Source organism: Streptomyces sp. NPDC033136 (genome assembly GCF_055578235.1).
In genome coordinates this window covers 1-57,671 of sequence record NZ_JBVIPD010000026.1, presented here as the reverse complement: position 1 = coordinate 57,671, position 57,671 = coordinate 1, and the positions used below count along the sequence as shown (strand labels likewise).

The 57,671-nt window shown below is 70.3% G+C and carries 46 protein-coding genes and 1 pseudogene (1 of these 47 running past the window's edge); 29 read left to right on the top strand and 18 right to left on the bottom strand.

Annotated features, from left to right (window positions below):
- A protein-coding gene (locus ACZ5TL_RS33595; protein WP_352119857.1) for an AIM24 family protein crosses the window boundary here: on the bottom strand, positions 1–148 show its 5' end (the start). Its footprint begins 485 nt before the window's first position; only the first 148 of its 633 coding nucleotides appear in the window; it begins with the start codon at positions 146–148; the stop codon falls past the left edge of the window.
- 231 nt (positions 149–379) lie between these two features.
- Between ACZ5TL_RS33595 and ACZ5TL_RS33590 the strand changes: the two genes are divergently transcribed.
- The 9 genes from ACZ5TL_RS33590 (at position 380) to ACZ5TL_RS33550 (ending at position 6,535) form a co-directional block, all read left to right on the top strand.
- On the top strand, positions 380–724 hold the full coding sequence (locus tag ACZ5TL_RS33590; protein WP_468594587.1) for a DUF3817 domain-containing protein: 345 nt from the start codon (positions 380–382) through the stop codon (positions 722–724).
- Positions 721–1,014: an MTH1187 family thiamine-binding protein gene (locus ACZ5TL_RS33585; protein WP_468594586.1), complete on the top strand. Its 294-nt coding sequence runs from the start codon at positions 721–723 to the stop codon at positions 1,012–1,014. Before ACZ5TL_RS33590 ends, ACZ5TL_RS33585 begins: the two co-directional genes overlap by 4 nt.
- A 228-nt stretch (positions 1,015–1,242) precedes the next feature.
- On the top strand, positions 1,243–2,361 hold the full coding sequence (locus ACZ5TL_RS33580; protein ID WP_468594585.1) for a SchA/CurD-like domain-containing protein: 1,119 nt from the start codon (positions 1,243–1,245) through the stop codon (positions 2,359–2,361).
- 59 nt (positions 2,362–2,420) lie between these two features.
- Positions 2,421–2,885 carry a cupin domain-containing protein gene (locus ACZ5TL_RS33575; protein WP_468594584.1) on the top strand — a complete coding sequence of 155 codons (465 nt, stop codon included), beginning with the start codon at positions 2,421–2,423 and terminating at the stop codon, positions 2,883–2,885.
- Complete coding sequence (locus ACZ5TL_RS33570; protein WP_468594583.1) at positions 2,882–4,150, top strand: beta-ketoacyl-[acyl-carrier-protein] synthase family protein; 1,269 nt, start codon at positions 2,882–2,884, stop codon at positions 4,148–4,150. Before ACZ5TL_RS33575 ends, ACZ5TL_RS33570 begins: the two co-directional genes overlap by 4 nt.
- Positions 4,147–5,397 carry a ketosynthase chain-length factor gene (locus ACZ5TL_RS33565; RefSeq protein WP_468594582.1) on the top strand — a complete coding sequence of 417 codons (1,251 nt, stop codon included), beginning with the start codon at positions 4,147–4,149 and terminating at the stop codon, positions 5,395–5,397. The genes ACZ5TL_RS33570 and ACZ5TL_RS33565 overlap by 4 nt, the downstream gene beginning before the upstream one ends.
- Before the next feature lie 34 nt (positions 5,398–5,431).
- A complete protein-coding gene (locus ACZ5TL_RS33560; RefSeq protein WP_468594581.1) occupies positions 5,432–5,689 on the top strand; it encodes an acyl carrier protein in 258 nt (85 codons plus the stop codon).
- Position 5,690: 1 nt separating this feature from the next.
- The gene (locus ACZ5TL_RS33555) at positions 5,691–6,170 is read left to right on the top strand and encodes an SRPBCC family protein (protein ID WP_468594580.1); all 480 of its coding nucleotides are present in this window, start codon (positions 5,691–5,693) and stop codon (positions 6,168–6,170) included.
- A 23-nt stretch (positions 6,171–6,193) separates the two neighbouring features.
- Positions 6,194–6,535 carry a TcmI family type II polyketide cyclase gene (locus ACZ5TL_RS33550; RefSeq protein ID WP_468594579.1) on the top strand — a complete coding sequence of 114 codons (342 nt, stop codon included), beginning with the start codon at positions 6,194–6,196 and terminating at the stop codon, positions 6,533–6,535.
- A gap of 62 nt (positions 6,536–6,597) precedes the next feature.
- Here ACZ5TL_RS33550 and ACZ5TL_RS33545 read toward each other — a convergent pair whose 3' ends face one another.
- On the bottom strand, positions 6,598–7,581 hold the full coding sequence (locus tag ACZ5TL_RS33545) for an amidohydrolase family protein (protein WP_468594578.1): 984 nt from the start codon (positions 7,579–7,581) through the stop codon (positions 6,598–6,600).
- A 35-nt stretch (positions 7,582–7,616) separates the two neighbouring features.
- The gene (locus ACZ5TL_RS33540) at positions 7,617–9,245 is read right to left on the bottom strand and encodes an FAD-dependent oxidoreductase (RefSeq protein ID WP_468594577.1); all 1,629 of its coding nucleotides are present in this window, start codon (positions 9,243–9,245) and stop codon (positions 7,617–7,619) included.
- Between the two features lie 246 nt (positions 9,246–9,491).
- Here ACZ5TL_RS33540 and ACZ5TL_RS33535 point away from each other — a divergent pair, with 246 nt between their 5' ends.
- From ACZ5TL_RS33535 to ACZ5TL_RS33505, 7 genes are all read left to right on the top strand, one after another.
- Entirely contained in the window at positions 9,492–10,751 is a 1,260-nt protein-coding gene (locus tag ACZ5TL_RS33535) for a cytochrome P450 family protein (protein WP_468594576.1), read from the top strand.
- A complete protein-coding gene (locus ACZ5TL_RS33530; RefSeq protein ID WP_468594575.1) occupies positions 10,748–11,095 on the top strand; it encodes an antibiotic biosynthesis monooxygenase family protein in 348 nt (115 codons plus the stop codon). The genes ACZ5TL_RS33535 and ACZ5TL_RS33530 overlap by 4 nt, the downstream gene beginning before the upstream one ends.
- Positions 11,096–11,127: 32 nt before the next feature.
- Positions 11,128–11,637 (top strand): MarR family winged helix-turn-helix transcriptional regulator, encoded by a 510-nt coding sequence (locus ACZ5TL_RS33525; protein ID WP_468594574.1) that lies wholly within the window; start codon positions 11,128–11,130, stop codon positions 11,635–11,637.
- A 43-nt stretch (positions 11,638–11,680) separates the two neighbouring features.
- The gene (locus ACZ5TL_RS33520) at positions 11,681–12,019 is read left to right on the top strand and encodes a DUF3817 domain-containing protein (RefSeq protein ID WP_468594573.1); all 339 of its coding nucleotides are present in this window, start codon (positions 11,681–11,683) and stop codon (positions 12,017–12,019) included.
- 117 nt (positions 12,020–12,136) lie between these two features.
- Entirely contained in the window at positions 12,137–13,837 is a 1,701-nt protein-coding gene (locus ACZ5TL_RS33515) for an acyl-CoA mutase large subunit family protein (protein ID WP_468594572.1), read from the top strand.
- Between the two features lie 698 nt (positions 13,838–14,535).
- A complete protein-coding gene (locus tag ACZ5TL_RS33510) occupies positions 14,536–19,200 on the top strand; it encodes an RICIN domain-containing protein (RefSeq protein ID WP_468594641.1) in 4,665 nt (1,554 codons plus the stop codon).
- Positions 19,201–19,206: 6 nt separating this feature from the next.
- The gene (locus ACZ5TL_RS33505; protein ID WP_468594640.1) at positions 19,207–19,839 is read left to right on the top strand and encodes a hypothetical protein; all 633 of its coding nucleotides are present in this window, start codon (positions 19,207–19,209) and stop codon (positions 19,837–19,839) included.
- Positions 19,840–21,032: 1,193 nt separating this feature from the next.
- On the opposite strand, the gene ACZ5TL_RS33500 is transcribed toward ACZ5TL_RS33505, so the two are convergent.
- Positions 21,033–21,647: a TetR/AcrR family transcriptional regulator gene (locus tag ACZ5TL_RS33500; protein WP_468594571.1), complete on the bottom strand. Its 615-nt coding sequence runs from the start codon at positions 21,645–21,647 to the stop codon at positions 21,033–21,035.
- A gap of 212 nt (positions 21,648–21,859) precedes the next feature.
- Here ACZ5TL_RS33500 and ACZ5TL_RS33495 point away from each other — a divergent pair, with 212 nt between their 5' ends.
- The 5 genes from ACZ5TL_RS33495 (at position 21,860) to ACZ5TL_RS33475 (ending at position 26,802) form a co-directional block, all read left to right on the top strand.
- Positions 21,860–22,834, top strand: a complete 975-nt coding sequence (locus tag ACZ5TL_RS33495; protein WP_468594570.1) for a tetratricopeptide repeat protein — start codon at positions 21,860–21,862, stop codon at positions 22,832–22,834.
- A 622-nt stretch (positions 22,835–23,456) separates the two neighbouring features.
- Positions 23,457–24,092 carry a DUF6230 family protein gene (locus tag ACZ5TL_RS33490; protein ID WP_468594569.1) on the top strand — a complete coding sequence of 212 codons (636 nt, stop codon included), beginning with the start codon at positions 23,457–23,459 and terminating at the stop codon, positions 24,090–24,092.
- Positions 24,093–24,281: 189 nt separating this feature from the next.
- Complete coding sequence (locus ACZ5TL_RS33485; protein WP_468594568.1) at positions 24,282–24,866, top strand: DUF6114 domain-containing protein; 585 nt, start codon at positions 24,282–24,284, stop codon at positions 24,864–24,866.
- A complete protein-coding gene (locus tag ACZ5TL_RS33480) occupies positions 24,856–26,211 on the top strand; it encodes a hypothetical protein (RefSeq protein WP_468594567.1) in 1,356 nt (451 codons plus the stop codon). The genes ACZ5TL_RS33485 and ACZ5TL_RS33480 overlap by 11 nt, the downstream gene beginning before the upstream one ends.
- Before the next feature lie 84 nt (positions 26,212–26,295).
- On the top strand, positions 26,296–26,802 hold the full coding sequence (locus tag ACZ5TL_RS33475) for a hypothetical protein (RefSeq protein WP_468594566.1): 507 nt from the start codon (positions 26,296–26,298) through the stop codon (positions 26,800–26,802).
- A gap of 60 nt (positions 26,803–26,862) precedes the next feature.
- Here ACZ5TL_RS33475 and ACZ5TL_RS33470 read toward each other — a convergent pair whose 3' ends face one another.
- From ACZ5TL_RS33470 to pta, 4 genes are all read right to left on the bottom strand, one after another.
- Positions 26,863–30,588 carry a hypothetical protein gene (locus ACZ5TL_RS33470; protein WP_468594565.1) on the bottom strand — a complete coding sequence of 1,242 codons (3,726 nt, stop codon included), beginning with the start codon at positions 30,586–30,588 and terminating at the stop codon, positions 26,863–26,865.
- Between the two features lie 471 nt (positions 30,589–31,059).
- Positions 31,060–32,487, bottom strand: a complete 1,428-nt coding sequence (gene pyk / locus ACZ5TL_RS33465) for a pyruvate kinase (RefSeq protein ID WP_468594564.1) — start codon at positions 32,485–32,487, stop codon at positions 31,060–31,062.
- Positions 32,488–32,561: 74 nt separating this feature from the next.
- Positions 32,562–33,776 carry an acetate kinase gene (locus ACZ5TL_RS33460; protein ID WP_468594563.1) on the bottom strand — a complete coding sequence of 405 codons (1,215 nt, stop codon included), beginning with the start codon at positions 33,774–33,776 and terminating at the stop codon, positions 32,562–32,564.
- On the bottom strand, positions 33,773–35,875 hold the full coding sequence (pta, locus tag ACZ5TL_RS33455) for a phosphate acetyltransferase (protein ID WP_468594562.1): 2,103 nt from the start codon (positions 35,873–35,875) through the stop codon (positions 33,773–33,775). Before pta ends, ACZ5TL_RS33460 begins: the two co-directional genes overlap by 4 nt.
- Positions 35,876–36,093: 218 nt before the next feature.
- On the opposite strand from pta, the gene ACZ5TL_RS33450 reads away from it, so the two are divergent.
- Entirely contained in the window at positions 36,094–37,119 is a 1,026-nt protein-coding gene (locus tag ACZ5TL_RS33450; protein ID WP_356924454.1) for an ATP-dependent 6-phosphofructokinase, read from the top strand.
- 85 nt (positions 37,120–37,204) lie between these two features.
- Here ACZ5TL_RS33450 and ACZ5TL_RS33445 read toward each other — a convergent pair whose 3' ends face one another.
- Positions 37,205–37,948 (bottom strand): helix-turn-helix domain-containing protein, encoded by a 744-nt coding sequence (locus ACZ5TL_RS33445; protein ID WP_468594561.1) that lies wholly within the window; start codon positions 37,946–37,948, stop codon positions 37,205–37,207.
- Between the two features lie 201 nt (positions 37,949–38,149).
- On the opposite strand from ACZ5TL_RS33445, the gene ACZ5TL_RS33440 reads away from it, so the two are divergent.
- The gene (locus tag ACZ5TL_RS33440) at positions 38,150–38,575 is read left to right on the top strand and encodes a PPOX class F420-dependent oxidoreductase (protein ID WP_468594639.1); all 426 of its coding nucleotides are present in this window, start codon (positions 38,150–38,152) and stop codon (positions 38,573–38,575) included.
- Between the two features lie 95 nt (positions 38,576–38,670).
- Here ACZ5TL_RS33440 and ACZ5TL_RS33435 read toward each other — a convergent pair whose 3' ends face one another.
- Together ACZ5TL_RS33435 and ACZ5TL_RS33430 are read right to left on the bottom strand one after the other, a co-directional pair.
- Positions 38,671–39,366 (bottom strand): response regulator, encoded by a 696-nt coding sequence (locus ACZ5TL_RS33435; protein ID WP_468594560.1) that lies wholly within the window; start codon positions 39,364–39,366, stop codon positions 38,671–38,673.
- A complete protein-coding gene (locus ACZ5TL_RS33430) occupies positions 39,363–41,033 on the bottom strand; it encodes a sensor histidine kinase (RefSeq protein ID WP_468594559.1) in 1,671 nt (556 codons plus the stop codon). The genes ACZ5TL_RS33435 and ACZ5TL_RS33430 overlap by 4 nt, the downstream gene beginning before the upstream one ends.
- Positions 41,034–41,210: 177 nt before the next feature.
- Here ACZ5TL_RS33430 and ACZ5TL_RS33425 point away from each other — a divergent pair, with 177 nt between their 5' ends.
- A complete protein-coding gene (locus ACZ5TL_RS33425; RefSeq protein WP_468594558.1) occupies positions 41,211–42,629 on the top strand; it encodes a cation:dicarboxylate symporter family transporter in 1,419 nt (472 codons plus the stop codon).
- 79 nt (positions 42,630–42,708) lie between these two features.
- Here the strand turns inward: ACZ5TL_RS33425 and ACZ5TL_RS33420 are convergent, their stop codons facing one another.
- Positions 42,709–43,326 carry a TetR/AcrR family transcriptional regulator gene (locus ACZ5TL_RS33420; RefSeq protein ID WP_468594557.1) on the bottom strand — a complete coding sequence of 206 codons (618 nt, stop codon included), beginning with the start codon at positions 43,324–43,326 and terminating at the stop codon, positions 42,709–42,711.
- Positions 43,327–43,435: 109 nt separating this feature from the next.
- On the opposite strand from ACZ5TL_RS33420, the gene ACZ5TL_RS33415 reads away from it, so the two are divergent.
- Positions 43,436–45,106: a DHA2 family efflux MFS transporter permease subunit gene (locus ACZ5TL_RS33415; protein WP_468594556.1), complete on the top strand. Its 1,671-nt coding sequence runs from the start codon at positions 43,436–43,438 to the stop codon at positions 45,104–45,106.
- Between the two features lie 75 nt (positions 45,107–45,181).
- Here ACZ5TL_RS33415 and ACZ5TL_RS33410 read toward each other — a convergent pair whose 3' ends face one another.
- Both ACZ5TL_RS33410 and ACZ5TL_RS33405 read right to left on the bottom strand, forming a co-directional pair.
- Positions 45,182–46,081 carry an aldo/keto reductase gene (locus ACZ5TL_RS33410; RefSeq protein ID WP_468594555.1) on the bottom strand — a complete coding sequence of 300 codons (900 nt, stop codon included), beginning with the start codon at positions 46,079–46,081 and terminating at the stop codon, positions 45,182–45,184.
- Between the two features lies 1 nt (position 46,082).
- Positions 46,083–46,997, bottom strand: coding sequence for an NAD-dependent epimerase/dehydratase family protein (locus ACZ5TL_RS33405; RefSeq protein ID WP_468594554.1), 915 nt, complete (start codon positions 46,995–46,997; stop codon positions 46,083–46,085).
- 45 nt (positions 46,998–47,042) lie between these two features.
- Here ACZ5TL_RS33405 and ACZ5TL_RS33400 point away from each other — a divergent pair, with 45 nt between their 5' ends.
- The 4 genes from ACZ5TL_RS33400 (at position 47,043) to ACZ5TL_RS33385 (ending at position 50,772) form a co-directional block, all read left to right on the top strand.
- Positions 47,043–47,552, top strand: a complete 510-nt coding sequence (locus ACZ5TL_RS33400; protein WP_468594553.1) for an Lrp/AsnC family transcriptional regulator — start codon at positions 47,043–47,045, stop codon at positions 47,550–47,552.
- 29 nt (positions 47,553–47,581) lie between these two features.
- Positions 47,582–48,010, top strand: a complete 429-nt coding sequence (locus tag ACZ5TL_RS33395; RefSeq protein WP_468594552.1) for a MerR family transcriptional regulator — start codon at positions 47,582–47,584, stop codon at positions 48,008–48,010.
- Entirely contained in the window at positions 48,003–48,335 is a 333-nt protein-coding gene (locus ACZ5TL_RS33390; RefSeq protein ID WP_468594551.1) for a thioredoxin family protein, read from the top strand. Before ACZ5TL_RS33395 ends, ACZ5TL_RS33390 begins: the two co-directional genes overlap by 8 nt.
- A gap of 205 nt (positions 48,336–48,540) precedes the next feature.
- Positions 48,541–50,772, top strand: coding sequence for a HelD family protein (locus ACZ5TL_RS33385; protein ID WP_468594638.1), 2,232 nt, complete (start codon positions 48,541–48,543; stop codon positions 50,770–50,772).
- 95 nt (positions 50,773–50,867) lie between these two features.
- On the opposite strand, the gene glgB is transcribed toward ACZ5TL_RS33385, so the two are convergent.
- From glgB to ACZ5TL_RS33365, 4 genes and pseudogenes are all read right to left on the bottom strand, one after another.
- On the bottom strand, positions 50,868–53,840 hold the full coding sequence (glgB, locus tag ACZ5TL_RS33380) for a 1,4-alpha-glucan branching enzyme (protein WP_468594550.1): 2,973 nt from the start codon (positions 53,838–53,840) through the stop codon (positions 50,868–50,870).
- A gap of 31 nt (positions 53,841–53,871) precedes the next feature.
- On the bottom strand, positions 53,872–55,353 hold the full coding sequence (locus ACZ5TL_RS33375) for a maltokinase N-terminal cap-like domain-containing protein (RefSeq protein ID WP_468594549.1): 1,482 nt from the start codon (positions 55,351–55,353) through the stop codon (positions 53,872–53,874).
- A gap of 193 nt (positions 55,354–55,546) precedes the next feature.
- Entirely contained in the window at positions 55,547–57,247 is a 1,701-nt protein-coding gene (gene treS, locus ACZ5TL_RS33370; protein ID WP_468594548.1) for a maltose alpha-D-glucosyltransferase, read from the bottom strand.
- Positions 57,244–57,671: pseudogene (locus tag ACZ5TL_RS33365) on the bottom strand (alpha-1,4-glucan--maltose-1-phosphate maltosyltransferase); the annotation flags it as partial. The pseudogene ACZ5TL_RS33365 and the gene treS, both read right to left, overlap by 4 nt.

The following is a 57,671-nucleotide window of genomic DNA, read 5'->3' as shown; positions in this document are numbered from 1 at the left end:
TCACCATGCCCCGGATGCCCTCGCCGCCGCCGCTGAGCTTCTTGAAGGCCATCTCGCCGTCGTACGCGACCATCGAGCCGTTCTTCGCCTTCACGGCGTCTCCGGTCATGTCGACGGCGAGCACCTTGCTGCTCTGAAGTCGGAACATCGCCACGTACGCGAAGGTAGCCGCAGGCCGGGCCCCATGGACAGGGCCCGTGGGCGGAGAACGACCCTGACCGCACCCTGAGGGCCGGGGGAGACGGACCCCGGGCCGGAGGACCCGCGGCGGTTTGCCACAATGGGCGGGACGCTTGTGCGCGCGTTCACAAACCGTCAGTCCGAAGCAAGACCGTTCAGCTCGTCCAGACCGCCGCGTCTCTCTCACCGAAGGTGACCCGTGGACCTCAAGACCGCCACCGCCATCCGCCGCCTCCGCCTGGTCTCGGCCCCCGAGGCGATCTCCTTCCTGCTCCTGCTGGTCTGCTCGGTACTGAAGCGGACCACCGACTTCAACGCCGTGCCGGTGATGGGCATGGTGCACGGGGTGCTGTTCATCCTGTACGTGATCTTCTGGGCGGACGCGTGGAACCGTACGAAGTGGCCGCTGCAGACCGCAGCGCTGTACTTCGTGCTCTCGGTGCTGCCCGGCGGTGGGTTCTTCGCGGAGCGGAAGCTGCGGCGTGAGGCCGAGGCCGCGGTCATCGCGTCCCGGGCGCGCCAGGAAGGCGTGGTGGGCGCGTGATCGTCGCCTTCTCCGTGACGCCGCTGGGCGTCGGCGAGGACGTGGGGGAGTACGTCGCCGACGCCGTGCGGGTCGTGCGCGAGTCGGGCCTGCCGAACCGGACCGACGCGATGTTCACGTCGGTCGAAGGCGAGTGGGACGAGGTCATGGACGTCGTCAGGCGCGCCGTCGCCGCGGTCGAGCGGCGGGCTCCGCGGGTGTCCCTGGTCCTCAAGGCGGACATCCGCCCCGGCGTGACGGACGGGCTCACCTCCAAGACGCAGACGGTGGAGCGGCACCTCGCCGAGTAGGCCGCCCAGACCGCAGCCCCGGCTCGTGAGAGCCGGGGCTTTGCTGTGTCACGGCGAGGCCCGATCCGCGCCGGAGCGGCACGGCCTGTGCACCGGACAGTTCCCTCTGATGACCCGTGCGGCTCGCGGAGCCCGACGCACCGACCCACGATGAGGGCTCAGGGCCGACCGCCGTCCCCCTGCCGGACACGGCGGCCGCCGTCCGCCCAGCGAAGGAAGGGCCTGCCGGTGAACACTTCGACGTATACGTCCCAGTCGGCGTTCGACGGCTCCAGGCTGCGCGTCATCCTGCTCGTCGATCTCCACGAAGGCGCCCAGCAACGGTTCCTCGACGCGTACGAGCACATGCGCAGCCGGGTCGCGTCGGTTCCCGGTCACCTCGGTGACCAGCTGTGCCAGTCCGTGGAGAACCCGTCCCAGTGGCTCATCACCAGCGAATGGGCGACCGCGCCGCCGTATCTCGCCTGGGTGAACAGTGAGGAGCACCTGGAGACCGTCAGGCCCATGCAGGACTGCGTCCGGGACATCCGGTCGATGCGGTACAACGTCGTCCGTGAGACCGGGCGTACCCTCCCGCACACCGCCGGGACCGCTGACGCGGTCCAGGCGCCGGTGCGGGTGGGCGACGGGGTGACGCGCCACGCGCTGACGTTCACCGTCAAGCCCGGCTCCGAGTCGAAGGTCGCGGACATCCTCGCCGGATACGCGCCGCCCCAGGCCCGTGCCGACGACTCCACACGGCTGCGCCGGACGACGCTGTTCATGCACGGCAACCGAGTCGTACGCACCGTCGAGGTGGAGGGCGATCTGCAGACGGCGCTGCGCCACGTCTCACGTCAGCCCGAGGTGCGGGCCGTCGAGGAAGCCCTCAATCCGCACCTGGAACAGAGCAGGGATCTGACCGACCCCGCGTCGGCACGGGCCTTCTTCATCCGCGCGGCCATGCCCGCCGTCCACCACGTGGCGCGTGGCGGACCGGAACCTGCCGGTCTGCGGCGTCACGCCCTGTACTACCCGGCCCGCGAGGGCTGCGGCATGACGCTGGCACGGCTGCTCGCCCAGCAGGACGAGACCGCCGCGGACGACCCCGTCGGCCTCGTGCACCGCAGCACCGTCTTCCACCGTGACGACCTGGTCGTCCGTCTCATCGACACGCGTGACCCCGAGACCGATCCGGTCAGGGCGCTCGGCCTGCACGGCACGAGGAAGGCCGCCGTGCTGGCCCGCCTGCTCGACGGCGCCGCACTCGGCGTCGAAGGGCCGCTCTCCGGCGACCGGGACGCCACCCGCCTCCTGGCGCACACCGACATGACGCTGATCACCGATCGCCTGGCTGCCCAGTCCTGACAGTCCATGGACGACACCCGGCCACGGACCACACCCACAGACCGACCTGGAGACGGATCATGTACAAGACGCGCCCGCGCATCGTGGACCTCAGCGAGACGGAGCCCAACCGCAAGCGTGGCGGTGACCTGCGCACCCTGCTCACGCCCCTCACGGTGGGTTCCACGAGCGGGTTCATGGGCCTGGCCATCATGCAGCCGGGTGAACGCATCAGCGAGCACTACCACCCGTACTCGGAGGAGTTCGTCTACGTCGTCCAGGGCGAGCTGGAAGTCGACCTGGACGACGTGACCCACCCGATCCGTGCCGACCAGGGCCTCATGGTCCCCATCGGCATGCGGCACCGCTTCCGCAACGTCGGTGACACCGAAGCCCGGATGGTCTTCCATCTGGGCCCGCTGGCTCCGAAGCCGAGCATGGGCCACGTCGACACGGAGGCCGTGGAGGGGAACGCGCGCGGCGAAACGTACCCGGCCGTGCAGGGGGACGGCACGCAGCCCGAGCGACGAGGGGTGCCCTCATGACCCGGCGGGTGGCGGTCACCGGCATCGGCGTCGTCGCCCCGGGCGGTATCGGGGTGCCGGCCTTCTGGGACCTCCTCTCGGGAGGCCGTACCGCGACGCGCGGCATCACACTGTTCGATCCCGAGGGGTTGCGGTCACGTATCGCGGCCGAGTGCGACTTCGACCCGCTCGCGCACGGACTCGATCCCGACCTGGTCGAACGCACCGACCGCTACATACAGTTCGCCGTCGTCGCCGCGGCGGAGGCGGTGGCCGACTGCGGCATCGAGTTCGGAGCCGAGGACCCGTGGCGCGTGGCCGTCTCGCTCGGCAGCGCCGTGGGCGGCACGACCCGCCTGGAGCACGACTACGTCCTGGTCAGCGAGCGAGGGCAGCACTGGGACGTCGACCACCGCGCCGCCGGCCCGCAGCTGCACCGGGCGTTCTCGCCCAGCACACTGGCCTCCGACGTCGCCGAGCACTTCGGCGCCCAGGGGCCGGTGCAGACGGTGTCGACCGGCTGCACCTCCGGGCTCGACGCGGTGGGCTACGGCTTCCACACGATCGAGGAAGGCCGCGCCGACATCTGTATCGCCGGAGCGTCGGACTCCCCGATCTCCCCGATCACCATGGCCTGCTTCGACGCCATCAGGGCGACGTCGCCGAACAACGACGACCCGGCGCACGCCTCCCGGCCCTTCGACGCCCGCCGCGACGGATTCGTCATGGGAGAGGGCTCCGCGGTGCTGGTCCTGGAGGAGCTCGAACACGCCCGCGCCCGCGGCGCGCACGTCTACTGCGAGATAGGCGGCTACGCCACCTTCGGCAACGCCTACCACATGACCGGACTGACCAGCGAGGGCCTGGAGATGGCCAGGGCCATCGACACCGCGCTCGGACAGGCCCGTCTGGATCCCTCACTCATCGACTACGTCAACGCGCATGGCTCGGGCACCCGCCAGAACGACCGTCACGAGACCGCCGCGGTCAAGCGGTCCCTGGGCGCCCACGCCTATGACACGCCCATGAGTTCGATCAAGTCCATGGTGGGCCACTCGCTCGGTGCGATCGGCGCGATCGAGGTTGTCGCCTGCGTGCTGGCCCTGGCCCACCAGGTGGTCCCGCCGACGGCGAACTACGAGACTCCGGACCCCGAGTGCGACCTGGACTACGTGCCGCGCACCGCACGCCCGCGCAAGCTCGCCAACGTGCTGTCCGTGGGCAGCGGCTTCGGCGGGTTCCAGTCCGCAGTGCTCCTGACAGGGCCGGCCGGGAGGAAACGATGAGCGCTCAGCCGAACCGTCGCACCGCCATCACGGGGATCGGTGTGGTCGCACCCAACGGACTGGATGCGGAGACCTACTGGAAGTCCGTCAAGGAGGGCCTGTCCGTACTCGACCGGATCACCCGGGAGGGCTGCGGGCACCTTCCGCTCCGCGTCGCCGGCGAGGTCCGGGGATTTGACCCCACGGCACTCATCGAGGAGACCTTCCTCGTCCAGACCGACCGCTTCAGCCACTTCGCGATGGCCGCCGCCAGTGCGGCCCTGAAGGACGCGGGACTGAGCGAGACCGCCGCCGACTCCCCGTACTCCGTCGGTGTGGTCACCGCCGCCGGATCCGGTGGCGGTGAGTTCGGCCAGCGGGAGCTGCAGAAGCTGTGGGGGCAGGGGTCCCGTTTCGTCGGCCCCTACCAGTCGATCGCCTGGTTCTACGCGGCCAGCACGGGTCAGATATCGATCCGCAGCGGCTTCAAGGGCCCCTGCGGCGTGGTCGCGAGCGACGAGGCCGGCGGCCTGGACGCCGTCGCGCACGCCGCCCGGACCGTGGGACGGGGGACCGATGTGGTCGTGGCCGGGGCGGCCGAAGCGCCGCTCGCTCCGTACTCGATGGTCTGCCAGCTCGGCTACCCGGAACTCAGCACGGTCGAGGACCCGGCGCGGGCCTATCGCCCCTTCACCTCCGCGGCCTGCGGCTTCGTCCCGGCCGAGGGCGGTGCCGTGCTGATCGTCGAGGACCTGGACCGCGCACGCCGACGCGACGCGGACGTCCGCGCCACCGTGGCGGGCCACGCGGCCACGTTCACCGGCGCCTCGCGCTGGGACCGCTCACGGGAGGGACTCGTCCACGCCATCCGCGGTGCCCTCGACGAGGCCGGCTGCGCACCGGAGGAGATCGACGTGGTCTTCGCCGACGCGATGGGCCTCCCGGAGGCGGACCGCGCCGAGGCCCTCGCCCTCGCCGACGCCCTCGGCCCGCACGGCACCCGCGTGCCCGTCACGGCTCCCAAGACCGGCATCGGGAGGTCCTACTGCGGGGCACCCCTGCTGGACGTCGCGGCCGCGGTGATGGCCATGGAAGAAGGGCGGATCCCGCCCACGCCCAACGTCTTCGACATCTGCCACGACATCGACCTGGTGACGTCGACGGCACGCCCGGCCGAGCTGAACACGGCCCTGGTCCTCAGCCGTGGACTCATGGGCTCCAACGCGGCGCTGGTACTGCGCCGCGGCCCGGGACCAGCCGCCCGGTGAAGCCCACCGCACCCGTACGACAAGGAGAAAGCGCATGAACAGTGAAGTGACCCTCGAAGAGCTGGCCGCACTGATGAAGAAGGCCGCCGGTGTCACCGTCGACCCGCACGACCTCGAAGCCAGGGTGGACACCCCCTTCGCCGAGTTCGGGCTGGATTCGCTCGGCCTCCTCGGCATCGTGGGTGAGCTGGAGAACCGGCACGCCCGGGCCCTGCCCACCGACGCGGAGAAGTGCAAGAGCCCCCGCGACTTCCTCGACCTCGTCAACAGCACGCTTACGGCAGGAGCCTGAGATGGCAGGGCACACCGAGAACGAGATCACCATCGCCGCGCCCCTCGACCTCGTCTGGGACATGACCAACGACATCGAGAGATGGCCGCAGCTGTTCAGCGAGTACGCGGCCGCCGAGGTGCTGTCCCGGCAGGGCGACACCGTGACCTTCCGCCTGACCATGCACCCCGACGAGAACGGCAAGGTGTGGAGCTGGGTGTCGGAACGGACCACCGACCGCGACAAGCTCACCGTCACGGCACGCCGGGTCGAACCCGGCCCGTTCGAGTACATGAACATCCGGTGGGAGTACGAGGAGACCCCCGACGGCACCCGGATGCACTGGACCCAGGACTTCGCCATGAGGCCCGACGCGCCGGTCGACGACGCCGGGATGACGGACATCATCAACCGCAACTCGCCCGTCCAGATGGCCCTCATCCGCGACCGCGTCGAGCAGGCCGCCGGCGAACGGCGGACCTCACCCGTCTCGCCCGCCTGAACGCCGCCGCGTAAGGAGACCTCATGCACCACGCCCTGATCGTCGCCCGGATGGCCCCGCACGCGGCTCCGGACATCGCCGAGGTCTTCGCGGCCTCCGACCGCGGCGACCTGCCCCGCCTCGTCGGGGTGACCCAGCGTTCCCTCTTCCAGTTCGGCGATGTGTACATGCACTTCATCGAGGCCGAACAGGACCCGGGCCCCGCCATCGCACGCGTGGCCGGGCATCCCGAGTTCCGCGACATCAGCAGCAAGCTCGAGGCATACGTCAGTCCGTACGACCCGCAGACCTGGCGCGGTCCGAAGGACGCGATGGCGCAGTGCTTCTACCACTGGGAGAGGGACACCGCCCCGGCCACGCGGTGACACCGACGAGAGGGGGCCGCTGCCCGCACGGGCAGCGGCCCCCTCTCGTCGGTGCGGCCGGGCTAGGAGGAGCGGGCCAGTACCGGCAGCAGACGCAGCGCGTTCTCCCGGTTGATGCCCCTGAGCTGCTCCGGCGAGACGAATGGATCGCCGTCCAGGGCGGGAACCGCGATGTCGGCGACGACCTGTGCGGAGGTGGGCGGCCAGTCCGTGCCGAAGAGGACACGGCTGGGATCCACCGTGGACAGCAGAGTGGGCGTGGCGGAGGGCGACATGGGGCCCGCCGTGTCGAAGTAGAACCGGTGCAGGTAGTCACGGACCCTGCCCGGCTCGATCCCGGGGGTGAGGTGCCCGCCGAAGAGTTCGAGCCGCGTGGCCAGGTACGGAAGGAAGCCTCCTCCGTGGGGGAGGACGAAGCTGAGATTCGGATAGCGGTCCAGGGTGCCGTTCCGGATCAGGTTGATGGCCGCGCGTGTGGTGTCCATGAGGAAGTCGCACACGAAGGGCGGCATCCCCGGCAGTCCGGGATCGCCGTCCTTTCCGGCCGGCACCTCCATGGGGTGCGTGCTGACGACGGCGGACCGGTCGTTCAGCTCCTGCAGGAGGCGGTCGTGCGTGGCGTCACCGAGGTAGACACCGTCCATGCTCGTTCGCGTGCTCACTCCGACGGCCCCGAGTTCGTCGAGTCCGTAGCGGAGGCTCCACTGCGAGAGTTCCAGGTCGTCCAGGAACACAGGAGCGAAGAAGGCGAAGCGCGCGGGATGGTCCTCGACGACATCGGCCGCCGCCCGCAGGGCGATCCGTGCGCTTTCCTGGCGCTCCGCGCGCTCGCGGAACCGTCCGAGCATCGCGACGGTCATGACGGCGGTGCTGATGCCCGTCTTGTCCATGACCTCCAGAGCCGCGTCCAGCTCCCAGCGTGTCCACCAGGGCAGCCTCTCGCGGCTGACGACACCGCGTTCTTCCGCCCAGTCCAGCCAGGCCGGCGCGGTGAAATGGTGGTGGACGTCCACTCGGCCCTCCACGGGGCCGTCTTCGTTCGGCATCGGCATGTCCTTGGCGTGGTCGTTTGGGTGGGTGCTCAGCCGCGGCAGAGCACGGTCTGCAGCACGTCCGTCAGCACACGATCGGCGGACGGCGGGTGGGTGGGCGCGCGCCATGCGACGAAACCGTCCGGGCGTACCAGGACGGCACCGTCCTCGGTGGTGCCGTGCAGCGCCGCCCAGTCGGCATCCGGCTCGGGAACAATGTCGTGATCAGGGCCGTCTCCCACGAGATACACCTCGACCGGAACGCCCAGGTTCTCGCCGGCCTGCTCCGCCGCGCGGCGCCACCGGTGACCTTCGGCGCCGGCGAGCACGACGAAGGAACGCTCGTACAGATCGAGAGTGGAGATCCTGGCGCCTCCTGCCCTGACCCACATGTGGGGCGCGCGGCTCCCGGGCTCTCCGTCGATCAGGAAGGTCTCCGGGACGACCGGCCGCTGAGGGGATGCGCCCACCACGGCGTTCGAGGCGTACCGGTAGCAGAGCGCGACCGTCATGAGGTCCGCCGCGTCGTTGTTGCGTCCCGCTGCCGGGCGGTACGCGGGGTGGTGCTCCTCGGCGGCCTGCTGGGAGGCTCGTGCGCTCGTCGTGACGGCGACCGGCCGTCGTTCGCACTCGTAGGTGTCGAGCAGCGGCAGGCCGGCCCAGCCGCGGAGTACCGCGGCGAGTTTCCAGGCGAGGTTGTGCGCGTCCTGGATTCCGGTGTTGGAGCCGAAAGCCCCGTTGGGCGGCATTTCATGAGCCGAGTCGCCGGCCAGGAAGACCCGGCCCTGCCCGTAGCTGTCCGCGACTCGCTTGGAAGCGTGCCAGGGTGCCTTTCCGGTGATCTCGACATCAATGTCCGGAACACCGGCGGCCGCGCGAATATGTGCCGCGCAGCGCTCGTCTCCGAAGTCTTCCAGAGTTTCGCCCCGGTCAGGGAACCAAGGGATATGGATGACCCACCGTTCCTCGTTGTCCACGGGCAGCAAGGCGCCTTCCCCCCGAGGATCGGTGGTGTAACACACGATGAAACGCTTCGGCCCGACATATTCCTTGAGGGTCTTGCTCCGGAACGTGACACTGACGTTGTGGAACAGGTCACCGGGTCCGGACTGGCCGATTCCCAGACGCTTGCGAACGGGGCTTCTCGGGCCGTCGGCGGCCACCAGGAAACCGGCTTTCACGGTATAGGTCTCACCGGTGTCCAGGCGCATGACCTGCGCCAGGACTCCCTCTTCGTCCTGCGTGAAGGACAGCAGCTCGGTGTTGAAGCGGATGTCTCCGCCCTGACGGGCGCGGTTCAGCAGGACCGGCTCCAGATCGTTCTGGCTGCACAGGCACCAGTTCGAGGAGCTGACCCGGGAGACATCCATGCCTGCGGCGATGTCCTGCACGATCCAGCGGCGCTCGTCACCGACGAGGGTGTCCACCTGGAGGACGCCGTCGTTCCCGTCGAGCGCGCGGGCGGCCTCCCGCACGCTCTGCTCGAGGCCGGCGGACCGGAAGATCTCCATGGTGCGCACGTTGTTCCCGCGGCCCCGTGGGTGCGTCGATGTCTCGGCATGCCGCTCCACGAGTATGTGCTCGATTCCGAAACGTCCCAGGAATACGGAGGCGGAAAGACCCACCAATGATCCGCCTACGATGAGAACTGGTACAGATTCCACTCCGCGTCCACTCACTGGTTACCTCGCCATCCGGCGGCTGCCCAGTCCGGAACGGTGGACTGGCCCGTCCATGATGTTTATCAAGCAGGACCTACGCGCGCGATCCGGGGCGCCCCGGGGTACGCCGGCCGGGTAACCGGAGCAATGTCGCGCGCCTCCTGCGGCGCTCGGACCCATATGGCCCAGCAGCGTTTGAGGCACAGTGCCGGCCGGGAAATCGTGTGACCGACCGACGGAACTCTCGACCCCCCGGGACCAGCCATGACGCAAGCGTTCGCATCCGAGGAAATGTCGTCCGAAGAGGCCGCTGCCGCGGCCTCGGCCTGCAGTCGGGAGTTTCGCGCCAACCCGCATCCCGTTTACGCCGCGCTCAGGGCGACCGCACCCGTATGCCCGCTGACACCCCCGCACGGGGTCGACACGTACCTCATCACCCGGTACGACGACGCCCGTGCCGCCTTGGCCGATCCTCGGCTGAGCAAGGACATGTACGGCGCCATCGACGCCTATCACCGGATCTTCGGCGACTCGTCGATCGCCCTGGATGACAACATGCTCTTCTCGGACCCTCCGAAGCACACCAGGCTCCGCAGGATCGTCGGCACCACCTTCACCCCCAAACGGGTGGAGGCGCTGCGTCCGAAGGTCCAGCAGATCACCGACGAACTGCTGGACCGCTGCCCGGCGTCGGAGCCCGTGAACCTTCTCCAGGAGTTCTGCTTCCCGCTGCCGCTGCACGTGATCTGTGAGCTCCTCGGCGTCCCGGAGAACGAACGCAGGCAAGCCCAGGAATGGTCCGCCACCGTCGCTCAGACCGGCTTCGGGCCGGAGGCGAGAAAGGCGCTGGAACGGGCCGAGGGCAACCTGCGCGACTATCTGGTGGACCTGATCGCGCGGAAGCGGAAGGAGCCGGACGGCGCTCTGCTCAGCGCACTCGTCACGGCGCAGGACGAGGACGGCGCGCTCACCGACCACGAACTCGTCTCCACCGCGTGGGTGCTGCTCTTCGCGGGTCACAAGTCGACCGCGTACCAGCTCGGCAACGCCGTCCACCACCTGCTCAGCCTGCCGGAGCAGAAGCGCCTGGCGTTCCGGGACCCGGGGGCGACGGCCGCGGCCGTCGAAGAGATCTTCCGGTTCGAGACCTCCGTGGAGAACTCGACGTTCCGCTACGCGACGGAGGACATCAAGATGCGCGACACGCTCATCCCCAAGGGCGCGCTCGTGCAGATCTCGCTCACGGCGGCCAACCGGGACCCGGAAGTGTTCCCCGACCCGGACCGCATGGACGTCGAGCGTCCGAACGTCCAGGCGACGCACCTCGCGTTCGGCCTCGGCCCGCACTACTGCATCGGCGCGCCTCTGGCACGTCTGGAGATGCAGATCGCTCTCGCCACGCTCTTCGGGCGCCACCCCGGCATGGCCCTGGTCGGAGAGCCGGAGAACGTGCGCTGGCTGACCGTGCCGTTCCCCGCCTTCCGCGGTCTGGCGGAACTCCCCGTCATGCTCGACCCGTCGTGACGGGGGACGTTCCGGCACCGGCGCGCGTGCGAGTGGTACGCCTGCTGCGCGTCCGGGAAGGAAGGGAAGCGGATTTTGTGCATGCCTACCAAGGCGTACGCGACGGCGCCACGCGGTTTCCCGGACACCTGCGCGAACAGCTCTGCCGCTCCGTCGACGATCCCGGTCGATGGCTGCTCACCAGTGAGTGGGAAAGCCTCGAAGCCATCAAGCGGTGGCGCACCGACCCCGAGCACACCACTCTGGTCGGGCCGATGAACGCCTGTCTGCATGACGACCGGTGGACCGGGGTCTTCGAGATCGTGCCCGAGGGCCAGGGTGACCGAAGGCCGAGACAGGGCTGACCACCATGTGACCGGCCGGTAGGGTCGGGTTCGTGCCGAAGCCGCTCAGTCTCTCCTTCGATCCGATCGCGCGCGCCGACGAACGCTGGAAGCAGCGCTGGGGAAACGTGCCGTCCATGGCCGCGATCACCTCGATCATGCGCGCCCAGCAGATCCTGCTCGCCGAGGTCGACGCCGTGGTCAAGCCGTACGGGCTGACGTTCGCGCGCTACGAGGCGCTGGTGCTGCTCACCTTCTCCAAGTCCGGCGAACTGCCGATGTCCAAGATCGGCGAGCGGCTCATGGTGCACCCCACGTCCGTGACGAACACGGTGGACCGGCTGGTGAAGTCGGGCCTGGTCGGCAAGCGGCCCAATCCGAACGACGGGCGCGGCACCCTCGCGAGCATCACCGACAAGGGCCGCGAGGTGGTCGAGTCGGCCACCCGCGACCTGATGGCGATGGACTTCGGGCTCGGGGCGTACGACGCCGAGGAGTGCGCGGAGATCTTCGCGATGCTGCGGCCGCTGCGGATCGCGGCGGGCGACTTCGAGGAGCAGTGACCCGGGGCTGGATCTCCCGGAAGGGGTCGTTACGCTCGACCGCATGAAAAAGAGCGTGCTGACCCGCTATCGCGTGATGGCCTACGTCACCGGCGTACTGCTGGTCCTGCTGACCTTCGGCATGATCGGCAAGTACGTGCTCGACCTGAACGGCGCGGCCGGCTTCACGCGCGTCGTCAGCATCGCGCACGGCTGGCTGTACGTCGTGTACCTGATCTTCGCCTTCGACCTCGGTTCCAAGGCGAAGTGGCCGGTGGGCAAGCAGATCTGGGTGCTGCTCGCCGGGACCATCCCCACGGCCGCGTTCTTCGTGGAGCGCAGGATCAGCCACGAGCTGGAGTCCCGGCTCGCGCAGGACTCGCCCGCGCCCGCCGAGGCGTAGGCGCGCTTCGGCGCCACCGCCGCCGCACGCGTGCGTGCGGCGGCCGGTTCACCCGTTCGCCGACTCACTCCCCTCAGCCATCGACATTTACTAGGACGTCCAAGTAAATTCGAGGGTATGGACGCTGACGCCATCGAGGAGGGCCGCCGCCGCTGGCAGGCCCGGTACGACGCCGCACGCAGGCGCGAGGCCGACTTCACCACGCTCTCCGGCGATCCCGTGGAGCCGGTGTACGGGCCGCGGCCCGGGGACAGGTACGACGGGTTCGAGCGGATCGGCTGGCCCGGGGAGTACCCCTTCACTCGCGGTCTGTACGCGACCGGCTACCGAGGGCGTACGTGGACCATCCGGCAGTTCGCAGGGTTCGGCAACGCCGAGCAGACCAACGAGCGCTACAAGATGATCCTGCGCAACGGCGGGGGCGGGCTCTCGGTCGCGTTCGACATGCCGACGCTCATGGGCCGCGACTCCGACGACCCGCGCTCGCTGGGCGAGGTCGGGCACTGCGGGGTCGCCATCGACTCGGCGGCCGACATGGAGGTCCTGTTCCAGGACATCCCGCTGGGTGACGTCACGACGTCGATGACCATCAGCGGCCCGGCCGTCCCCGTCTTCTGCATGTACCTGGTCGCCGCCGAACGGCAGGGCGTCGACCCGTCCGTGCTGAACGGCACGCTTCAGACGGACATCTTCAAGGAGTACATCGCCCAGAAGGAGTGGCTCTTCCAGCCGGAGCCGCATCTGCGGCTCATCGGCGACCTCATGGAGCACTGCGCGGCCGGCATCCCCGCGTACAAGCCGCTGTCGGTCTCCGGCTACCACATCCGCGAGGCCGGGTCGACGGCCGCGCAGGAGCTGGCGTACACGCTGGCGGACGGCTTCGGCTACGTCGAGCTGGGCCTGTCGCGCGGGCTGGACGTCGACGTCTTCGCCCCCGGCCTGTCGTTCTTCTTCGACGCGCACGTCGACTTCTTCGAGGAGATCGCCAAGTTCCGCGCGGCGCGCCGGATCTGGGCGCGCTGGATGCGGGACGTCTACGGCGCCAGGTCCGAGAAGGCCCAGTGGCTGCGGTTCCACACGCAGACCGCCGGCGTCTCCCTCACCGCGCAGCAGCCGTACAACAACGTCGTACGGACGGCCGTGGAAGCCCTGGCGGCCGTGCTGGGCGGGACGAACTCGCTGCACACCAACGCGCTCGACGAGACGCTGGCCCTGCCGAGCGAGCAGGCCGCGGAGATCGCGCTGCGGACGCAGCAGGTGCTGATGGAGGAGACCGGCGTCGCCAACGTCGCCGACCCGCTGGGCGGTTCCTGGTACGTCGAGCAGCTGACCGACCGGATCGAGGCGGACGCGGAGAAGATCTTCGAGCAGATCAAGGAGCGCGGGCTGCGGGCGCACCCCGACGGGCAGCACCCGATCGGACCGATCACCTCCGGGATCCTGCGGGGCATCGAGGACGGCTGGTTCACCGGGGAGATCGCCGAGTCGGCGTTCCGGTACCAGAGGGCGCTGGAGAAGGGCGACAAGAAGGTCGTGGGCGTGAACGTCCACACCGGGTCGGTGACCGGGGATCTGGAGATCCTCCGGGTCAGCCACGAGGTGGAGCGGGAGCAGGTGCGGGTGCTCTCCGAGCGGCGGGGGCGGCGGGACGACGCCGCGGTGCGTTCGGCTCTGGACGCGATGATCGCCGCCGCGCGGGATGGGGGCAACATGATCGAGCCCATGCTGGACGCGGTGCGGGCTGAGGCGACGTTGGGGGAGATCTGCGGGGTACTGCGGGAGGAGTGGGGGGTGTACACGGAGCCGGCGGGGTTCTAGCTAGCGCCGGTGTGTTGGTCGCTGAGGCCGTGAGGGTTGGCGTTTCCCTCGCGGCCTCTTCGTACGGTTTCGTGCGGTGCGATGGGATTCAGTCAATCTTTTGCGGTGTCGGGCTGCGAAAGTCTGCTTTCCTTCACGGAAGTCACACAAGTAATCCGCAATGTGAGCACGTGGGTTGCGCGTGTTGGGCGCGAATACCCGGCAAGGGTGATTTCGCGCCACGTCGCCCCAGTCTCGAAGTCAGCGCTGTCCCGCCTGGTTACCCGTGCGTATGGTGATCGCCGCGCATGACCGGATCATGACCAGTCCGTCATCGCGCGCGTCAGTCAGCGACCGGGGGAACGGTGTCGCTACGGGGAGGGCTTCCATGCCGCAGTACCAGCTTGTTGCGAGTCCCACGTCGCTCGTTCTCAACGCCGCCTGAGCCTCATCGACAGGGCTCCCGGTCGTCTTCCTTGCGATGAAGGGATGTCCTGTTGCGCCCCAGACCAGGGTTCCGCAGACCCAGACCCCGAAAGCCCGGATTCCTCACGCCCGTCGTCACGTTTGTCACCGCACTGGCCGTCTTCGGCGGCTTGGCCGTCCAGCCCGACCTCGCGGCGCAGCCGGTGGCTGACGCCACGGCCCGGTCCAGTGACAGGCCGGAGGACTGGTTCGAGACCACGGACGACGAGCAGTTGCGGTTCGATCAGTGTCTGATGGCCGATGCTGTGCGTCTGGGCGCTCCGCGCATGTACGGCTTCGCCCAGGGCGCGCTGAACCAGACGCCGCAGAAGCTGCGCGAACTGGCCGCCATGGACGGCGCGTTCGACGGGCCGCTGCGCCAGGCCCACGAGAAGGACGAGAGCGATTGGAGCGCCACGTGGGATCGCCTGCACGCACGCAGGGACGCGTGGGAGAAGCCCCTTGACGGCCTGGAGACCCCGGGTGGGTTCACCGTCACCGGGTTCGAATGGGTGCCCGGTGTCCACAGCGGCGACGATTTCTACGACCAGACCGGTCTGGGGAAGTGGGCGGGCGGGCTGCCCGACTGGAACGAGAATTTCAACTTCTACGATCCGACGCCGGAAGCCGACGGCAAGACCGTCAAGGCGGTGAAGGACCTCGGCACCCCGCTGTACGGCAAGGACCCGGACCCGAAGCTCCCCACGGACGAGTGGAACCGCGCGCTCGCCGAGCGCAATGGGTTCGAGTACCTGTCGGACTGGCCACTGGAACCCACGGGTGCGGACAACGCTCGTATCTTTTTGGCCTCTGGCGGTTTCCCCCGCATCGCCCCCCAGCCGGGCACGGCCGAGTACCGTATCGCCGTCGAGGACATGAAGATCCGGTTCGCGTCCTGCGCGTGGCGGGATCCGATCGACCCGAACAGGGCGCTGCGCGGCGTGGAGGACACCGCAGCGCGGGAGTGGCAGCAGGAGATCGCCTCCCAGGCCGCCCAGCGCAACCAGATCCTCGATGCCAACCGTGACGCCACGGCGGCGCTGTCCAAGGGTGCCGAGTCGATGGCCGATCTGCTCGGCCAGTCGTGGATCGCCGACCGGCTGGCCCGCTGGCAGGAGTACTGGGCTCCCGGTGGCATCGGCTGGATCGGTGATTCCCCGTCGGTCATCCGGGTCGAGGCGGCCAAGGGCAAGTGCCTCGATGTGCAGGGCGGCAAGACGGCCAGCGGCACCCCGGTGCAGATCTACGAGTGCAATGGCTCCGCGGCGCAGGAGTGGCATCTGTGGGGGTCCGGTGACGGCGCTGTCCTGCACAACGTCAAGGCCCAGAAGTGCCTTGACGTGCAGAGCAGCAACCCCGCCAACCGCACGAAGATCCAGATCTGGTCCTGCAACGGCAGTGATGCCCAGCAGTGGAAGGTCGACGTGCGCGCGGTGAGCGAGCTGCGCAATGTCGCCACGGACAAGTGCCTGGACCTGAACAAGTTCGACAACGGCCACGACGCGTGGCTGTGGACGTGCAACGGCACCAACCCGCAGAAGTTCCGGATCGTCCCGCAGGGCCACCAGGGTACGGACACGCTGTCCTACCCGGACAAGGCGCAGTTCGACAAGGCCAAGAAGGGCATCACCGCGGCCCGGGCGCAGGCGAAGAAGCAACTTGGCGCCGTCAAGGCGCAGTTGGCGGTGGCGAAGAAGGCTGCCACCGCGAGTGACACCGCTGAGCAGGCTGCCTACCGGATCGCGGACACGAACGGCGCCCCGCGTGGCCGGGGCCTGCTGGTAGGCCAGCAGAAGGCCCAGGTCACCAAGGGTGCGGTGGCTGGTCTGGAGGCCTTGGTGAAGGCCGCCGAGACCGCCGAGGCCGCCACGCGTGCCTCCGCCGGGGACAGCGAGACGATCGCCCAGCGTGCGCTGGCGCAGGCGGCGCAGTCGAAGGCCGAGTTCCGCAAGAAGGCCGCGGAGATCGCCGAGTTGCAGGCGAAGGCCGCGGCTGATGCGGCGAAGGTGCATCGCGACAACGCCAAGAAGGACAAGGAGACCGCCGAGGCCAAGCTCACCGAGGCCCTGAAGGCCGAAGGAGAGGCCAAGTCGGCCGCCGCCACAGCCAAGGCCGAGCGCCTGGCGGCGGAAGCCGAGGAGAAGACGGCGAAGGCGGAGAAGGCGACCGCTGCGGCCAAGCAGGCCGAGGCAGCCCGGCACAAGAAGAACGCCGAGACCGAGGCGACCAACGCGCGGAACGCCCAGGACAAGGCCGAAGCCGCAGAGAAGACCGCGGTCGCGCGCAAGAACGATGCGGAGAAGGCCCGCGACAAGGCCCGAGAACTGCGCGACGACGCCTGGGACGCCGAGCAGAAGGCCGACGCCGCCCGCGCCAAGGCGGACGCGAAGGAGGCGTACGCCCAGGCCCACGAGTCCGACAGCAACGCGAAGGAAGCCAGGGCGGCGGCGGACGCGGCGGCCGGGCACGCGGACGACGCCGAGGCAGCGGCCGGCAGGGCCCGCGCCGCGGCCGACGCCGCGACAAAGGCCGCAGCCGACGCTGACGCGGCAGCCACCCGCGCCGAGGCAGCCGCCAAGCGGGCCCGCTCGAACGCGGACGCCGCTCAGGCCGCGAAGCTGAAGGCCGACGCCGCGGTGAGGACGGCGACCAGCGCCGCAGCGGACGCGATCAGCGCCTCGCAGCACGCCGCCTCCGAAGCCAAGGCGGCGGTCAAGCTGGCCGACGAGGCGGAGAAGGACGCCAAGACCGCCAAGGGGCACGCCGACGAGGCGAACAAGGAGGCCGCCAAGGCCCTGGCCGCCTCGGCGAAGGCCGCGGGCTTCGCCCATGTCACCGCCCAGGCAGCCGTGGACGCCGGCAACGCCGCCGCCCAGGTCGCCAAGCCGGCCAACGACGCGATCCAGCTCGGCTCCCCGTACCTCACCACCGACTCGGCCGCGGGCCTGGTGGTGCTCACCGGCCAGGCGTCCAAGTCGATCGCCGAGCAGCAGAAGGCCGTCGCCGACGCCCACGCCAAGAACGCGAAGGCCGAGGCGTCCGCCGCCGAGAACCTCGCCGACCAGGCCAAGGGCGACGCGAAGGCCGCCTACCAGCACGCCGCCAAGGCCGCCGGCTACGCGGCGAACGCCCGCACATACGCCAAGGCAGCCCTCGGCTACGCGGCCGACGCCGCCAAGGCGGCCTCACAGGCATCGGCATCCCTGGCGCGCACGATCGAATACGACCGCAAGGCCACCCAGGACGCAGCCGCAGCGGACAAGGCAGCCGGGCGGGCCGAGGGCCACGCCAAGCAGGCCCGCGACTCCGCCGACCAGGCAGCCCTCGACGCATCCGCCGCCCGCACGGCGGCAGCACAGGCTGAGCAGGCCGCGAAGGACGCCCGCGCCGCTGCGCAGCGCGCCGACGCCGCCGCCACCGCGGCCGAGGAGGCGGCCAAGGACGCCCAGAAGTACGCCGAGTCCGCCCAGCGGGCGGCGGAGTCCGCCGAACGGAAGAAGGCCAACCAGCAGGTCGCTAGTGGCGCGGGAACAGGTATTGGCGGAACGTTCTACGTCGTAGACGAGGACAGCGTCAAGGTCGCTGACGCCAAACAGGACCACCCTTGTGAACTCCCGCCAGGGCTCGGCACGAGCTGCACTGTCACGTTCACGTACAAGTTCAACGCCACAGTCGACTTCTACGCGTGCCTCAACCCCGATGTCCCGGCTACCGCGTCCGGCTGCCCCGCATCGGACACGGTGTTCCTCGGCAGCCAGACCTTCGAGGGCTTGACCAAGAAGGTCACCCGCACCTTCACCCAGGCAGACATCCTCAAGGGCCTCATCGACACGTATCTCAAGATCGGGAAGGAACTGCTGGTCCAGGACTTCGTCGACTGCTGGCACGGCAGCGCTGGTGGCTGCGCCTGGGCCGCGTCCAACTTCATCCCCGGTAAAGCGATCGGGAAGGCCGTCGAGGCGATCCGCGCCCTCGACGCCGCCATGCACACAGGCGTGGGAGTCGCGGACGCCTTCAAGGCGCTGAAGAAGCTGGACGTGGACCCGGCGACTGTCGCCGACATCCAGCGGACGGTGAACGTGTACGAGGATCTTCGCACCTCGTGCACGGTCAACAGCTTCCCCGGCGACACCCAGGTGCTCATGGCGGACGGTACCCGTAAGGCGATCAGTGAGGTACGTCGGACCGAGAAGCTGCTGGCCGCCGACCCCACCACCGGTGACCTGCGCCCGGAGCCGGTGATCAGCACGTTCTGGCATGACACCGACCGTCTGGTGGAGATCAGTGTGACCGGGGGCGGTCGTATCTCCAGTACGGCGGGGCACCGCTTCTTCGTCGTCGATCGCGGCTGGACCGTGGTGCCCGACCTACGTGTGGGCGACAGGCTGCGGACGCAGGATGGGACGGTCCGGGCCGTGACCGCACTGCGGGACCGACGTGGTCTGACGGACCAGCGGGTCTACGACCTGACTGTCGACGATCTGCATACCTTCTACGTCCTGGCAGGTGACTCTCCGGTCCTGGTCCACAACTGCAGCGACCTCGTCGCCGACGCGCAGAGATTTCCCGGACAGGCTCACGTCCTCGACGAGCACGTGAATCCAACGGAGGCGGAAGCGTTCAGGCTGGCTGCGCAGAAGGGGGCGCCGAACAGCGTGTTCGTCGACTTGCAGACGGCGCAGCAGGTCGTGGACTACGCCCTCGCGAGCAAGGCTGGAGAGATCGCCAAGTGGCTTCGCGGGGCTGATCAGCAGAAGAAGCTGACCGGGACCTTCGGGGCGAGTAACTCCCTTGGCTGGGTGGCCCACACGGACGGTAGAACGATCACTCAAGCCTCAAACCAGTACACAATCATCCTGAAACGTGCTAGAGGGCATAAGTTCGGATACTACGTCTACACCGCGTTCCCAGGGGGTTGACGGGTGATGGAGCGGTTTACGGAGTTCACGTTCGGCGTCTCCTGGGTCACGGACTTCTTCCACCAGGACTGGTCGCTGGACGCCTCGACGGCAGCCGAAGCGGTGGCCGATCAGTTCGTGGAGGAACTTGAGCCGACGGCGGTTCTGCTGGTGCGCAAGGACGCCCAGCTCCTCCTCGACAATCTCACCTCTGCCCAGATCGAGATGCTGTGGATGGGATGCCTGGAACGGGGGCATTCCTTTTTCCCACGCCGCGTCGCAGACGGTGCCGAGTGGATGCGGCAGGTGATCAAGGTGTGCAATGCGTGGCTGTCCCGCCACACGGACACCCCAGTGCTTCCGGACGCCGACCGGTACGAGGGCGGAGAGCTGGCCGATCAAGTTCTGGCCGAGGTAGAGGAGTTCAGGAGCGTCATCGGCCCGGAGAGTGGGGATGCGCTCGCTGAGTGCGCTCACCGCTGTACGCCCGATCTGGCCTTCCGCCTCTTCCTCAAGGCTTTGCCCACGAAGTACTTCACACCGCCGGACCGGTACTTTCATCTGACCCGTGAGCAGTATGCGAGGTTGGAGGCGCTGGGGAAGGCGTTCCACTACGGGGAATACGTCGTGAGCGACATCAAGTACCTCGTAGCCACGTAGGCCGGCGCACCGTCGGCCTGTCCACGGCCCTCACCCTTTTGCCAGGGGTGGGGGCCGCAGTCGTTGTGCGATTGCTCGCAAGGAGGTGGGGCGTTGAGACGAGTCGCGACGAGGGTGTGCGCACGCATCGCAAGCTGACCGTGCGCACCGCCCTGAGTGTCCGTGCGGATGTCTCCCCGGCGGCGATGGCCAGGCTGACGCCGTCGTTCCGCCAGGACGGTGGGACGGTGACCGCGGGCAACGCCTCGCCGCTGAAGGGAACTGCGAACCGGGGCAGGCATGGGGACAGGTGCCTGTCGGCCTCCCTTTGACGCTGGCCTCCCGAACCCCACCACGAGCCCAACAGCACGGGCAGGGTCGGGCAGTGTGTCAGGTCAGTCGAACTCCCGGCGGGCCGAGACGAGTTGCTGCCCTTCTTTACCTCCCTGGCGGATCAACACGGCAGCCATGGTGTGCAGTTCGTTTCAGGAATGCGGCCTGCCGACCGCAGCGGCGTCGGGGACGCTCGCCACCGACACGGACGCGGCCTGTGCGGACTCACCCGCCCCGGCGAGGGCATGGGCGAGGCAGGCGCGAAAGCTATCGCGTGGATCTTCGAATCGCTGCTACGTCTGCTGCTGCCGGCTCGGGGCCGTCACCGGTTCCCCGAGCCGCCATCAACCGCGCGGTCGTGGATGCGCAGACGGTCTACCTGCCGCGTGTGCCCGCGTTACGAGGTGAGGACATCGGACTTGTCTGCCCCTACCTCGTCGCGCACGAGCGACGACAGGAGGAACGGGAGACAACGGGCACGATGACGCGCGCTGGCACTCGCGAAGTTCGGCATCGACATCGGCCCGTTCCGGAGTTACGGCTTGGAGGTGACGGCCTGATGAGCTACGACCGCGACGCAGTCCCCGACCTCACCCCGAGCTTGAGATTCTTGCCGTGGGAGACCGACACGGGCAAGCCGTGCTTCTTGTCCACGAACGGCACGCCTGGCCTACTGGCCCGCATCGCGAACGAGATACGCGCATGTGCACGCGCCTGGCACCTCCTGTCTCCGGGTGAGGAGGGCGTGGCATGGGAATCGTGGAAGAGCTGGCAGACCGCTGGGGTCACTACTCCCCAGGGACGCCCGGCCTCGGCGGGAAGCTGGTCTGGCGTGAGCTGGGCGGCGGATGACGCGTGGGGCGGAACGGAGGTCAGGCCGTTTAGTCTGCGGTCAGACCGTTCAGTAGGAGCTGAGTGAAGCTCCGGGCCCATTCCGTGTCGACGGCCTCGGAGCTCACCACAGCCCGGTGCACCACCGCTCCAGCGATCACGTCGAAGATCAAGTCCGCTGTGCGGGCCGCGGCCTCGCGGTCACTCTCCGTCGGTAGCTCCCCGCGACTCTGGGCGCGGGTGCGCCCTTCCACCACGAGCCGCTTCTGGCGGTCGACGATCGACTCGCGGATGCGCTCGCGCAGGGCGTCGTCCCTCGTCGACTCCGCGACCACCGCCATCAGGCCGCTCTTCGCCTCCGGGCGGGCCAGGATCGCCGCGAACTGGAGCACGACGCCCTCGATGTCGGCGGCGAGGGTGCCCCGGTCGGGCAGCCGCAGTTCGTCGAAGAGCTCGGCGACCGCGTCGACGACCAGCTCGTTCTTGCCGGACCAGCGACGGTAGAGCGTCGTCTTTGCAACCCCGGCGCGGGTGGCCACGTCTCCCAGGGTGAGCTTGGACCACCCCAGTTCGACCAGCGCCTCCCGCGTCGCCGCCAGGATCGCGGCGTCCGCGGTGGCGCTGCGGGGGCGTCCGGGGCGGGAGGCGGCCGTGCGGCTCTGCATGCCCTGACCATATCCGGGCGGGGGCGGGTGCGGTCGTGAGGGAGAACACGGATGGGTGGTGTTCCCGGCGCCCTGCCATTACGCTACGACTCGTAGCGAAAGCGAGGACCACAGGTGTCGGGTGGGGACCCGGCGCTGGCGGCACCACCCAGCCGGGACCGGGTTTCGGGCCAGTTTTCACACACGCGCGCCGAACGGGGGAGGATAGACGCATGCAGCCACGGAACATGTCCATGAGCGGGGTCGTCGACCTCGCCGCGGTGAAGGCGGCCCAGGAGGCCAAGGCGAAGGCGGAGCAGGCGCGTGCCCAAACGGCCCGGGAGGGCGGGGCGGGGGCGATCTCCCCGGCCGACCTCGTCATCGACGTCGACGAGGCGGGGTTCGAGACCGACGTCCTCCAGCGGTCCGCCGAAGTACCCGTCGTCATCGACTTCTGGGCCGAGTGGTGTCAGCCCTGCAAGCAGCTGAGCCCGGTCCTGGAGCGGCTGGCCGTCGAGTACAACGGCCGCTTCCTGCTCGCCAAGATCGACGTCGACGCCAACCAGATGCTGATGCAGCAGTTCGGCATTCAGGGGATCCCCGCGGTGTTCGCGGTCGTCGCGGGGCAGGCGCTGCCGCTCTTCCAGGGGGCCGCGGGCGAGGAGCAGATCCGGCAGACCCTGGACCAGCTGGTGCAGGTCGCCGAGCAGCGCTTCGGTCTGACCGGCCTCGTCGTCGACCCCGACGCCGATCCGGGCGATGCCCAGGCGGCCCCCGAGCGGCCGGCCGGTCCGCACGACGGGCTCCTCGAGGCCGCCGTGCAGGCGCTGGACTCGGGTGACCTGGGCGGTGCCGTCCAGGCGTACCGGAACGTACTGAACGAGGATCCGGGCAACGAGGAGGCCAAGCTGGGGCTCGCCCAGGCCGAGTTGCTCCAGCGGGTGCAGGGCGTCGACCCGCAGCAGGTGCGCAAGGACGCGGCCGAGAAGCCGGCCGACGTGCAGGCGCAGATCGCCGCCGCCGACCTGGATCTGGTGGGCGGCCACGTCGAGGACGCCTTCGGCCGCCTCATCGAGACCGTGGGGCGTACGGTGGGTGACGACAAGGACACCGCACGGATGCGGCTGCTGGAGCTGTTCGAGGTCGTCGGACCCGAGGATCCCCGCGTGATCGCGGCGCGCAGGGCCCTGGCTCGCGCCCTGTTCTGACCAGTCATTAAACACGCGGGCATGTGATGCCCGCGTGAAAAGTTTGCCGAAAGAAGGTCACCGCGGCCGCGCTTTACCGAAACTTGGTAATCGCGGCCGCTGTTACTGCGAGTAAGTCGCAGGCGCTGATCTGTCGGATTCTGTCCATCGATCAACAGCTTTGTGCCGCCGTTCGGCACCACCCTGTGTCGCCGACCGAGACCGATGGGTCGTGGTTCGGTTATCCGGCCGTTACTAGCGAGTAATGATGCCCCTTGTGCGGGCGGCGAGAATGCACCACGATCGGCCACGCTCGGTCCAATCCCGTACCCCGGCAGCCGGTTGGGGCGCGGGACGTCCTGGGTCCCCACCGAGCAGAGCCGGCGGCAGTGGCGCCGGCTCTTGGACAGGGGGGTCTTCGCCCACTCGGCGAAGCCTGTCCAGCAGGGTTGTGCGTGATGCGTGTCAGGCGCGACCAGTGGTTGTCGCTCGGGGGTGATCGCCGGTGATTCGGGCGCGAGTTGCGCCGCCGAGTGCAGGCGCTCTCCTTCCCGAGGACGTAGCACTTCTCCCATCCCTGCCCGGCTGAGCCGCGATTCGGGGCGAGTCAGGGCAGGAGATGTACGTCCGAGAAGGAGGAAATATGGAGTCCCAGGTGCGTGGCGGGACCAGATGGAAGCGGTTCGCTGTGGTGATGGTGCCCAGCGTCGCCGCCGCGGCATGTGTGGGTGTCGGGCTGGCGCAGGGTGCGCTGGCCGCGTCGTTCAGCGTTTCCGGCCAGCAGTTCAAAGTGTCGGCCGATCACCTTGAAGGCACGGGCTTCGCCCAGTACGGCGGGGTCGACACCGTTTACGAGACGGTCGAGGGCAAGAAGCAGAAGAAAGTGCCGGTCGCGATCTCGTCGTTTAAGGACGCGGAGATCACCAACATGTGCCAGTCGGTCGCGACGCCGATCCCTGGCATGGGCACCATCTATCTCCGCCTCGAGGCGGGGAAGAGCAAGCCGGTCACAGCGCACAACCTCTACATCGACGTCGCCCAGCTCGACGCCAATGCGACGTTCGAGGACATCGACATCGGCGTCGCGGTCAGGGACAAGTCCCACGGCCCCCGCGTGAAGCCGGGCGAGAGCGTACTGCCGGGTGGCTTTGCCCAGCAGGCCAAGAAGGCAACGCTCACCAGGGTCGAGCAGACGGCGTGGGCCACCACGGCCGGCACGTTCACGCTCAACGGCCTGTCGATGCGTCTCGGCACGGAAGAGAAGATGGAGTGCTTCTGACGGCCTCCATGTCACGGGCACCACAGGGGCGGCTGAGCTACCCCTGAGGGGCGGGGAAGCCACGGTTTCCCCGCCCCGCGGGCCCGCCCGGCCATCCGCCGGACACCTTCACAGACTCACACTTCCGGCTACTGAACGCCTACTTCCGAGCCGGTACGTACCTCCACCGGACCGAGGGAGCTGTTTTCCATGAGTGCCGAGACTCCGGTCCAGAGCGCCGGGACCTTCACCCGGCTGCGCCGGCGATTCCGTGACTGGCGGGGCGCCCGGCCGTTCTGGGCAGGTCTGTTGACCATCCTCGGCGGGGTGCCGATCGCCTACTTCCCCTATGCCACCCTCAAGCTGGGGACCATGTCGCTCACCATGGCGACAACCGCGGGGGCCGGCTCCCTCATCATCGGGGTCCTGCTGGTCACGCTGGGTCTGACCATGTGGTTCCAGCAGGCCACGCGCGTCTTCGCCGGTGTCGCGTCGATCATCCTCGCCCTGGTGTCGCTGGTGGTCTCCAACATCGGCGGTTTCCTCATCGGCTTTCTGCTGGCGCTGCTCGGCGGCGCGCTCGCCGTCTCCTGGGCGCCGGGCAGGGCCGGGTCCGCAGGGGGCGGGCAGCCGCCGGCCGGCCAGGGGCCGGCGGGAGAGGGTGCCGTGGAAACCGCCCCAGAGCGCGTCGCCGGTGAGCCGGGCCCGCCGCACACTCCTTACGAGACCGGCGACGGCGGCCCGGCGAACGACGTCCGGCCCGAAGCCCACAACGGGGGGTACCGTGTCGGCTGACGCCCGCGACCAGTTGCCCGAGGCCCCGGCACGGGCGAGAACCGGGCCTCGTCACGCGGCCCCCAAGAAGCCGCTGTTCACCCGGTTCCAGATGCCCGCCGGTAAGGCGATAGCCATGGCGGCGATGCCCACGGCGGTCCTCATGGGCATGGGATTCACCCCGACACTCGCCCTCGCCGACGACCAGCCGCCGACCTCGAACAGCCTGAAGGCCGACGAGTACAAGGACTGCGTCGCGGCGCTGGAGGGCGACAAGGACAAGGATGGCGCCTCCCCCTCGTCCTCGCCGAGCGGCGGCGAGGACGACGGCAAGAAGGACGAGAACACGTCCGAGCCCACTCCCTCGGCGCCCGCGGGCGGCTCGGACGCGGACAAGGACCCTGCGGACTCGTCCGGTTCGTCGGATTCAGGTTCCGACGACACGGGTGGCAAGACCGAGCCCACGCCGACTCCTTCGCCCTCCTCGGGCACGTCGGGCGAGGATGACGCGGCCACGCCGTCCCCCTCGCCGTCCGAGAGCGGCGGCAACCTGCTGGAGGACATCGGCGACGCCATCGGCGGCATCTTCACGGGCGGCAAGTCCACCGAGAGCCCGAGCGCCACGCCGTCCGCGTCCGCCTCGCCGTCCGGGGACACGGACGGGTCGCAGGACACGAGCAAGGACGAGGCGTCCGACACCGCCAAGGAGACCACCGACAAGGTCACCGACACGGCGAAGGACGCCGTGAAGGACACGGCGGGCGCGGCGTCGAAGGCTGCCGAGGACACCACCGAGGCCGCCGAGAAGGCGGCTGAGAAGGCGGCCGAGGACGTGGCCGAGGAGGCCACCGCCTCTCCCAGCCCGTCCGCGAGCCCCTCCGTGGACCCCGAGGACTGCCCGGCCGCCACGGACGCCGAGGGCGGTGTCGACAACGAGATCCTGGTCCCGGACGACCCCTGGTACCTGGAAGCCAGCTCCCTGACCCTGAAGGGCGCCGACTACCAGGGCATCGTCGAGGTGAAGACGGCGAGCGGCGCCACCAAGAAGGTCCTGAAGTACGTCATCAACGACGGCACCGACATCGGGGACCTGCACCAGCTCGTCAAGGACAAGCAGTCCGGCAAGACCCACCACGTCCAGGCGGCGAAGGGGTCGACGTCCACGATCACCGACGGCAAGACGGTGATGTACACGGAGAGCATCTCCGGCAACCTGCTCGGGCTGATCCCGGTCACGTTCGACCCGGAGCACCCGCCGCCCCTGAACATCCCGCTCATCCACTTCACCAAGGTGAAGGTCACCCAGGCCGGTCAGTTCGGCGGCACGCTGACCGTGCCGGGGCTGAGCCAGTACGTGACCGACTGACGTTCCCGCCGGATCGAGGGCGCCTCCTGGCCACAGGGGGCGCCCTCACCGCTGCCGTATCGGGGGATCGGGGATGATCGAGGCATGACCATCGTGGACGTGCTGACGGAATTCGCCGAGTCCGGCGGAATCGGCGTACTCAAACCGGGGGCGTCCCTCGCTGACGTGTCCGAGCGGCTGGGGCCGCCTCAGGACGGGGAGTACTTCCCGGCCCGGCGGCGGAAGAGGGGCGAGCCGCGCAACGTGCGCTACGGCGACGTACGTATCGAGGTCTGCTGCGACACGCTTCAAGCCGTGGCACTGAGCACCGGGACCGGGGCCGTCGACCTTCCGAGCGGCGTACCGGGCGAGACGAAGGAGCTGCCCTCAACCGTGAGCGCCGCGCAGCTTCGTGAGGCGTTCACCACGGCGGGGATAGGTGCCGAGGAGGGACTCTGGCCCGAGCCGGCCGACCAGCTCACCCTGGTGGTGCCCCACCCCCCGGCGGACGTGCACTTCACCTTCCGCCGGACCGACGCCGACGTGTCCGGGGACAGCGGCACGGTCCTGCACAGCGCGATCGCCCGGAACCCCCACCACGTCTGCGGCTGAGACAAGAGGCGAGGGCCGGCCCGCATCGGGGACCGGCCCCTGTCAGCTCCGCGTCGGTGCCTACCCGACACCCTTCTGGCGGCTGATCTCCTTCAAGGCGTCGATCAGGAACTTCAGTTTCGGCGCGAAGTTGGTCTTGCAGCCCCACCTCAGCGGCTTGGGCTTCTGACCTGGCTCCAGCTTCTCGTTGTACCGCTGGTTCGCGGCGTCCTGGTTGAAGATGCGCATCGCGTCCGTCGACTTGGCGATCAGGTCCTCGCGCAGCCGGTCGTCATCGATGAGCGTCTGTACGACGGCGCGGATCTCGTCGGCGGTGGCCGATCCCGCCTTGACGTCGATGGCGTAGCCCATGATGCCGCCCTTGACGTTGGTGGTCTGCAGCCCCACCTCGCGCCCGTTCTTCAGATTGACGTGCGCACCGCGCTTGGTGCACCAGTCACCGTCGATCGGCGAGATGTGGTCGATCCCGCAGAACCGCTTCTTGCCCCCCGCCGCCTTGGCGGCGGCGAGCCCCTTGGCCTTGGACGCGCCGGCAGCGCCGCTGAACAGATCTGCGGCGTCCGGCACGCACTCGCCGAGCTGGCCCTTGCGGTACCTCTCAATGATGTCCTTCAGCCGGGCGAGGGTCTTCTTGCCCCACGCGGCCTTGTCGAAGAACTCGGAGATACCGCTGGCGACTCGGACGATCGCCTTGCCGACGGCGGGGAGTTTGCCCACGACCAGTGCGAGGGACGCCACGTCGACGAAGGACCACAGGCAGCTTTCGATGTCGTCCTCACCGAAGCAGCGCTTGACGTTGTTGACGCCGAGCACCTCCAGCAGGATCTCGCCGCCGTTGGCCTTCACCCAGTCGATCACGCTCAGCGAGACGGCCGCCCGAGCGGCGCGGTAGTCGTCGACGCACTGCTGGCCGCACTGGGCCAGCAGGACAGCCTCGTCGTCGGCACTCAGAGGCGGACCCGGATTCCCCTCGTGCACACCGGTGTCACCCGCCTCCATCGCTGCCCGGCGTTGCTGTTCGAGCCGCTTGCGCTCCTCCTGTTCGGCGCGATCGGCAGCCTGGTCGGCCTCCTTCGCGGCGCCGTCGGCGTTCTTGGCGGCCGACTCGGCCGCCGTGGCGTCCTGCTCCGCCTTGGTGGCGGTGCTGCGGGCGCTCGCCGCGTCCTTCTCCGCCGCTGTGGCGGCCGAGCGGGCACTGGTGGCGTCCTTCTCCGCCTCGTCGGCCTCACGGTCCGCTGCGACGGCCTCCGACTCCGCCTCGTTCGCGGCCATTCCGGCGTAGAGGGCGTCCGTACCGGCCTGCTGGTCGTACTTCTGGGCTTTCGCGTCGGCCTTCTTCGCCGCTTCCGCGGCTGTGGCGGCCTCGGCCGCGGAGGCACGCGCGGCAGCCACCGAGGCCGCTGCCTTCGCCGCGTCGTCGGCCGCCGCGGCGGCGGCCTCGGCGGCCAGCTTGGCGTCGCCCTTCGCCTTCTCGGCGAGGGACTTGGCCTTCTTGGCGGCCCGGGCCGCCTCATCGGCCTTGGCCTTGGCGGCGGCGGCCTGGCGCTCCGCGATCGGCTTGGATGTCTGCCCCACGAGGACCGCGAATGCGGCGGAGACATCGGTCTCCTTGTACGGAGTGCCCGCGGCGATGGCCTCGTTGGCGGGCTTGATCACCTCGGCGGCCGAGTCGCGGGCGGCGGTGGCCGCCTCACCCGCCGCGAAGGCGTGACCGGCCGCGGTGGCGGCCCACGAGGCCGTCTTGGCGGCTTCGGCTTTCGCGGCCGTGGCCTCCTTGCGTGCCGTGACCGCCGCGGCGGCGGCCTTCTTGCCCTCGGCCTTGGCGTCGTCGGCGTTCTTCTTGGCCGCGGTCGCGGCGTCGATCGCCTCTGCTGCGGCGGCGTGTGCCGTGGCGGCCGCGGCGCGCGTGGTCTCGTAGGCGGACCACGCGCTGTCGGCCGCCGCGCGGGAACGCGACGCGGCGGCGTCGGCGCGTGTGGCGGCGGCCCGGGCCTTCACGGCGGCCTCGCTCGCCTCATTGGCCGCGGCCCGCGCGTCACGTGCCTCGTTGGTCGCCTCGGTGGCGGCGGAACGGGCTTCCGTCGCGGCTGCACGAGCCTCGCCCGCGGCAGCGGAACCCTTGGCCGCTTCGGCGGCGGTCTCCAAGGCTGCCGCCCTGGACTTGGCGGCGTTCCGCTTCCGTTCGGCCGCGACGGCCAGGTCTCGGGCCAGGTACGCCTGCGCCTCGGCCTCCTCGGCCTCCTCACGCTTGGCCGCGGCGGTGCTGCCCGCCGTCTCCGCGGTGCCGCGCGCCCGGGAGGCGGCATCCCGGTCCGCCTGCGCCTGCTGTTCGGCGTCCTTCGCCTTGGCCCGCTCAGCCGCCGCGTTGGCCCGCTCCCGCTTGGCGTTGTCGCGTTCCTTCTCGGCCTTGGCCCGTTCCGTCGCTGCCCTCGCAGCGCCTGCCTTCGCCCTCTTCTCAGCCGCCTCCGCCGTCGCCTGCGCGTTCTTCGCCTTCGTGGCGTTGGCCGCGGCCTCCTTGGCCAGCGCGTCCGCGGACACCCGGGCCGCCTTCGCCTGGGCGGCCGCCTCCTGCGCGGCGATGCGCCGGAACTCGGTGTTGATGGCGTGGGCCTGTGTCTTGGACAGCGCGAACAGCGCCTTGCTGTCGGCCACCGTCGCCTTCGCGGCGTTCACCGCGGTCTGGGTGGCCTTCGCCGCCGCCTGGGCCGCGGAGTACGAGGCCTTGGCGACCTGCACCGACTGCTGCGCGTACAGCAGTCCCCGGCCGCGGGGCGTCTTGGCGGCGTCGGCGATGGCGTAGGCGTCGTTCTGCGCGGTGCCGGCCCGCTCCGAGGCCGCCATGGCGCTGGCCACGGCCTTGTTGGCCAGGGCCAGTTGCTCGGCGGTTCTCTTCCGCGCGTTGGCGAGGTCCGTCTTGGCCTGGGTGAAGACCGCCGCCTTGGGCCGGTGGATGTTGTCCTTGGGCTGGCCCGCCCAGTACTTCTGCCAGAGCAGGATCTGCTCGGCCAGCCACGCCTGGCCGATGGACTCGATCATTGCCTCGGTGGCCTTGCGGGCCTCCGCCGATGCGGTCGCTTCAGCGGCCATGATGGTGGCCCGGGGCTTGGCCTGGGCGGCGTACTCCTGCTCCCACTCCTGGTGGGCCGTCAGAACAACAGGAGAGAGGATTTGCCGAGCGTCGACGGGGTTCCCGCTGTCGCAGCCGCTCCAGGCGACTTTGAGTGCCTCGACCTCCATGCGGTACTCGGTGGAGCCCTCCTCCAGTGGCGCGGTGACGAAGCCACCGTTCCGGAGGAAGGATGCGACGTCACTGGCTGTGGTCGAGTTGTAGGGGCCTCGGACATCGCTGTCCGCGAAGATCGTGCTGGCGGCGAAATCGTTCCAGCTGTCCTGGCCCTCGATCTCTGCGGCGATTTTCCTTGCTTGGTTGACTGACGCCTTGGTGGGGACGCTGCGGCCGTCCTGCCCGAGCAGGCCCCAGAGGTCCTGCTGCGTGCGGAAAGTGAAGGCCAGGACTTCAGCGTCGAACTCCGGGGCGTGGAAGTTGGTGCCCGAGTTCCAGCCGGTCTGCGCGTAGATCTTGTTGGCGGCCTCCCAACTCTCCTTGCGCGCCTGGGACTGGTCTCCGTATCGGGAGGCGCCCTCTTTGTCTTTGAGTCGGGCATCGCCGAGGGTGCCCATACCCCAGAGAACGCCGTCAGTGGCGGCTGCAAGGCCGGCATCGGTGCCGTTCAGGGCCTTCGAGGCCGCTGCCTTCATGGCGGGGCCGCCGACGTGCAGCGCCACGCCGGCGATGCATCTGTTAGTCCGAGTCTGTTGGCCAAGGCTGATCCTGTACATGCCGTCATCCGGGTCCCCGGCCGGCGGATCGTCGGCCCGGGCGGGTGCCGCGTACACCAGCCCCGTCAGTACGGCGGAGGCCGCCACCAGTGCGGTGCCGGCTAAGCCCCTTGAGCGCAGGGCTCTTCGCATGTCGTCGCCTGTCTGCTGGTCGAATGGTGAGGCCAGGAAGAGGGCAGGCGGACACGGCTGCGCGGCAGCCGTGGTGGGTCGTTGACGGATGACACTCGTCGAAAGAGATGTGTGCGCTGGTCAGGCGCACTCCCCCCGCAGTCCCTCCCCGAGAGCGTCACAAGATTTTCACAGTTGTTCGATTTTCGGTAGGGGTTTTGTCCGGTGGCGAACGCGACTGAGGGCGTCCCCTGTCGCGGCGGTTTCCAGGGGACGCCCTCAGTCGCGTGCTAAGACCTTCGTGGGTCAGCCCTTGGTGCCGCCCAGGTGGTGGACCCGCACCATGTTGGTGGTGCCGGGGACACCGGGGGGCGAGCCGGCGGTGATGATCATGGTGTCGCCCGCGTTGAAGCGGTTGAGCTTGACCAGCTCCTGCTCCACCAGGTCGACCATCTCGTCGGTGCTGTTCACGAACGGCACCACGTACGGCTCCACGCCCCAGCTCAGCGCCATCTGGTTGCGGGTGCCCTCGTCGGTGGTGAAGGCGATGATCGGCTGCTGCGCGCGGTAGCGCGACAGGCGGCGGGCGGTGTCGCCGGACTGGGTGAAGGCCACCAGACCCCGGCCGCCGAGGAAGTCGGCGATCTCGCAGGCCGCCCGGGCCACCGAACCGCCCTGCGTCCGCGGCTTCTTGCCCGGGACGAGCGGCTGCAGGCCCTTGGACATCAGCTCCTGCTCGGCCGCGGTGACGATCTTCGACATCGTCTTGACCGTCTCGATCGGGTACGCGCCCACGCTCGACTCGGCGGACAGCATGACCGCGTCGGCACCGTCCAGGATCGCGTTGGCCACGTCGGAGGCCTCGGCGCGGGTCGGGCGGGAGTTGGTGATCATCGACTCCATCATCTGGGTCGCCACGATCACCGGCTTGGCGTTGCGCCGGCACAGCTCGATCAGGCGCTTCTGCACCATGGGGACCTTCTCGAGCGGGTACTCGACGGCGAGGTCACCACGGGCGACCATCACGCCGTCGAACGCCATCACGACGTCCTCCATGTTCTGCACCGCCTGCGGCTTCTCCACCTTGGCGATGACCGGGACGCGGCGGCCTTCCTCGTCCATGACGCGGTGCACGTCCTGGACGTCCTTGGCGTCGCGGACGAAGGACAGCGCGACCAGGTCGCAGCCCATGCGGAGGGCGAAGCGGAGGTCGTCGATGTCCTTCTCGGACAGGGCGGGCACGTTGACGGCCGCGCCGGGGAGGTTGATGCCCTTGTGGTCGGAGATGACGCCGCCCTCGATGACGATCGTCCTCACCCGGTGGCCCTCGACCTCGGTGACCTTCAGCTCGACGTTGCCGTCGTTGATGAGGATCTGGTCGCCGTGGGAGACGTCGCCGGGCAGGCCCTTGTAGGTCGTCCCGCAGATCGTCTTGTCACCCGGGACGTCCTCGGTGGTGATGGTGAACTCGTCACCGCGCACCAGCTCCACGGGCCCCTCGGCGAAGGTCTCCAGGCGGATCTTCGGGCCTTGCAGGTCGGCGAGGACACCGATGGCCCGGCCGGTCTCCTTGGCGGCGGCCCGGACCCGGTCGTACCGGCCCTGGTGCTCGGCGTGCGAGCCGTGGCTGAAGTTGAAGCGGGCCACGTTCATGCCGGCTTCGATCAACGCGACAAGCTGATCGTGGGAGTCGACCGCGGGGCCGAGAGTGCAGACGATTTTCGAACGGCGCATGGGGGCGATCCTATCGGTTTGTTTCGCAACGGAATATTCCGTCTGGCGGAAAATACAAAAGGGCGGGATGCCGCTCAGGTGTGATTCCCCGAACCAATTACCAGCGCGTAGGTCTGTGTCGCGATCTCCAATTCCTCGTCAGTAGGTACCACCGCCACCGCGACCCGGGCGCCCTCGGGCGAGATCAGCCGCGCCTCGTCGCCGCGCACGGCGTTGCGCTCGCCGTCCACCGCCAGGCCCAGCTCCTCCAGACCCGCCAGGGCGGCCTCCCGCACCGGCGCCGCGTTCTCACCGACACCGGCGGTGAAGGCCACCGCGTCCACCCGTCCGAGCACGGCGTAGTAGGCGCCGATGTACTTCTTCAGCCGGTGAATGTAGATGTCGAACGCCAGCTCCGCCTGCTCGTCACCCGCGTCGACACGGCGGCGGATCTCCCTCATGTCGTTGTCGCCGCACAGGCCGATCAGACCGCTCTTCTTGTTGAGGAGAGTGTCGATCTCGTCGGCGGACATTCCACCAACACGCATCAAATGGAAGATGACGGCCGGGTCCATGTCTCCGGAGCGCGTACCCATCACGAGCCCCTCCAAAGGCGTCAGCCCCATGGAGGTGTCCACGCAGCGACCGCCCCTGACGGCCGAGGCCGACGCCCCGTTGCCCAGGTGCAGCACGATCACGTTCGTCTCGGAGGGGTCCTTGCCGAGCAGTTCGGCGGTGGCGCGGGAGACGTAGGCGTGCGAGGTGCCGTGGAAGCCGTAGCGGCGGATGCGGTGCGCGTCGGCCGTCTGCGCGTCGATCGCGTAGCGGGCGGCCGACTCCGGCATCGTCGTGTGGAAGGCGGTGTCGAACACGGCGACCTGCGGCAGGTCGGGCCGCAGCGCCCGGGCCGTGCGGATCCCGGTGAGGTTGGCCGGGTTGTGCAGCGGGGCCACCGGGATGAGCCGCTCGATCTCGGCGAGTACGGCGTCGTCGATCACGGTGGGCTCGGTGAAGGACTTGCCGCCGTGCACCACCCGGTGCCCGATCGCGGCCAGTTCGGGCGAGTCCAGCCCGAGGCCGTCCTTGGCGAGCTCCTCGGCGACGGCCTTCAGGGCGGCGTCGTGGTCGGCGATCGCCCCGCCGCGCTCCCGGCTCCCGCCGCCGGCCGGGGTGTGCTTCAGCCGGGAGGACTGCTCGCCGATGCGCTCGACCAGGCCCACCGCCAGCCGGCTGCTGTCGCGCATGTCGAGCAGCTGGTACTTCACCGACGAGGAACCGGAGTTGAGGACGAGGACACGGGTGGGGCTCACTGGGCGGTCGCCTTCGCGCTCGGGGACGGGGCGGGGGACTGGGCCTGGATCGCCGTGATGGCGACGGTGTTGACGATGTCCGAGACCATGGCGCCCCGGGACAGGTCGTTGACCGGCTTGCGCAGGCCCTGGAGCACCGGGCCGACGGCGATCGCGCCGGCCGAGCGCTGCACGGCCTTGTAGGTGTTGTTGCCGGTGTTCAGGTCGGGGAAGATCAGCACGCTCGCCTGCCCGGCGACCTCGGAGCCGGGCAGCTTGGTCGCCGCGACGGACGGCTCCACGGCGGCGTCGTACTGGATCGGGCCCTCGATCTTCAGGTCGGGCCGGCGCGTGCGGACGAGCTCGGTGGCCTCGCGCACCTTGTCGACGTCGGCGCCGGAGCCGGAGGTGCCGGTGGAGTACGACAGCATCGCGATCCGCGGCTCCACGCCGAACTGCTCGGCCGTGGTGGCCGACTGGATGGCGATGTCGGCGAGCTGCTGGGCGTTCGGGTCCGGGTTGATCGCGCAGTCGCCGTAGACGAGGACCTTGTCGGCCAGGCACATGAAGAACACCGACGAGACGATGTCGGTATCCGGCTTCGTCTTGATGATCTCGAAGGCCGGGCGGATGGTCGCGGCCGTGGAGTGCACCGACCCGGAGACCATGCCGTCGGCGAGGCCGTCCCGGACCATCAGCGTGCCGAAGTAGTTCACGTCGGAGACGACGTCGTAGGCCAGCTCGACGGTGACGCCCCGGTGGGCGCGCAGGGCGGCGTACTTCTCGGCGAAGGCGTCCCGCAGGTCGGACGTGGCCGGGTCGATCAGCTGGGACTCGCCGAGGTCCACCCCGAGGTCGGCGGCCTTCTTGCGGATCTGGTCGACCGGGCCGAGCAGGGTCAGCTCGCACACGCCCCGGCGCAGCAGCACCTCGGCGGCGTGCAGCACACGCTCCTCGGTGCCCTCGGGCAGCACCACGCGGCGCAGGTCGGAGCGGGCCTGCTCCAGCAGCTTGTGCTCGAACATCATCGGCGTGACGCGGTCGTTGCTCGGCGCGGAGACGCGGCGGGCCAGGTCGCCGGTGTCGGCGTACCGCTCGAACAGGCCGAGCGCCCGCTCCGCCTTGCGCGGCGTGGCCGCGTTGAGCTTGCCCTCCAGGGAGAACAGCTGCTCGGCGGTGGGGAAGCTGGTGCCCGCCACCGACAGTACCGGGGTGCCGGGCGCGAGGCGGTCGGCGAGCGTGAGGATGTCGGTGCCGGGCACCTCGTCCAGGGTGAGGAGCAGGCCCGCGATCGGCGGGGTGCCGGCGCTGTGCGCGGCGAGCGCCCCGACGACCAGGTCGGCCCGGTCGCCCGGGGTGATGACGAGGCAGCCCGGGGTCAGGGCGCCCAGGAAGGTCGGCAGCATCGCGCCGCCGAAGACAAAACCGAGCACGTCCCGGGCGAGCCCGGAGTCGTCGCCGAGCACCACCCGGGCGCCGAGCGTGTGGCTGATCTGCGAGACGGTCGGGGCGGACAGCGCGGGCTCGTCGGGCAGGACGTAACAGGGCACGGGGAGCCGGGAGTCGAGCTGGCCGGCGATCTCGTCGCGGTCCTCGCGGGCGACCCGGTTGGTGACCATGGCCAGGACGTCGCAGCCGAGGGTGTCGTAGGCGCGGTAGGCGTTGCGCGTCTCGGCGAGCACGGACTCGACGGGCTGCTCGCGTCCGCCGACGACCGGGATCACGGATGCGCCGAACTCGTTCGCCAGCCGGGCGTTGAGCGACAGCTCGTCCGGCAGCTGGGTGTGGGCGTAGTCGGTGCCGAGGACCAGGACCACGTCGAAGTCGCGGGCGACCAGGTGGAAGCGGTCGACGAGCGTGGACACGAGCTCGTCCGTGCCGGCCTCGGCCTGGAGGGCGGACGCCTCGTGGTAGTCCATGCCGTAGACGGTGGCCGGGTCCTGGGTGAGCCGGTAGCGGGCGCGCAGCAGCTCGAAGAGGCGGTCGGGCCCGTCATGGACCAGGGGACGGAAGACGCCCACCCGGTCGACCTGCCGGGTGAGGAGCTCCATGACCCCCAGTTCGACGACCTGGCGGCCGTCGCCGCGGTCGATGCCGGTCACGTACACGCTGCGGGTCACACGCGCTCTCCGTTCGTCTCGCCTGGGGGTACACATCAAGCCAACGGCTATCCAGCCAGGGGCACAAAAATCGCCCACCGAGGTGAGCAGAACCCTCTTGACAATACCTCCGACGCTCTATAAGGCGCCCGGCAGAGTCGGGTGCCGTACCGGGCGTGGAGCGTGAAACAATCGGCAGTGGCTCACCGGTATCCACAGCGAGCAGGAGACACAGCACGATGCGTATCGGAGTTCTCACCGCAGGCGGCGACTGCCCCGGCCTGAACGCCGTGATCCGGTCGGTCGTGCACCGGGCGGTCGACAACTACGGCGACGAGGTCATCGGCTTCGAGGACGGCTACTCGGGCCTGCTCGACGGCCGCTACCGCGCCCTCGACCTGAACGCGGTCAGCGGCATCCTGGCCCGCGGCGGCACCATCCTCGGATCGTCCCGGCTGGAGCGCGACCGACTCCGCGAGGCCTGCGAGAACGCCTCCGACATGATCCACGAGTTCGGCATCGACGCGCTGATCCCCATCGGCGGCGAGGGCACGCTGACGGCCGCCCGCATGCTGAGCGACGCGGGCCTGCCGGTCGTGGGCGTCCCGAAGACGATCGACAACGACATCTCGTCGACCGACCGCACCTTCGGCTTCGACACCGCGGTGGGCGTCGCCACCGAGGCGATGGACCGCCTGAAGACCACCGCCGAGTCCCACCAGCGGGTGATGGTGGTGGAGGTCATGGGACGCCACGCGGGCTGGATCGCGCTGGAGTCCGGCATGGCGGCCGGTGCGCACGGCATCTGCCTGCCTGAGCGGCCGTTCGACCCGGCCGATCTCGTGAAGATGGTCGAGGAACGCTTCGCCCGGGGGAAGAAGTTCGCCGTGGTCTGCGTCGCCGAGGGCGCCCACCCCGCCGACGGCACCATGGACTACGGCAAGGGTGCGATCGACAAGTTCGGCCACGAGCGGTTCCAGGGCATCGGCACGGCTCTGGCCCACGAGCTGGAGCGGCGGCTCGGCAAGGAGGCCAAGCCGGTCATTCTCGGCCACGTCCAGCGCGGCGGATCACCGACCGCGTACGACCGGGTGCTCGCCACGCGGTTCGGCTGGCACGCGGTGGAGGCCGCGCACCAGGGCCAGTTCGGCAGGATGACCGCGCTGCGCGGGACGGACATCGTGATGGTGCCGCTCGCCGAGGCCGTGACCGAACTGAAGACGGTGCCGAAGGACCGGATGGACGAGGCCGAGTCGGTCTTCTAGTGCCGCGGTACTGGCTTCCAGTACCGCGGTTCTGGTGTCGCCGCCGGTGCCGCGACGGGGCGGGCGTCGGCTGCCGCGGCACTGGCTAGCCACCCTCCCGGCCGGTGTGGTCCTGCAGTTTCGTCCAGAAGTGCTCCACGATCCCGTCGAGGAAGTCCTGGCCGGCGTCCCCCACGTCACCGCTGCCGCCGCCCCGGCTCAGGGTGGCGGCCATGTGCCCCTGGTAGTCCTCGTGCAGGCCCCGCAGGGCCCCCGCGAGGAACCGCCGGTGCAGCGGCACGAGTCTGCCGACCGGGCGGACGTAGGCCTGCCAGCGGGTGGTGGCCGCGCTGCGCAGCAGTTCTCCCAGCCTGGCGTCGCGTCCGGTGACGGTGACGAAGTCGGGCAGGCCGAGGCCGAGCAGGTCGGCGAGGGCCGCGGACTGGCGCTCGGTGCCGCGCCACCTGTCGGTCTCCTCCATGCGCAGGTACGCGTGGACGTCGTGCCCAACGGCCCGGGCGACGTCCTCGGCTGCCAGGCAGCGGGCGAGGCGGTGTTCGCGCAGGGTGCGGGGTCTGCCGACGAGTTCGGCCGGCGAGCACCACAGCACGCCCGCGAGGGCGGTGAGTTCCGCGTTGCTCGGAGCGCTGATCCCGCGCTCCCAGGCGATCACGTGGGCCGGGGAGACGTGGGGATGCCCGTAGGAGACGCGCATGCCGTAGGCGACGTGCTCGGGGGCCATGCCGAGCGCCGCGCGCAGACGGCGGGCCGCGGGGGCGTCGAACGGCGGAGGGGTGGTCGTGGGGGAGGACTCGCCCGGAGGGGGTGAAGGTCGGCGCACGCGCCACAAGCTAGGGGCGCGCGATCCCGTCGACTACGTTCTGTTCGGCCAGGATCACGGATTGTAGGAATCTACGGCTACCGGCGGGTTCGACCGGGGCCGAAGATCGTCTGTCCGGTGGGCGGACGAGCGGGCGAGGATGGCGCCGGGCCCGGCGACCGCGGGCCCGGAAAGGCAGTGCGTCACGTGAACAGCAAGCTCAACAGGCATATGCGCGAGCGTCTGCTCGCGCCGAACTTCTGGCACCTCGCCACGGTGGGGCCCGACGGGGCGCCTCAGGTGTCGCCCATGTGGGCGGACATCGAAGGGGAGTACGTCATGGTCAACACCTCGGTGGGGCGGGTGAAGGAGGAGAACCTGCGGCGCAATCCGTACGTTTCGCTGTCCCACCACGACCCCGGGAACCCGTACGACCGGGCGGAGATCCGCGGGAAGGTCGTGCGGTTCGTCGAAGGGGAGGCCGCGGAGCGGGCGATGGACCGGCTGGCGCGCAAGTACCTCGGCGAGGACCGGTACCCGTGGCTGCTGCCGGGGGAGCGCCGGGTGATGCTGCTCATCGAGCCGACGCGGGTGCGGCGGCTGGAGGGCGTCGAGCCGTTCCGGGCGGGGGTGCTGCCGGAGGGGACGGCCGGCTGAGCGGGGCGCCAAAGGCTCCTCCGCGACCGGTCCCGCCCGGCCGGGTCACCGCGTGTGCGCCGGTTCCGTCGTGGCCGGCCGAGGCTGATGGAGCGTCACTGCCCCGTGACCGTGACCCAGCGGTACTGCAACTCCGGCCGCCCCACCGTGCCGTACTGCGGGCTGCGGGCCGCACGGCCGGCGTCGACCAGGTGCTCCAGGTAACGGCGGGCCGTGATGCGGGATATGCCCACCGTCTCGGCCACGCCTGCGGCCGTGAGGCCCTCCGCGCTGTCGCGCAGGGCGACCGTCACCCGCTCCAGCGTCGGCGCGCTCAAGCCCTTGGGCAGGGCGGCCGGTCCGGGTGCGCGCAGGGCCGCCAGTGCCCGGTCCACCTCGTCCTGGCCGCTCGCCTCGCCGACCGTCGCGTGGAACTCCGCGTAGCGCACGAGCCGATCGCGCAGGGTCGCGAAGGTGAAGGGCTTCAGGACGTACTGCACGACGCCGAGCGAGACGCCCTCACGTACGACGGCCAGGTCGCGGGCCGAGGTCACCGCTATCACGTCGGCGTGGTGACCGGCCGCCCGGAGGGAGCGGGCCAGTTGCAGGCCGTGCACGTCCGGCAGGTGCAGGTCGAGGAGGAGCAGGTCCACCGGGGTGCGTTCCAGGGCCCGGCGGGCCTCCGCGCCCGTGTGCGCCTTGCCCACGGCCGCGAACCCGGGCACCCGGCCGACGTAGAGGACGTGGGCGTCGGCGGCGACCGGGTCGTCCTCCACCACCAGGACACGGATGGCCTTCTCGCTGCTCGTCATGCGTCGCCTCCAGCGCCTCTGGACGCCGGGGCCCCGGACGTCACGCCCTTGGCCGCCGTCCCCGGCTCCCGCAAGGGCAGCCGTACCTCGAACTGTGCCCCGCCCCCGTCGGCCTCCGTCACCGTCAGGGAGCCCTCGTGCCGCTGGGCCGCCTGCCGGACGAGCGCCAGCCCGAGGCCCCGGCCGCCCGTACCTGCCGGCTTCGTGGAGAAGCCCCGCTGGAAGACCGCCTCGGCGTACTCGGGGTCCACGCCCGGGCCCGTGTCCGAGACCCGCAGCACCAGCTCCGGGGCGTCTCCCGCGGTCTCGGCGTGGGCCGCCACCGTCACCCGGGCCCGCACCGTGCCCTGGGCCGCGTCCATGGCGTTGTCGATCAGGTTGCCGAGGATGGTCACCAGGTCCCGCGCGGGCAGCGTCTCCGGCAGCAGGCCGTCGTCCAGCCAGCTGTCCTCCGACACCATCAGCTCCACGCCCCGCTCGTTCGCCTGGGCCGTCTTGCCCAGCAGCAGCGCCGCCAGAACCGGCTCGCTCACCGCCGCCACGACCTGGTCGGTCAACGCCTGCGCCAGCTCCAGCTCGGCCGTCGCGAACTCCACCGCTTCCTCCGCCCGCCCCAGCTCGATCAGCGAGACGACCGTGTGCAGCCGGTTCGCCGCCTCGTGCGCCTGTGAGCGCAGTGCCAGTGTGAAGCCCCGCTCGGAGTCCAACTCGCCCATCAGCGACTGGAGTTCGGTGACATCGCGCAGGGTGACGACCGTACCGCGCCGTTCGCCGCCCGACACCGGCGACGTGTTGACCACCAGGACCCGGGACGCCGTGAGGTGCACCTCGTCCACCCGCGGCTGGGAGGCCAGCAGCGCACCCGTCAGCGGGGCGGGCAGCCCCAGCTCCGCCACCGACCTGCCCACCACGTCCCCGGCCACGCCGAGCAAATCGCGCCCTCCGTCGTTGATCAGCGCCACACGGTACTGCCCGTCCAGCATCAGCAGCCCCTCGCGAACCGCGTGCAGGGCGGCCTGGTGGTAGTCGTGCATCCGGCTCAGCTCGGCGGCGTTCATGCCGTGGGTGTGGCGGCGCAGCCGGGCGTTGATGACGTACGTGCCGACCGCGCCCAGCGCCAGCGCGCCGGCCGCGACCCCGAGCAGGGCCGTCAGCTGGCCCTGCACCCGGTGGGTGATCTCCTCGACCCGGATGCCCGCGCTGACCAGGCCGACCACCCTCCGGCCGTCCTGGATGGGGGTGACCGCGCGGACCGACGGGCCGAGCGTGCCGGTGTAGGTCTCGGTGAAGGTCTGGCCCTCCAGGGCCTTCGCGGTGTGGCCCCGGAAGGTCTGGCCGATCTGCTTCGGGTCGGGGTGCGTCCAGCGGATGCCCCGCGGATCCATGATCGTGATGAAGTCGACCTCGGTGTCCCGCATCACCTTCAGCGCGTACGGCTGCAGCTCGGCGGCAGGGTCGGGGGTGCGGGTCGCCGCCAGCACGGACGGGGAGTCGGCGACCGACCGCGCCACCGCCCTGGCCTGGCGGGCGGCGGCCTCCTCGGCCTGGCTGCGGTCGCTGAGGTAGGTGAACAGCGCATATCCGGCCACGACGACCGCTATGAGGACGGCCTGCATGGCGAAGAGCTGGCCCGCCAGACTACGGGGACCGGGGACGGAGATGCGCATGTCGTCAGTCTGCCTCGTGGCTGATTGTGAACTAAATGAACGGAAGGGTGACCGCGCTCACAGAGAAGGACATAGTCACGGCATTCCCCATAACGCATCTCCGGGAGCCCCGCTCCCTTTCCCCCGGACGTGAGCCGCACGCCGGTGATGCCGACGACGTCGTCAAGGAGAGCCGCCGTGACCAGCGCAGCCGATACGGCACCTGCCGCACCCAAAGCCAAGCGGGACCGCACGCACTACCTCTACATCGCAGTGATCATCGCGGTCGCCGCCGGTATCGCGGTGGGTCTGGCCGCACCCGAGTTCGCGGTCGGGCTGAAGCCGATCGGAAGCGGCTTCGTGAGCCTGATCAAGATGATGATCTCGCCGATCATCTTCTGCACGATCGTGCTGGGCATCGGCTCGGTACGCAAGGCCGCCAAGGTCGGTGCCGTAGGCGGTATCGCCCTGGGCTACTTCATGGTGATGTCGGTGGTGGCGCTGGGCATCGGCCTGGTCGTCGGCAACATCCTGGAGCCCGGCTCGGGCCTGGCGGTGACCGACGCGGTCAAGGACGTGGGTCACGCCCAGGTCGACGCCGAGGCCAAGGACACCACGGAGTTCCTGCTCGGCATCATCCCGACCACGATCGTCTCCGCCTTCACCAACGAGTCGGTCCTGCAGACCCTGCTGATCGCCCTGCTCGCCGGCTTCGCGCTGCAGGGCATGGGCTCGGCCGGCCAGCCGATCCTGCGCGGTATCGAGCACATCCAGCGGCTCGTCTTCCGCATCCTCGCGATGGTGATGTGGGCCGCCCCGATCGGTGCCTTCGGCGCGATCGCCGCCGTCACCGGCTCCGCCGGCGTGGACGCGCTCAAGAGCCTCGCCGTGCTGATGCTCGGCTTCTACGCGACCTGCGTCCTCTTCATCTTCATCGTGCTCGGCACCCTGCTGCGCGTCATCTCCGGCCTGAACATCCTCACGCTGTTCAAGTACCTCGGCCGTGAGTTCCTGCTGATCCTTTCCACCTCCTCCTCCGAGTCCGCGCTGCCGCGGCTCATCGCGAAGATGGAGCACCTGGGCGTCAGCAAGCCGGTGGTCGGCATCACCGTCCCGACCGGCTACTCCTTCAACCTCGACGGCACCATGATCTACATGACCATGGCGTCCCTGTTCATCGCCGACGCCCTGGGCACCCCGATGTCGGTCGCCGAGCAGATCCCGCTGCTGCTCTTCCTGCTGGTCGCCTCCAAGGGCGCCGCCGGTGTCACCGGTGCCGGCCTCGCGACGCTGGCCGGTGGTCTGCAGTCGCACAAGCCGGCCCTGGTGGACGGCATCGGCCTGATCGTCGGCATCGACCGCTTCATGAGCGAGGCCCGCGCCCTGACGAACTTCGCCGGGAACGCCGTGGCCACCGTGCTGATCGGCACCTGGACGAAGGAGATCGACAAGGAGCGCGTCAACCAGGTCCTCGCCGGTCAGCTGCCCTTCGACGAGAAGACGCTGCTGGACGACGGCCACGACGGCCACGACGGCCACGACCGCCACGACGGTCCGGCCGGGGACCACGTCGAGGTGCCCGAGCAGGGCGGTGAGAAGGAGCTGGCCAAGGCCTGACGGCCGCGCCGCCCCACAGACGCCGGGCGGCTGGGTGTCCCCCCGTCGCTCAGCCGCCCGGTCCTTGTCTCGCAGAGACTCAGTCGTTCAGCTTCGTCACCAGCTCGGTGGCGCTCGAGGCGGGCACGCCCGCCGCGGTCAGGATGGTGACCGCGGCGCAGCGGCCCGCCTCTTGTGCTGCCACGAGCCCGTCGTTCACCGCCTCCATCAGCGCGACCAGCATCTGCTCGTGCACATAGGCCAGGGCCGGCGCGGGCAGCGGTGAGCTGAAGACGCCCTGGTCGAGGCCGCGCCGGAGCACCCCGGTCGCGGCCTCCCGGACGGGCGCGAGCCGCTCCCGGATGCCCTGCGTGGTGACGGTGCGCTGGGCGAGCGCGATCAGCAGCCGGTAGCGGTCGGCGAGTTCCCACACCGCCAGCACCGAGCGCGCCACGGCCTCCGCCGGATCCTCCACGCCCTCGCGGCCCTCCGCGTGCGCGGCCGACAGGGCCTGCACCGCGTTGTCGACGAGCGTGCTGATCAGCGCCTCGCGGCTGGGGAAGTGCCCGTACACCGTCCGCCGTACGACGCCCGCGGCACGGGCGATCTGGTCCATGGACGCGTCGGGGTCGCGCAGCAGCTCGGCGAGGGCGACGTCGAGGATGCGACGCCGGTTGGCGTCGGCGCGGCTGGTGTGGCCCGTGGTCATGGACGCCATTGTGCCCCTCCTCCCTCGACTTGCACAGCGCTGTGCAACGACGGTACATTGCACATCGTTGTGCAAATGCACACCTATGTGCAAGTCAGTGAGGAAGGCGACCCCTGCCATGCGACTCGTGATGACCGAACCGGCCGAGAGGACGGACCGCCCCTACGCACGCCGCTGGTGGGCACTCCTCGTGCTCTGCCTGAGCCTTCTGATCATCGTGATGGCGAACACCGCCCTCACCGTCGCCGCGCCCGACATGACCGAGGACCTCGGCCTGTCCAGCGCCGACCTGCAGTGGGTGATCGACGGTTACACCGTCCCGTACGCCGCGCTGATGCTGCTCCTCGGCGCCATAGGCGACAAGTACAGCCGCCGGTGCGCGCTCGTCCTCGGACTGGTCGTGTTCGGGGGTGGCTCCGTCTTCGGGTTCCTCGCCGGCAGCGCCACGACGGTCATCGCGGCCCGTGCGGTGATGGGCGCCGGCGCCGCGATGATCATGCCCGCCACGCTGTCCCTGCTCGCCGCGACCTTCCCGCGGGCCGAACGCGCCAAGGCCATCACCCTGTGGACCGCCACGGCCGGGCTCGCCATCGCGGCCGGACCGCTGGTCGCCGGGGCGCTGCTGGAGGACCACGGCTGGTCGTCGACGTTCCTCATCAACGTGCCGATCGCGGCGCTGGCCGTCATCGGCGCATTCGTCCTCGTACCGCCGTCCAAGGCGGGGCACCACGGGCGCATCGACTACGGCGGCGGGCTGCTGTCGGTCGTGTGGATCGCCGCGCTGATCTACATGATCATCGAGGGCCCGCACTTCGGCTGGGGCGTCAAGGCCGTCACGGCGGCCGTCGTCGCGGGGGCCGGGCTGGTCGCCTTCGTGCTCTGGGAGCTGCGCCACCCGCGCCCGGTCCTCGACGTCCGCCGCTTCACCGACCGCGGCTTCGCGGGCTCCAACCTCGCCGTCGCGCTGTTCTTCCTGGCGGTCTTCGGCGCCTTCTACTACCTGACGCAGCACCTCCAGTTCGTCCTCGGCTACAACGCCCTGGACACGGGTCTGCGGATGCTGCCGCTGGCCGGTGCCGTGTTCGTGGGCTCCGCCCTCACCGGGTACCTCACGCCCCGGGTCGGTATGAAGTGGACCGTCACGGCCGGCATGGTCGGCGGCACCGCTGCCCTGGCCCTGCTCACCCAGGTCGACTCCGGATCGTCCTACGGCGACTTCGTCGCGCCCCTGATCGTCCTCGGCCTCGCGATCGGGCTCGCGCTGTCGCCCTGCACGGACGCGATCATGGGGGCGTTCCCGGAGTCGGAGCTCGGCGTCGGCGGTGCGGTGAACGACACGTCGCTGGAGCTGGGCGGTTCGCTCGGCATCGCCATCCTCGGCTCGCTGCTGGCGACGTCGTACTCCGACCACCTCTCCGACGCCACGGCCGGTGGCAAGCTTCCCGCCTCCTCCCTGGAGACGGCCCAGGACTCCGTCGGGGCCGGATACGCCGTCGCCCAGGGCATCGGCGGCAGGGCCCGGCAGCTGGCCGAGCAGGCGGCGCACACGAGTGACCCCCAGCAGGCGGAGCGGCTGCGCACGCAGGCCGAGCAACTCGGCGGCGGAGCGCGGCAGATGGCCGATGCGGTGGGCTCCTCGTTCGCCGACGCGGTCGCGCACACCAGCCTGGTCGGGGCCGCGATCCTGGGCGTCGGGACGGTCGTCGTGGCGCTGCTGCTGCCCGGCAGGGGGAAGACCGCGGACGAGCCCGCCGAGGACAGGGAGCCGGAGTCCGAAGGGGCCCGTTAGCGCGCCGGCAAGCACCGTTGGTGCCCTGGCAGGCGCCGTTCGCCCACGACGGGGCGAACGGTGCCTGCCGGGCCATCAGGCGCGGACCGGCTCGGCCGCCTCGTCCAGGCGTGCCCGCTCCTCCGGGGTGAGCAGCAGGTCCGCCGCGGCCGCCGAGTCCCTGATCGTCTCCGGCCGGCTCGCTCCCGGGATCGGGACGACCGCCGGAGAGCGCGTCAGCAGCCAGGCGAGACCGACCCGTTGGGGACTGACACCGCGTTCCGCCGCCACCGCGTGGAACGCGGCGAAGCGTTCCGCTCCCTCCGTGCGCGACGGCCCGTCCAGGGAACTGCGGGCCAGCCCACCCAGCGGACTCCACGGCAGGAACGCCAGCCCCAGTTCCGCACACAGCCGCAGCTCCGGCTCGCTGTCCCGCACGGCGGGGGAGTACCGGTTCTGCACCGACACCAGCCGGTCGCCGAGGATCTCGCGCGCCCGGCGGATCTGGTCCGCGTCCGCGTTGGACACACCGGCCAGCCGGATCGTGCCCGCGTCGAGCATCTCGCGCAGCGCGCCGACCGACTCCTCGAACGGCACGTCGGGGTCGGGCTTGTGGAGTTGGTAGAGGCCGATCGCCTCCACTCCCAGCCGCTTCAGCGAGGCCTCGGCGGCGGCCTTGAGGTGGCGCGGGGCGCCGTTCACCGTCCAGTCGCCGCCGGCCGGGCGGCCGCGGCCGCCCTTCGTCGCCACCAGGACGCCGGAGGTGTCACCGCGGTAGGCGGCGAGCGCGCGGGCCACCAGACGTTCGTTGTGGCCGGGCTCCGCGCCCGGCAGATGGTACGAGTCGGCCGTGTCCAGCAGGGTCACGCCCGCTTCGAGCGCGGCGTGCACGGTGGCCAGGGCGCGCTCCTCGTCCGGCCTGCCCTCGAGGGACAGCGGCATCGCGCCGAGCCCGACCGCGCTCACCCGCAGCCCGCCGAGTGTCCGGTAGCGCATGTCAGTCGCCCTTCCCCAGGGTCTCGGCGACGGCACGCGGCAGCCACTGCCGGGCGTCGGTGAAGGTGAAGCCGAGCAGGGCGGCCCGGGTGCTGTCCATGCCGTAGGAGCGGCGGAAGGAGAACGGCGATACCTCGCCGACCTCGACGGGCCGGAACACGGCCCGCCCGCCCGGGACGTGGACCGCCACGGCCTCGCACAACTCCTCGGTGGTCAGCGTCCCGTGGGAGGCGGCGTTGACCGGCCCGGTGAAGTCCTCGCCCGCCGCCCAGGCCAGGAAGCGGGCGATCTCCTCGACGTACACGTACGTGGCGGGCCGGTTCCGGGCCGGCACGGCGATCGGCTCGCCGGTGCGCATCCGCTCGGCGTAGTGGGCCAGCCGCCCGGTGAAGTCGTCGTCCCCGCCCAGCACATGGGCGACCCGCACGGCCGCGTACGGGAACTTCGGGCCGTCGGCCGCGAGGACCGCCTCGGCCTGCCGCTTGCCCTCGCCGTAGTTGGCCTCCAGGAACGCGGGGTCGTCCCAGGGCAGGCCGAGGTCGACGGTGACGGCGGACGGCTCGACGGCCTCCTCGCGCACGAGGGCGGGGGAGTCCTCGTACGCGTACACCTCGACCGTCGAGGTCATCACGTAGCGGCGGGTGCGGTCGGCGAAGACGCGGCGGGCGAGGGCCGCCTGGCGCGGTGTGTAGCAGACCTGGTCGACGACGGTGTCGAAAACGCGAGTGCCGAGCGCGCCGGTCAGCGACCGCTCGTCGTCCCGGTCGGCGACCAGATGCTCCACCCCGGCGGGCGGCGGGGAGGACCCCCGGTTCAGCACGGTGACACGGTGCCCATCGGCGAGCAGCTGTGCGATCAGGCGCTTTCCGACGTAACGGTTCCCGCCGATGACCAGGACGTCCAGGACCTTTTCCATGACCATAATTCTCCTGGCGCACAGCCACGCCTTGAAGGGGGAACCATGGGAGTTCAGTCCGTCACGCCGAAAGAACCACGGCATCTGCGTACCGCCACCGACGAAACATCGGCGGCCTTCGACGCGCTGGACCGGCAGATCCTCGAACTGCTCCAGACCGACGGCCGGATCAAGCTCAGCGAGCTGGGCCGCCGGGTCCGGCTCAGCCCGGCGGCGGTCACCGAGCGCGTGCGGCGACTGGAGGCGGCGGGCGTGATCAGCGGCTACGGCGCCCATGTCGTGCCGGCCCGGCTCGGCTACGGCATCCAGGCGTTCATCCGGGTCGACCCGCACGGCGGCTACAACCTCAAGCACCCGAGGACCCTGGAGCTGATCGAGCGGCCCGAGATCACCGAGGTGCACCACGTGGTCGGTGAGGACTGCTGGATCCTCAAGGTCGCCGTCCGCGACACCGTCCACCTGGAGGAGGTCCTGGAGGACGTCTCCGCGCTGGGCCGCACCACGACCTCGATCGTGCTGACCTCCCCGGTGGAGCGTAAACCGCTGTTGCCTTGACGCCGGGGTCAAGGATTACGTTCGACGGCATGCGAATCGGCGAGCTGGCCGCACGGGCCGGGACCACGACGCGGACGCTGCGGTACTACGAGTCGCGGGGGCTGCTGCCCGTGCGGCGTGCTGGGAACGGATACCGGACCTACGACGAGGGCGATCTGCGGCTGCTGCGGCAGATCCGGACGCTGCAGGACTTCGGGTTCGACCTGGAGGAGACGCGGCCCTTCGTGGAGTGCCTGCGTGCCGGGCACCCCGAGGGTGACTCCTGCCCGGCGTCGCTCGCGGTCTACCGGCGCAAGCTGGACGAACTCGACGCGCTCATCGGCCAGCTGAGCACCGTGCGGGAGACGGTCGCGCGGCAGCTGGCGCGGGCCGAGCTGGCCGCCGAGGCGGAGGTTCCGGGCGGTCCGGAGCCCACGTGCGAACTGGGAGGGGACCTCCATGGTGACCGAAGTGACTGACGCGACCCACGTGACGGACGTGACGGACGCGGACTTCGAGGCGGAGGTGATCGGCGCGGATCTGCCGGTGCTGGTGGAGTTCACCGCCGACTGGTGCCCGCCCTGCCGGCAGATGGGCCCGGTGCTCAAGGCCCTCGCCGCCGAGGAGGCCGGCCGGCTGAAGGTGGTGCAGCTGAACGTGGACGCCAACCCGGAGACGACCAACGCCTACAGAGTGCTGTCGATGCCGACGTTCATGGTGTTCCACGCCGGCGAGCCCGTGAAGGCGATGGTGGGCGCGCGGGCCAAGCGGCGGCTGCGGGAGGAGCTGGCCGACGTGCTGTAGACGAGGCCCTGCGCAGGCCCTGCACACTGCCCCGACGACCGCCCCGACATGAGGAAATCCCCCGGGTAATTGCGCCCGGGGGATTTCCTTGCGTATATTTGTTTGTTCGTGACTTCAAGTCGATTGAAGCCACAGTGAAGTTCAGTGAGCACAGTATATCCGGGCGGGAGCGGAATTGTCAAACACCGAATTTCCGGACGATGAATTGCGGCAGGAACAGGAATTCATCGACGGTTTGTACGCGCGCGTGGACGCACTGCGCGGCGACGCCGAGACCTCCGTCACGGACGCGCTCGCGCAGGGCGACACCCCCATGCAGGCCAGACTCGAGCGGGACATCCTCGTGGCCGAGCGCTCCGGGCTGCTCGCCGCGCTGAACGCGGTGGACGGCTCCCTGTGCTTCGGCCGGATCGACCTCACCTCGGGCGTCACCCACCACATCGGCCGCATCGGCCTGCGCACCGACGACGCCGAGCGCACGCCCGTCCTGATCGACTGGCGCGCCGACGTCGCCCGCCCCTTCTACCTGGCCACCGGCCACACCCCGATGGGGCTGAGGCGCCGGCGGCACATCGCCACCGACGGCCGGCGGGTCACCCACCTGCACGACGAGATCCTCGACCTCGGCGACGAGACCCGCACCGGCCACGAGGACCCGACGGGCGACGCCGTGCTGCTCGCCGCGCTCAACTCCGCGCGGACCGGCCGCATGAGCGACATCGTGCAGACCATCCAGGCCGACCAGGACCGCATCATCCGCGCTCCGCACCGCGGCGTCATGGTGGTGGAGGGCGGCCCGGGCACCGGCAAGACGGCCGTCGCCCTGCACCGCGCCGCGTATCTGCTGTACGAGCACCGGGAACTGCTCGCCAAGCGGGCGGTGCTGATCGTCGGGCCCAACCCGGCGTTCCTCGGCTACATCGGCGAGGTGCTGCCCTCCCTCGGGGAGACGGGCGTGCTCCTCGCGACCGTCGGCGAGTTGTTCCCGGGCGTCAAGGCGACCGCGACCGACACGCCCGAGGCGGCAGCCGTGAAGGGCCGCGCCGAGATGGCCGACGTCCTCGCCGAGGTCGTCCGCGGCCGGCAGGCGCTGCCCGACCCGGTGATCGCCATCGAGCACGACCGCGAGGTCCTCATGCTCGACGACGGCCTGGTCAACGTCGCCCGCGAGCGCACCCGCGCAGCCAAGCTGCCGCACAACGCCGCCCGCGAGCACTTCGAGGGCCACATCCTCAACGCCCTCACCGACCTGTACGCCGAGCGGATCGGCACCGACCCCTTCGACGGGTCCAGTCTGCTCGACCCCAGCGACATCACCCAGATCCGCGACGACCTCGCCGAGAACCCCGAAGTCTGGTCGGCCATCGACCAGTTGTGGCCGCTGCTGACCCCGCAGCGGCTCGTCGCGGACTTCCTCGCGGCGCCCGAGGAGTTCCTGCCCGCCGAGGACGCCGACGCCGTGCGCCGTCCCGTGACCCGGCGCTGGACGGTCGCCGACGTGCCGCTGCTCGACGAGGCCGCCGAACTCCTCGGCGAGGACGACCGGATCGCCCGCGAGCGCGCCCAGCGCGAGCGGGAGCGGCAGATCGCCTACGCGCAGGGCGTGCTGGACGTGTCCTACGCGTCCCGGACCTACGAGTTCGAGGACAAGGAGGAGGACGACCCGGAGAGCTCCGAGGTGCTGTCCGCGCACGACATCATCGACGCCGAGCGGTTCGCCGAACGGCACGACGAGGACGACCACCGCAGCGCCGCCGAGCGCGCCGCGGCCGACCGCACCTGGGCGTTCGGGCACATCATCGTCGACGAGGCGCAGGAGCTGTCGCCGATGGCGTGGCGGCTGCTGATGCGGCGCAGCCCGACCCGGTCGATGACCCTGGTCGGCGACCCGGCACAGACCGCGGAGGCGGCCGGCGTCGGCTCCTGGGCGGGCATCCTCTCCCCGTACGTCGAGGACCGCTGGGAGCACACCCGGCTGGGCGTCAACTACCGCACCCCGGCCGAGATCATGGACGTCGCGGCGGCCGTGGTCCGCGCCGAGCACCCGGGGTTCGAGCCGCCGAGCTCGGTCCGCTCCACGGGCGTACCCCCCTGGGCCCGTGCCACCGACGACCTCCCCGGCGCCGTCGCCAAGGCGGTCGAGGAACTCACCCCTGACGAGGGGCGGCTCGCGGTGATCGCGCCACGCGACCTCCACCGCGGCCTCGCGGCCCGGCTGGACGGCGTGACGGCGGGCACCGAACCCGACCTCACACGGACGGTCGTCCTGCTCGATCCGCGTCAGGCCAAGGGCCTGGAGTTCGACTCCGTCCTCGTGGTCGAGCCCGGCCGGTACGGCACCAGCGACCTGTACGTGGCCCTGACCCGGGCCACCCAGCGGCTCGGCGTGCTGCACACCGGGGAACTGCCGGAGGCTCTGGCGGCGGCCCTCGGGTAGCGGAGCGGCCCCGCACCCGCCCGGGCGCGGGGCCGCCTACCGCAGGAGAAGCGGGCGGCAGCGTTCATCGCCGTGTCACAGGAGGCCCGGGCCCCCTACGCCGGCCGCAGCCACACCGTCGCCAGTGGGGGCAGGGTCAGCTGGATGCTCGCCGGGCGGCCGTGCCAGGGGGTGGGTTCGGGTTTGACCGGGTCGGGGTTCGTGACGTCGCTGCCGCCGTAGCGGGCCGCGTCGGTGTTGACGGCCTCGTGCCAGGCGGGGACGTCCTCGGGGACGCCCAGGCGGTAGTCCTGGCGGACGACCGGCGCGAAGTTGGACACCGCCAGCACCGGGGTGCCCTCCGGGTCCAGCCGCAGGAACGCGAGGACGTTGTCGTCCGCGGCGTCCCCCACGATCCACTCGAAGCCCGCCGGGTCCGTGTCGAGGCGCCACAGTGCCGGGGTGGCGCGGTAGACGGTGTTGAGGTCGCGGACCAGGTCGCGCACGCCCCGGTGGTCGGGCTCGGCCCCGTAGCCCGGGTCGAGCAGCCACCAGTCGGGGCCGTGTGCCTCGGACCATTCGGCTCCCTGCGCGAACTCCTGCCCCATGAAAAGCAGTTGCTTGCCCGGGTGGGCCCACATGAAGCCGAGGTAGGACCGGATCCCGGCGCGCTGCTGCCACCAGTCGCCCGGCATCTTCGACACCAGCGAGCCCTTGCCGTGCACGACCTCGTCGTGGGAGATCGGCAGGACGTAGTTCTCGCTGTACGCGTACACCATCGAGAACGTCATCTCGTGGTGGTGATACTTGCGGTGCACCGGCTCGTGGCTCATGTACTGCAACGTGTCGTGCATCCAGCCCATGTTCCACTTCAGCCCGAAGCCGAGCCCGCCGAAGCCGCTCGGGCCCTCGTGGTGGGTGGCGCGGGTGACACCGTCCCAGGCGGTGGACTCCTCGGCGATCGTCACCACGCCGGGCACCCTGCGGTACACCGTCGCGTTCATCTCCTGCAGGAACGCCACCGCGTCCAGGTTCTCCCGGCCGCCGTGCTCGTTGGGCGTCCACTGGCCCGGCTCGCGCGAGTAGTCCAGATAGAGCATGGACGCCACCGCGTCCACGCGCAGCCCGTCGATGTGGAACTCCTCGCACCAGTACACCGCGTTCGCCACGAGGAAGTTGCGCACCTCGTTGCGCCCGAAGTCGAACTCCAGCGTGCCCCAGTCGGGGTGCGCGGCCCGCAGCGGGTCCTCGTGCTCGTACAGGGGCCGGCCGTCGAACTCGGCCAGCGCCCAGTCGTCGCGCGGGAAGTGCGCCGGCACCCAGTCCATGAGCACGCCGATACCGGCCTGGTGGAGCTTGTCGACCAGGTACCGGAAGTCGTCCGGCGTGCCCATCCGGGCCGTCGGCGCGTAGAAGCCCGTGACCTGGTAGCCCCAGGAGCCACCGAACGGATGCTCCGCCACCGGCATCAGCTCCACGTGCGTGAAGCCCAGGTGCTTCACGTACCCGGGGAGCTGCTCGGCGAGCTGACGGTACGTCAACCCCGGCCGCCAGGACGGCAGGTGCACCTCGTACACCGAGAACGGTGCCTCGTGCGCCGGTGCCTCGGCGCGCCGGGACAGCCACTCGGCGTCGGCCCACTCGTACCGCGACGACGTGATGACCGACGAGGTCGCGGGAGGCACCTCCGTGCGGCGGGCCATCGGGTCGGCACGCAGCGTCTTCGAACCGTCGGCCCGAGTGATCTCGAACTTGTACAGCTCACCCTCGCCGATGTCCGGCAGGAACAGCTCCCACACGCCCGACGAGCCCAGCGACCGCATGACGTGTGCGGTGCCGTCCCAGAAGTTGAACGTGCCGGCCACGCGCACGCCGAGCGCGTTCGGCGCCCACACCGCGAAGCGGGTGCCGGTCACGCCCTGGTGGGTCGTCGGGTGCGCGCCGAGCGCCGTCCACAGTTCCTCGTGCCGGCCCTCACCGATCAGGTGCAGGTCGAGGTCGCCCAGCGTGGGCAGGAAGCGGTAGGCGTCCTCGGTCTCCAGGACCGTCTCCCCGTACTCCACGACCAGCCGGTACTCCGGGACCTCCCGCAGCGGCAGCAGCCCCGAGAAGAATCCCTCCCCGTCGTCGTGCAACTCCGCCCGCAGTTCCCCGGCGACGACGGTCACCGACAGCGCGTACGGCCGGAACGCCCGGAACGCGACCCCGCCGGGAACGGGGTGTGCGCCGAGCACGGAGTGCGGTGCGTGGTGTGTGCCGCCGAGCAGCCGCGCCCGGTCCCCCGCGTCGACAGCGGGCGAGCCGGCGACCTCCATCTCAGGGGGGACGGTCTGGTCGGGGGTGGTGGACCCGGTGGCGGACTCGGCGGCGGCCTTCCCGGCCGTGACCTTCCCGGCTGGAGCCTTCTTCGTGGCCGGAGCCTTCTTCGTGGCCGGAGCCTTCTTCGTGGCCGGAGCCTTCTTAGCAGCGGTCTTCGTCGAAGCCGTCTTGTTCGTTGCGGTCTTCGCCGTGGTCGTCGTCGCGGGCGGCGTGACGGCGGTGACCTTGGCGGCCGTCGCCTTGGCCGTCGTGGCCTTCTTCGCGGCCGACTCCTTGGCTGGGGCCTTTCTGGTCGGGGCCTTCCTGGTCGGGGCCTTCTTCGCCGGGGCCTTCTTCGCCGGGGCCTTCTTCGCGGTCGTCTTCTTCGCTGTTGCCTTCTCGGCGGCTGTCTTCGTCGCGGCCACCTTCTTGGCGGTGGACTTCGCGGCGGTCGCCTTTGCGGGAGCCGCCTTCTTCGTGACGGCCTTGTTGGTGGTGGACTTCGTCGGGGTCGCCTTCGCGGGAGCCGCCTTCTTCGCGGCGGCCTTCGTGGCGGGGGACTGCGCGGAGGCTGCCTTCTTCGCGGCGGCCTTCGTGGCGGGGGACTGCGCGGAGGCCGTCTTCTTGGCGGCGGCCTTCTTCGCGGCCGCCGTCTTCTTCGCCGCTGCCTGCTTCGGCACCGCCGTCTTCTTCGCGGCGCTCTTCTGCTGCGCGGCCGTGGGCTGCTCGGGGATCTTCTCCCCGGCCGTCCCCTTGGGACGCGAACCGCTGGACTCAGGGCGGGGGGTCACGGGCGGAGCCTCCAGGACGAGGGGTGGTCGGTCAGGTCAGGTGGCCGGACGAGGCGAGCCGGTCTATGGCGGCCAGGGGCACCGGCAGCCAGTCGGGGCGGTGCCGGGCCTCGTACACCACCTCGTAGATCGCCTTGTCCGTCTCGTAGGCGCGCAGCAGCACCGGGTCGGTGCGCGGATCGCGGCCGGAGGCCTCCGCGTAGCCGGAGCAGTACGCGGAACGGCAGGCCTCGGCCCAGTCCGGCTGGGGCGGATCGGCCGAGCGCGCCGCGTAGTCGAAGGACCGCAGCATGCCGGCGACGTCCCGCACGGCGGGCTGCGGCATGCGCCGCTCGGCCAGCGGCCGGGCCGGCTCGCCCTCGAAGTCGATCAGCCACCACTCGCCGGAGGGCGAGCGCAGGCACTGACCGAGGTGCAGATCACCGTGCACGCGCTGCGCGGTCCAGGTGCGGCCCTCGGCGGCCAGGTCGCCCAGCGCCGTGAAAGCCGACCGCAGCCCGCCGGCGTACGGCCGCAGCGCGGGCACCGCCTGGGCGGCCGCGTCCAGGCGCTCGATCATGCCGTCGACCATGAGCCGCAGCTGCGTGTGACCGAGCGTGACGGTGGGCAACGCCCGGGCCAGCGCCGTGTGCACCTCGGCGGTGGCCCGCCCCAGCGCCCGCGCCTCGGCGCCGAAGTCCTCGCCCTTGGCCAGCTCGCGCAGCGCCAGATCCCAGCCGTCGGAGGCGCCCTGCACGAACGGCTGGAGCACTCCCAGCACGTACGGCTGGCCGGCGAGGTCCGCCGGGCCCGCCGAGACGACCGGGTCCGCCGACGGGTCGATGTCCGCGACCATCCAGGCCGTCGGCGCGGGCACCCGCGGGCAGCCCTCGCGGGCGAGTGCCAGCGGAAGCTCCAGGTCCGGATTGATCCCGGGCACGATCCGGCGCAACAGCTTCAGGATGAACGTATCTCCGTAGATGATCGACGAGTTGGACTGCTCGGCGGTCACCACGCGCGGTACCAGCCCGGACCGGATGTCCTGGGCGAGGTCCCGGTCGAACCGGAGCCCGCCGATCCGGGCACGGGCCCGCAGGGCCTCCAGGAGCAGTTCGGCGGGCCTGGTGTCGTGCAGGGCGTCGTAGACCGTGCGGCCCGCCAGCGGCCCCGTCGTCACATGTCCGATGAGCGCGGGCGCCAGCCGAGGCGGCAGCGCCTCGCGCACGCCTATCAGCAGCTGGTAGCAGTCGCCCGGGTGGCCGGGTGCCCCGTGGGACGGCACGAGCGGTTGGTGGGCCCGGACGAGCAGGTGGTACAGGCCGAGTTTGGCCGCCGGGGCACCTTCCTGCCGGCGGGCGGTCGAGAGCCTGGGCGCCGGGAGCAGCTCGGTGGCCTCGACCAGGGTGAACCCGGTGACCGGTCGTCCCTTGCCTGCGAACCAGCGCTGCCGCGGCAGCCATTCCCGCAGCAGGGGGTCCAGGGATGGGAGAAGGCCGGGCGGGGTGGTGACGGTGCGTGTGACGGCTTCCGACATGACGTCGCGTCCTTTCACCCATTCTTGGTGCGCCTCCGGGCGCCTGCCGACGGTCCCGGACGGCGCCCCTCCGGCTCACGCGGGTGGGCGGGGTGTTACTGATGCGTGCCCCGGGCGGGGCGGAGGAAACGCCCCGCCCCGGGGGTTTGCGGCCCGCCGCGCGGATCGGGCCTCGGCAGGCCCTGTTCAGGTTTCACACAGCGTCCCTGCGCAGCCGGAACCAGTAGAAGCCGTGGCCCGCCAGCGTCAGCAGGTACGGCAGCTCGCCGATCGCCGGGAAGCGCACCCCGCCGAACAGCTCCACCGGGTGCCGGCCCTCGAAGGCGCTCAGATCCAGTTCCGTGGGCTGCGCGAAACGCGAGAAGTTGTTCACGCACAGCACCAGGTCGTCCTCGAATTCCCGCAGGAAGGCCAGCACCGCCGGGTTCGTCGACGGCAGCTCGGTGTACGAGCCGAGGCCGAAGGCCGGGTTCTGCTTGCGGATCTCGATCATGCGGCGGGTCCAGTGCAGCAGCGACGAGGGCGAGGCCATGGACGCCTCGACGTTCGTGACCTGGTAGCCGTAGACTGGGTCCATGATCGTGGGCAGGAACAGCCGTCCCGGATCGGACGAGGAGAACCCCGCGTTGCGGTCGGGGGTCCACTGCATCGGCGTGCGCACCGCGTCCCGGTCGCCGAGCCAGATGTTGTCGCCCATGCCGATCTCGTCGCCGTAGTACAGGATCGGCGATCCGGGCAGCGACAGCAGCAGCGCGGTGAACAGCTCGATCTGGTTGCGGTCGTTGTCCAGCAGGGGGGCGAGGCGCCGGCGGATGCCGATGTTGGCGCGCATGCGGGGGTCCTTGGCGTACTCGGCCCACATGTAGTCGCGCTCTTCGTCGGTGACCATCTCGAGCGTGAGCTCGTCGTGGTTGCGCAGGAAGATGCCCCACTGGCAGCCCGAGGGGATGGCCGGGGTCTTGGCCAGGATCTCGGAGACCGGGTAGCGGGACTCGCGCCGTACGGCCATGAAGATGCGCGGCATGACCGGGAAGTGGAAGGCCATGTGGCACTCGTCGCCGCCGCTGGGGTAGTCGCCGAAGTAGTCGACCACGTCCTCGGGCCACTGGTTGGCCTCCGCCAGCAGCACCGTGTCCGGGTACTGCGCGTCGATCTCCTTGCGCACGCGCTTCAGGAAGTCGTGCGTGGCCGGGAGGTTCTCGCAGTTGGTGCCCTCCTCCTGGTACAGGTACGGCACCGCGTCCAGGCGGAAACCGTCGATGCCCAGGTCCAGCCAGAACTTCAGCGCGGAGATCATCTCCTCCTGCACGGCCGGGTTCTCGTAGTTGAGGTCCGGCTGGTGGGAGAAGAAGCGGTGCCAGTAGTACTGCTTGCGGACCGGGTCGTAGGTCCAGTTGGAGGCCTCGGTGTCGACGAAGATGATCCGCGCGTCCTGGAACTGCTTGTCGTCGTCGGCCCACACGTAGTAGTCGCCGTAGGGCCCGTCGGGGTCCTTCCTGGACTCCTGGAACCAGGGATGCTGGTCGCTGGTGTGGTTCATGACGAAGTCGATGATCACGCGCATGCCGCGCTGGTGGGCGGCGTCGACGAACTCCACGAAGTCGGCCAGGTCACCGAACTCGGGGAGGACGGCGGTGTAGTCGGAGACGTCGTAGCCGCCGTCGCGCAGGGGCGACTTGAAGAAGGGCGGCAGCCACAGGCAGTCGACGCCGAGCCACTGGAGGTAGTCGAGCTTGGCGGTCAGGCCCTTCAGGTCACCGACGCCGTCGCCGTTGCTGTCCTGGAACGAGCGGACGAGGACCTCGTAGAAGACGGCGCGCTTGAACCAATCGGGATCCCTGTCCCTGGCGGGAGTGTCCTCGAAGGTGTCCGGAACGGGTTCGTTGACGATCATGTTGTGGGTGACCCTCCGATCTGCGGGTTGGACGGTCGCAGAACCGAGAAGACGTGCGCGGGGCGACGGCCCGGTTCGAGGCGCACATAGTTGGCCCTGCCCCAGTGGTAGGTCTCGCCGGTGAGCTCGTCGCGCACCGGCACCGACTCGTGCCAGTCCAGGCCGAGTTGCGGCATGTCCAACGAGACCGTGGCCTCCTGGGTGTGGTGGGGGTCGAGGTTGGCGACCACCAGAACCGTGTTCGAACCCTTCCGCTTCGAGTAGGCGATCACCGCCTCCTGGTCCGCGTGGTGGAAGTGGAGGTCGCGCAGCTGCTGGAGGGCCGGGTTCTCCCGCCGGATGGTGTTCAGGCGGGTCAGCAGCGGGGCGATGGTGCGTCCCTCGCGTGCGGCCGCTTCCCAGTCGCGGGGCCTGAGCTGGTACT

Coding starts and splice junctions, on each gene's coding strand:
- ACZ5TL_RS33575 (WP_468594584.1), top strand. CDS start 2,421: ATGTACAAGACGCGCCCGCGCATCGTGGACCTCAGCGAGACGGAGCCC.
- ACZ5TL_RS33570 (WP_468594583.1), top strand. CDS start 2,882: ATGACCCGGCGGGTGGCGGTCACCGGCATCGGCGTCGTCGCCCCGGGC.
- ACZ5TL_RS33565 (WP_468594582.1), top strand. CDS start 4,147: ATGAGCGCTCAGCCGAACCGTCGCACCGCCATCACGGGGATCGGTGTG.
- ACZ5TL_RS33560 (WP_468594581.1), top strand. CDS start 5,432: ATGAACAGTGAAGTGACCCTCGAAGAGCTGGCCGCACTGATGAAGAAG.
- ACZ5TL_RS33555 (WP_468594580.1), top strand. CDS start 5,691: ATGGCAGGGCACACCGAGAACGAGATCACCATCGCCGCGCCCCTCGAC.
- ACZ5TL_RS33550 (WP_468594579.1), top strand. CDS start 6,194: ATGCACCACGCCCTGATCGTCGCCCGGATGGCCCCGCACGCGGCTCCG.
- ACZ5TL_RS33545 (WP_468594578.1), bottom strand. CDS start 7,581: ATGCCGAACGAAGACGGCCCCGTGGAGGGCCGAGTGGACGTCCACCAC.
- ACZ5TL_RS33535 (WP_468594576.1), top strand. CDS start 9,492: ATGACGCAAGCGTTCGCATCCGAGGAAATGTCGTCCGAAGAGGCCGCT.
- ACZ5TL_RS33520 (WP_468594573.1), top strand. CDS start 11,681: ATGAAAAAGAGCGTGCTGACCCGCTATCGCGTGATGGCCTACGTCACC.
- ACZ5TL_RS33515 (WP_468594572.1), top strand. CDS start 12,137: ATGGACGCTGACGCCATCGAGGAGGGCCGCCGCCGCTGGCAGGCCCGG.
- ACZ5TL_RS33510 (WP_468594641.1), top strand. CDS start 14,536: ATGGCCGATGCTGTGCGTCTGGGCGCTCCGCGCATGTACGGCTTCGCC.
- ACZ5TL_RS33505 (WP_468594640.1), top strand. CDS start 19,207: ATGGAGCGGTTTACGGAGTTCACGTTCGGCGTCTCCTGGGTCACGGAC.
- ACZ5TL_RS33500 (WP_468594571.1), bottom strand. CDS start 21,647: ATGCAGAGCCGCACGGCCGCCTCCCGCCCCGGACGCCCCCGCAGCGCC.
- ACZ5TL_RS33495 (WP_468594570.1), top strand. CDS start 21,860: ATGCAGCCACGGAACATGTCCATGAGCGGGGTCGTCGACCTCGCCGCG.
- ACZ5TL_RS33490 (WP_468594569.1), top strand. CDS start 23,457: ATGGAGTCCCAGGTGCGTGGCGGGACCAGATGGAAGCGGTTCGCTGTG.
- ACZ5TL_RS33485 (WP_468594568.1), top strand. CDS start 24,282: ATGAGTGCCGAGACTCCGGTCCAGAGCGCCGGGACCTTCACCCGGCTG.
- ACZ5TL_RS33475 (WP_468594566.1), top strand. CDS start 26,296: ATGACCATCGTGGACGTGCTGACGGAATTCGCCGAGTCCGGCGGAATC.
- pyk (WP_468594564.1), bottom strand. CDS start 32,487: ATGCGCCGTTCGAAAATCGTCTGCACTCTCGGCCCCGCGGTCGACTCC.
- ACZ5TL_RS33450 (WP_356924454.1), top strand. CDS start 36,094: ATGCGTATCGGAGTTCTCACCGCAGGCGGCGACTGCCCCGGCCTGAAC.
- ACZ5TL_RS33440 (WP_468594639.1), top strand. CDS start 38,150: ATGCGCGAGCGTCTGCTCGCGCCGAACTTCTGGCACCTCGCCACGGTG.
- ACZ5TL_RS33435 (WP_468594560.1), bottom strand. CDS start 39,366: ATGACGAGCAGCGAGAAGGCCATCCGTGTCCTGGTGGTGGAGGACGAC.
- ACZ5TL_RS33430 (WP_468594559.1), bottom strand. CDS start 41,033: ATGCGCATCTCCGTCCCCGGTCCCCGTAGTCTGGCGGGCCAGCTCTTC.
- ACZ5TL_RS33420 (WP_468594557.1), bottom strand. CDS start 43,326: ATGGCGTCCATGACCACGGGCCACACCAGCCGCGCCGACGCCAACCGG.
- ACZ5TL_RS33415 (WP_468594556.1), top strand. CDS start 43,436: ATGCGACTCGTGATGACCGAACCGGCCGAGAGGACGGACCGCCCCTAC.
- ACZ5TL_RS33410 (WP_468594555.1), bottom strand. CDS start 46,081: ATGCGCTACCGGACACTCGGCGGGCTGCGGGTGAGCGCGGTCGGGCTC.
- ACZ5TL_RS33405 (WP_468594554.1), bottom strand. CDS start 46,997: ATGGAAAAGGTCCTGGACGTCCTGGTCATCGGCGGGAACCGTTACGTC.
- ACZ5TL_RS33400 (WP_468594553.1), top strand. CDS start 47,043: ATGGGAGTTCAGTCCGTCACGCCGAAAGAACCACGGCATCTGCGTACC.
- ACZ5TL_RS33395 (WP_468594552.1), top strand. CDS start 47,582: ATGCGAATCGGCGAGCTGGCCGCACGGGCCGGGACCACGACGCGGACG.
- ACZ5TL_RS33375 (WP_468594549.1), bottom strand. CDS start 55,353: ATGTCGGAAGCCGTCACACGCACCGTCACCACCCCGCCCGGCCTTCTC.
- treS (WP_468594548.1), bottom strand. CDS start 57,247: ATGATCGTCAACGAACCCGTTCCGGACACCTTCGAGGACACTCCCGCC.